This is a genomic window from Nonomuraea sp. NPDC049419 (genome assembly GCF_040676995.1).
Classification (GTDB): Bacteria; Actinomycetota; Actinomycetes; order Streptosporangiales; family Streptosporangiaceae; genus Nonomuraea; species Nonomuraea salmonea.
Window position 1 is genome coordinate 1 of sequence record NZ_JBFAQB010000028.1, and the last position, 55934, is coordinate 55934.

Below are 55934 nucleotides of genomic sequence, written 5' to 3' on the forward strand. Positions count from 1 at the left end.
ACCCGCGCCTACATGCAACGACGCACCCAGGACGGCCTGTCCAAGAAAGAGATCATCCGCTGCCTGAAGCGCTACGTCGCTCGAGAACTCCACCGCATCATCACATCAAACGATCAAGAACATGCCGCTTGACATCCATAGGAGCATCCCCAGAGTCGTCAGGCGGCCGGGTTGCTGTCGGAGGAGCTGAACTGGGTGCGGTAGAGCTCGGCGTAGAGGCCGCCGCGGGCCAGCAGCGCCTCGTGCCTGCCCCGCTCGGCGATGCGGCCGTCCTGGACGACGAGGATCTCGTCGGCCTCCCTGATCGTGGACAGCCGGTGCGCGATCACCAGCGAGGTGCGGCCTTCGAGCGCGGTCTTCAGCGCCACCTGCACCGCCGCCTCCGACTCGGAGTCGAGGTGCGCGGTGGCCTCGTCGAGCACGACCACGCGCGGCGCCTTGAGCAGCAGCCTGGCCAGCGCGAGCCGCTGCTTCTCGCCGCCCGAGAGCCGGTAGCCGCGATCGCCCACCACGGTCTCCAGCTCGTCGGGCAGACCGGCGACCAGGTCGGCGATCTGCGCCGCCCGCAGCGCCTCCCACATCTCCGCCTCGCTCGCCTCGGGCTTGGCGTAGCGCAGGTTGGCCCCGATCGTGTCGTGGAAGAGGTGGGGGTCCTGCATCACCACGCCCACGGTGTCGCGCAGCGAGGCGAGCGTGGCGTCGCGTACGTCGAGTCCGTTGACGCGTACGGCGCCCTCGTTGACGTCGTAGAGCCGCGACACCAGCGAGGTGATCGTGGTCTTGCCCGCGCCGCTCGGCCCGACGAGCGCGATGAGCCGTCCGGGCTCGGCGGTGAACGACACGCCCTTGAGCACCGGGTGCGAGGGCCCGGTGTCCTGCCCGGCCACCGACTCCAGCGAGGCCAGCGAGACGTCCTCGGCGGCCGGGTAGCGGAAGTGCACGTCGTCGAACTCGATGGTGACCGGTCCGCCCGGCACCGGCACGGCGCCCGGCCGCTCGGCCACCATGGGCTCGAGGTCGAGGATCTCGAAGACGCGGTCGAAGCTGACCAGCGCGGTCATCACGTCGACGTGCACGTTGGACAGCGAGGTCAGCGGGCCGTAGAGGCGCATCAGCAGCGCGGCCAGCGCCACCAGCGTGCCGAGCTCGAACGCGCCGGAGACGGACAGCACCCCGCCGATGCCGTAGACCAGGGCCGTGGCGAGGGCGGCGATGAGGCCGAGCGCGACGCGGAAGACCGTGCCGTACATGGCGACGGTGACGCCCACGTCGCGCACCCTGGCGGCCCTGGCGCCGAACATGGCGGCGTCGTCCTCGGGGCGGCCGTAGAGCTTGGCGACCGTGGCGCCGGCCACGTTGAAGCGCTCGGTGGTGACCGAGCTCATCTCGGCGTCGAGCTGCATCTGCTCGCGGGTCAGCGCCGACATGCGGCGGCCGACGTATTTCGCGGGCACGATGAAGATCGGCAGCAGCACCAGCGCGACCAGCGTCACCTGCCACGACAGCGCCAGCATCGCGCCCAGCACCAGGATCAGGCTGACCACGTTGGCGACGACCGAGGACAGGGTGCTGGTCAGCGCGCGCTGGGCGCCGATCACGTCGGTGTTGAGCCGGCTGACCAGCGCGCCGGTCTGGGCGCGCATGAAGAACGCCACCGGCATGCGCTGCACGTGGTCGAACACCTCGGTGCGCAGGTCGTAGATGAGGCCCTCGCCGATGCGGGCGGAGAACCACCGCTGCACCAGCGTCAGCCCGGCGTCGACCAGCGCGAGGGCGGCGATCGCCACCGCCAGCCAGATGACCACGCCGGTGCGCTGGACGAGGATGCCGTCGTCGATGATCGCCTTCATCAGCAGCGGGTTGGCCACCACGATGACCGCGCCGGCCACGACGAGCAGCAGGAACGCGACGATCTGCCGGGTGTAGGGGCGGGCGTAGCCGGCGATGCGCCGGGCGATGCCGGGGCGCAGCCGCTGCTTGGTGACCGAGCCGTCGCGCCGCAAGGACGCCCACACCTGGGGCCCGAAGCCGCCACCCATCATCGCCATCCGGCAGATCCCTCCTCTTCCGCGGAAGACAGCGCTCCGGCGGCGCCCGGAGATTCCCCGCTCAGCTCACCGCGAAACCCACCCACCAAACCCACCCGCGGAACCCGGGCCTCCGCCCGGCCCTCCCGGGCCTTCCGACCGTTGCAAACCTGGACGGGTCGCCGTTAACCGGGGCTGATCGCCGCTCTGCGTGCCGCTGAGCGCCCATGACGGCCTCGCCGGACCATCGGGCCACCCCGCCCCCTCAGAACGCCTCACAACGGCTCAGAGCGCGCCGGGGCGCCACCGTCCCGCCAAGCGGCGCACGTCAGCGGGACGACCCTGATCTCCGGCTCAGCCCGCACTGATCCCCGGCTCAGCCGGACCCCACCCCGATCGCGGGTCCGGCTCCCGAGCCTGCTTCAGCCGAAGAGCGCCTTGATGCGTGCGGCCTGTTCGATGCCCTCGGCCACACTCTGCTCCTCCAGGGTGCGGTGGCTCGCGCCCTGGAGGAGCCTTTTCGTCGCCGCGGCCGCGTCCCTGTTGGTGGACAGCAGCTGGGCGATCTTGTCCTGTACCGCTTCGTCCAGGTCGCCACGGGCGACCACTTGCTCCGCGAGGCCGATGCGCATGGCCTCGTCGGCGTGCACGGTCCTGGCGGTCAGGCAGATGTCGATGGCCTTGGCCAGGCCGACCAGGTCGACCAGGGGCTTCGTCCCGGTCAGGTCGGGCACCAGTCCCAGTGCGGGCTCTTTCATGCAGAACGCGACATCCTCGGCCACGATCCGGAGGTCGCAGGAGAGCGCGAGCTGGAACCCCGCGCCGATCGCGTGCCCCTGCACCGCCGCGATGGAGACGATCTCCGGGCGGCGCAACCACAGGAACCCCGCTTGGGCCTGTCTGATGCGCTGCTCGAAGCCGGCGTCGCCGATCTTGGCCGCCGTACTGAACGAGCCCTGTCCGGGAACCCCCTCAGATGTGAACATCCGCAGGTCGATGCCTGCCGAGAAGGACGGTCCCTCACCTTTCACGACGACGACGCGCACCTGCTCGGGCAGGCTCTCGCCGATGCGAGCCAGTGCCGACCATGTCGCGAACGTCTGTGCGTTGCGCTTGTCCGGCCGGGCCAGCGTGATCGTCGCTATCTCACCGTCCACCTCGTAGCGGACTCCGCCCTCCGCCGCAGCGGAGCCGTCATCCGCGTTCCCCCCGCGCTGTCGCGCCTGCGCTTCCGCCATCGCCCGCTCCCTCCGCTTCCGGAATGCCCGGAATGCTGACCGTCGCGCCCGAGCCTACAGAATATGATTCTGGCTCGGGCGCGACGCCGGCTGACTTGGGACGGGCGGCTGCGGTCGCACGTTCCGAGGCGGCCGTCAGCGCTTGGACTTGCCTCGGGTCGCCCCTCCGCGCCCGCGCAGAGTCACGCCGGACTCGCTCAGGATGCGGTGGATGAACCCGTAGGACCGACCGGTCGAAGCGGCCAGGGCGCGGATGCTCTCACCCGCGGCGTAGCGCTTCTTGAGATCGCCGGCCAGTTTTTCCCGGTCGGCCCCGGTGACCCGGGTGCCCTTCTTCAGTGTCTCGGCCACGAGTACCTCCTGTAGTGCCGGACTTCCGCAGCGTTACTCCGCCATGATCAGTCATTTCAGCGGGATCGGCTACCTACTCCACGGGAAAAGATCCGTACCCACTCAAATTAAGATCAGGCGAGTGCCACAAGATCGGAAAATTCGTCGCTCCATGCGTCTTCAGTTCCGTCAGGTAGCAAGATCACCCTATCCGGTGACAGGGCGTCAACGGCACCCTCGTCATGCGTGACTAGGACGATTGCTCCTGAATACGACCTCAGAGCATTGAGAACCTGCTCGCGGCTGACAGGATCGAGGTTGTTCGTGGGCTCGTCGAGAAGCAGGACATTAGCGCTGGAGAGCACCAAGATCGCAAGTGCGAGACGGGTCTTCTCGCCACCGGACAACACCCCGGCGGGCTTGTCGACGTCGTCTCCGGTGAACAGGAACGACCCGAGCACCTTGCGCAACTCGGTGTCGGTGAACTCGCCACCGGCCGAACGCATGTTCTCCAATAGCGTACGGTCGGCGTCAAGGGTCTCGTGTTCCTGGGCGTAATAACCGATCTTGAGCCCGTGTCCCGGCTTGATCTCCCCGGTGTCGGGCTTTTCCAGGCCGCCCAGCAGGCGCAGCAGCGTGGTCTTGCCGGCGCCGTTCAGGCCCAGGATGACGACCCTGTGACCTCGGTCGATGGCCACGTCGACGTCGGTGAAGACCTCCAGCGACCCGTACGACTTCGACAGCCCCTGCGCCATCAGCGGGGTGCGCCCGCACGGCTGCGGATCGGGGAAGCGCAGCTTCGCCACCTTGTCGTTCTTGCGCTCCTCCTCGGTGCCCGCCAGCAGCCGGTGCGCGCGGCGCATCATGTCCTGCGCCGCCTTGGCCTTGGTGGCCTTGGCGCGCATCTTGTCGGCCTGCGCGAGCAGCGCGCCCGCCTGTTTCTCGGCGTTGGCGCGCTCGCGCTTCCTGCGCTTCTCGTCGGTCTCACGCTGGGCGAGGTAGGCCGTCCAGCCGACGTTGTAGTGATCGATCGCGGCCCGGTTGGCGTCGAGGTGGAGGACCTTGTTGACCGTGGCTTCAAGAAGGCCGACGTCGTGACTGATGATCACCAAGCCACCTTGATGACTGCGCAAAAAATCACGAAGCCACCCGATTGAGTCCGCATCTAGGTGGTTTGTCGGCTCGTCGAGAAGGAGAGTTTCCGCCCCGCTGAAAAGAATTCGCGCCAATTCCACCCGGCGCCGCTGACCGCCGGAAAGCGTTTGCAGCGGCTGACCGAGCACGCGGTCGGGCAGACCGAGGCTGGAGGCGATGGAGGCCGCCTCCGACTCGGCCGCGTAACCGCCGAGCACGTGCATCTGATCTTCGAGCCGCCCGTAGCGGCGCACGGCCTTCTCCCTGGTGCGGTCGTCGGCGGAGGACATGGCCAGCTCCGCCTCGCGCAGCTCGCGGATGACCTCGTCGAGGCCGCGCGCCGACAGGATGCGGTCGCGGGCCAGCACCTGCAGGTCACCGGTGCGCGGGTCCTGGGGGAGGTAGCCCACGCTGCCGGTGCGCGTCACCGTGCCTGCGGCGGGCAGCCCCTCGCCCGCCAGCACCTTCGTCAGCGTGGTCTTGCCCGCGCCGTTGCGGCCGACGAGCCCGATCTTGTCACCGGGGTTGACCCGGAAGGAGGCTTTCTCGATGAGCAGGCGCGCGCCCGCGCGCAGCTCGATATCATTGGCGATGATCATGTGACCGGACACTCCCGAGCTAGGAAACGAGGATTGGGCGTGCGACGCCGGTCAATCGGGAGTATGCATACCGATCAGTGTAGAGCCCCCGGCAGGGGCTCCACCTCTGGCTATTTCTCCGGCAGGTGCTCCCCTATCAGGGCCAGGTTGTGGATCGCGGCCAGGCCGTACTGCGCCGCGCTGTTGGTGCTGACGAACGCCGCCTCGCGCACCGCGTGCGGCACCCGCGGGCCGTCCACCGTCGTCAGCGCCCACTCCTTCTGCTCGGTCAGCGGGTTGTCGTTGAGCTGGTCGCCCTCGCCGGTGAAGAACTTGCGCCACGCCCAAGCGGCGAGCCCCGCGTCCCCCGTGCGCGCCGCCGCGTACGCGGTGAGCCTACTGTGCGCCTCGATCAGCGAGATCCCGGTCAGCGGCCGGCCCACCTCCGCCTCCTGCTGCTCGGGGGTGGCGAGGTAGAGGCGGCAGTACTCCAGCCAGGCCGCCTCGAAGCCGGGCACGTCCAGGCCGAGCCCGATCAGCTCGGCGCAGATCTCCGGCAGCCCGAACAGCGAGGACAGGTGCGAGATCGAGATCTGGTCGCGCGAGGTGTCGAAGCGGCCGGTCTCCAGGTCCAGCCGGCCCTCCCCGGTCAGGAAGCGGCGCGGCATCGCGGCGATGCCGGCCATGGTGCCGAGCAGCCGGTCGCGGGCGCGTTCGTCGCCGTGCCGCTCCCAGCGGGTGAGCCAGGCGGCGGCGAGCGCGCCCCAGTCGGTGCCGAGCCCGACCGACAGGGCGGAAGGGTCGGGCGTGTAGACGTCGTCGCGCACCTTGCGCAGCGGGTCCACGGCGAGGAACGTGCGCTCGGGCGCGCTCTGCTCGTCCAGCAGGTCGCCGGTGCGCTCGTCGGCGGTCAGGTAGTAGTGGAAACGCCGGTAGGCGGCGTTGGAGATGCGCACCTGCTTGCAGCTGCAGCCCCAGTGCTGCACGTTGTGCCTGCTGCCCATGCCCTGCCACCTGCCGAGGTGGTAGACGTCCACCTCGCCGGTGTGGCGGGTCATCGCCTCGGCGAAGCGGAAGACGTCGGCCCTGCCGGTGCGCAGATACTGCAGCCAGAGCCACAGGTCGGGCGACAGCTCGGAGTTGTCCCAGGCGTAGCCGCCCACGTCGTAGCGCCAGGTGTGCCGGTCGGCGTCGTAGGTGTGCATGACGTCGCCGTAGTCCCAGAAGCCGTACCAGCGGCGCTGCTCGCGTTCGCGGACGTACAGGTCGAACAGGAAGTCCAGGCGGTCCTCGATGGCGGCGCGGGCGGGGGTGGAGCGGTCGGGCAGCTCCCAGACGCCGAACACGCCCGCCTCGCGGATCCGCTCGGGGCTCGCGGTCAGCAGGCCAGGCTCGTTCATCGCGGCGGCGTGCGCGGCCAGCTCGCCGGCGGCCGGCGTGCTCTCGTGGAAGCGCAGGCTCAGCTCATGCGTACGCGCGATGCCCCGCGGGTCACCGAACCCGGGCTCATAGTCCTCGTACGTGACCTCGAGCCCTTCGAGCTGCTCGGCGAAGGTGTCCTGGCCCATGCCGTCGTGGTAGAAGCGCAGGTCCATGGCCGGGGCGGAGGGCGACCAGAGCCAGACGGTGGCGGTGGCGAGATCGGTGGCGGCGTTCCTGACGTCGAGGCGGGTGGGGTGCAGGCGCCAGAAGTCGCGCAGCCCGAAACCGAGGCCGCCGCTCACCCCGCCGACGTAGCCGTAGCCGGCCGAGCGCGTCCCCGACGGGATCGTCACCCAGGCGTGGCCGTCCTTGGTGCGCTTGCGCAGCGCGTAGCCGTCGGCCGAGCCCTGGTCGAGGGTGTAGTCGCTCCAGGTGGGGATGAGGTGCAGCCGGGTGGCCACCCCGGGGGCGAGCGGCCCGGCGGGGCGGCCCTCGACCTGGTTGCGGCGGGCCGCCTCGCCCGGGTCGATGCGCAGGCCGGTGAGCCCGCGTACCGCCTCGGTGAGGAAGCCCGTGGCGCCGGCCAGGCGGACGTGCCGGTCGTGCGGCTCGTCGCGCATGACCACGTCGGCGCGCACCCCGAGCCCGGCCAGGAAGTCGCGGTCGGGGTCGCCGTCCCAGACGAAGGTGTGCATCAGCCGTACGTGCTCGGCGCCGGCGTGGAAGTAGAGCCGCACGGTGAACGGCAGCCAGTCGCCGTGCCTGCCCTCCAGCCGCACGACCGCGCGCACCGGCCCGTCCTGCTCGACGGTGACGCTCTCGACGACGCCGTCCGCCCGTTCGCGGGCCACGTGGCCGCCCTCGTCGGGCGTCGGCTCGCGCTGGCGCAGGCTGACCAGGCGCACGTCCGTGGCGATCTCGCGGCCTGCGCGCGTGACCGACCTGGCCAGCGTGCCGCCGCCGATCCGCCAGGTGATCACGCCGGTGCTCACCACCAGCTCGCGGCCCTCGCGGGCGACCGTGACGGGCGTCGCGGTGGCGGCCGGCTCGCGTCCCGGCTCCAGCCGGTACGCCTCCGCACGCTCCCCCGTCCCGATCGTGTGCGCCGACCACTTGACCGAGCCGTCCGGCCAGGTGGCGGTCACCCAGCTCTGCACCGGCACCGCACGCCCTCCGGCGTCGGCCAGCGCGAACGGCGTGCCGGACGCGACCGCGCCGCGCGGCCACGGCACTCCCCAGGTCGTTCCCTGATCGCCGGGCCGGTCCAGCCAGCGCAGCTCGGTCATGTGGGATCCTCGCATTCCTTATTCCTTGACCGACCCGATCAGCACGCCCTTGACGAAGTGCTTCTGCAGGAACGGGTAGAAGCACAGGATCGGCAGCGTGGCGATGACCACGACGGCGAACTTCAGCCCCTGGGTGGGGAAGAAGACCGATTCGAGAGCCGACAGCGCGTTCTGCGCGTCCGCGCCGGTGAGCTGGCGGACCAGCACCTGCAGCGTCCACTTGCTGGAGTCGTCGATGTAGAGCAGCGGCGACATGTAGTCGTTCCAGATGCCCACGGCGTAGAACAGCGAGAACGTGGCGATGATCGGCTTCGACAGCGGCAGCACGATCCTGAAGAAGACGCCCATCTCGGTGCAGCCGTCGATGCGTGCCGCCTCCTCCAGCGCCTCCGGCAGCTCCTGGAAGAAGCTCTTGACGATGAGCAGGTAGAACGGGTTGATCGCGAGCGGCAGGATCAGCGCCCAGTAGCTGTTGAGCAGCCCCAGGTCGCGGACCACCAGGTAGGTCGGGATGATGCCGCCGCTGAACACCACCGTGAAGATCACCAGGTTGAGCGCCAGCGCCCGGCCCGGCAGGTAGCGCTTGGCCAGCGGGTACGCCATGGTCAGCGTCAGCATGAGCTGCACGACCGTGCCGACGAGCGTCACCCCGACCGTCGTCAGCAGCGCCCTGATGAACACGTCGGTGGCGAAGATGTACTCGTAGGTGCTGGTGACGAACTTGTGCGGCCACAGGAAGAACGTCCGCGAGGCGATCTCCGACTCCGAGGCGAACGAGCCGGCGAGGACGTACAGCAGCGGCAGGAGCGTGATCAGACCCAGCCCGGTCAGCAGGATGATGTTGATCGCGTCGAAGATCCGGCTGCCCGCGGAGCGGTACTGGTTGACGGACATACGGCGCTCCTAGAACAGGCCCCGCTGGCCGAGGCGCTTGGCCAGCCAGTTGGAACCGAAGATCAGCAGGACTCCCGCCACGCCCTTGAACAGGCCGACGGCCGTGGCGTAGCTGTACGCGCCCTGGTTGATGCCCACGTAGTAGACGAAGGTGTCGAAGACGTCGGCGGTGGCGCGGTTGAGGTTGTTGGTCATGAGCCAGATCTGCTCGAAGCTCATGTCGAGCAGGTTTCCCGACATGAGGATGGCCATGACGACGATCGTCGGGCGGATGGCGGGCAGCGTGACGTGCCAGAGCTGCCGCCAGCGGCCGGCGCCGTCCATCCTTGCCGCCTCGTACAGGTCGTGGTTCACGCCCGCGAGCGCCGCCAGGTAGATGATCGTCGTCCACCCGGTCGTCTTCCACAGCGTCTGCAGGATGATGACCGGCCTGAACCACTCGGGCTGCGCCACGTAGTCGACCTTGGTGCCGCCGACCACCTCGTGGATCCAGCCGGCGATCACGCCGTAGTCCACCGAGAACAGGATGTACGTCAGCGACGCGACGATCGTCCACGACAGGAAGTGCGGGATGTAGATCAGCGACTGCACCGAGCGCTTGAGTATGTTGATCCGCAGCTCGTTCAGCATCAGCGCGACGATGATCGGCGCGGGGAAGACGAAGATGATGTTCAGCAGCGCCAGGAACAGCGTGTTGTACATCAGGCGGTTGAAGTCCGGCCCCGTGAACAGGTCCACGAAGTGCTTGAAGCCCACCCATTCGCTGCCGTTGTAGCCCAGGAACGGGATGAAGTCCTGGAAGGCGATCTGCAGGCCGCGCATCGGGACGTACTTGAAGACCAGGAAGTACACCAGCCCGGGAACGAGCATCAGGTACAACCATCGGAACCGCCACAGCCGGCGGGCCACGCCGGGCGTGCTCCCGGGCGTCCTGGCCGTCTTGACCGGTGGCGTCGCCAGGTCGGTGGCCACTCGGCCTCCTTTCCACGGGAGGAGCCCGGCCGGGCCCCTCCCTGCTTGCGTCACTGGCCGAGCTTGGAGACCAGGTCCTGGATCTCTTGGGCGATCTGCGTGCCGCCGCTGTCGTACCAGCGCTTGATCTCAGCCTTGAGCTGGTCTTCGCTGATCTGGCCCGCGAGGTACTTGACCCGGGCGTCGGTGACGATCGGGTTGAGCGTCGCGCCCTTCTCCACCGCCGTCGGCGAGACCACCGGGGCGCTGATGTCCCACACGGCCGTCTTCAGGTCCTCCTCGACGCGCTTCGCGCGCTCCTCCAGGTCCTTGCGGTACGGCTCCTCCGGCGGCACCCGCGGGTAGGCGACGCCGCCGACGCCCGTGCTGGCCTGCGTGCCGAGCTGGATGAACGCCTTGTCCACGTCGTCCTGGAGCTGCTTGACCTTGGGGTCGTCCTGGTTGATGAGCACGGCCACGCCGTTCTCGACCTTGAAATTGCGGCCCTCGATGCCGTTGGACAGCAGCACCTGGCCTTCCTTGGTGGCCAGCTTGTTCAGCGTGGTGAGCAGCTGGTCCAGCTGGGCCTCGGTGCGGACGCGCTGCTTGGAGATGGCCAGCACGTCCTTGTAGCCGGTGAACGGCAGCGAGAACTTCTTGCCGTCGGGGCGGGCCAGGTTGCCGACCGTCAGGACCTTGTCGCCGTACGTCTCCGGGTCCTGCTCCTTGAGCAGGTCGAGCAGCTGCGTCGTGCGGACGTCGACGTCGATGATGATGCCGCCCTTGCCCTGGACGAACGGGTCGTTCCACTTGGCGGTGTCGAGGGTGTTCCAGTCGGGGTTGACCAGGCCCTCGTCGATCATCTTCTTCATGAAGCGGTTGGCCTCGAAGAACTCGGGCACGTCGAACTCCGGCACGATCTTGCCGTCGCGCTCGCCCCAGTTGTTCGGCGCGCCGAACCAGACGTCCATCACGTTGAACGGGCTGGAGGCGGAGAACGTGACGCCCGGCCACTTCGGGATGATGAGGCCGTAGGTGTCGTCCTTGCCGTTGCCGTCCGGGTCCTTCTTGGTGAACGCCTCGGCGATCTCGTAGAGGTCGTCCGTGGTCTTGGGCGCCTCCAGGCCGACCTTCTTCAGCCAGTCCTTGCGGATCATCACCGCGGAGCGGAGCTGCGGCCTGATGCGGTAGATGCCGTACACCTTGCCGTTGATCGAGGAGTTCAGCAGGACCTTGGGGTCACCGACGAGGTTCGGGTAGTTCTTGATCTTCTCGGTGAGGTCCCAGAACGCCCCGGCCTCCGCCGCCTTGCCGAACGCCGGTGACTTCGGGTCGACCACCATGACGTCGGGCAGGTTGTCCGAGGCCAGGGTGACGTTGACCTTCTCCGAATACTCGGCGTTCGGCACCCAGGTGACCTTGATCTTCTTGCCCAGGAACTTCTCGACCGCCTGGTGCAGCTCACCCTGGGGGTCGGGGGCGGTGCCGAACAGCTGCGTCATGAACGTGATCGTGCCGTCGTCCGCCTGGCCTTCACCGCCGCCGGCGCCGGTGCCGGAGCACGCGGAGGCCACCAGGGCGGTTGTTAGCGCTAACGCTCCAGCGAGGAAGCGACTACGGGATGCGCTCATGGGTTTCCTTCCGAATGCAGCCGCGCCTCGTTCTCCTCGAAGAAGCGCAGGCAGAGCCAGGTGTTGACAGAGATCCACGCGCCGATGCTGACCAGGGGCGCCAGGACGGGCAGCTGCGAGGTCGCGTAGACGATCGCCCACAGCGCGAACATCAGCAGCACGGTGGAGGCCGGCCGGGTCAGCGCGAGCAGCGACGCCTTCGGGATGTACGCCCACAGCGGCAGCTCGTAGTGCGTGTAGAGCGGGCCGACGTAGGCCCCGACGGCGGCCAGCGCCAGCAGCGCCACGAACGTCGTGACCCGCAGCGCGCCCGCGTCCTGGCCGAGGACGGAGAAGTACAGATAGTTGCCTACCAGGACGACGGCGAGCACCGCCGGCGGCAGGACGAGCAGCGAGCCGCGGACGAACTCCCGCCGGTAGGCGGCCCAGAATTCGACCCATGCCTGAAACGATTCATTCCTGGCGTGCCGCCGGGCCAGCGTGTACGCGGCCACGGTGGCGGGCCCGATCCCGAGCACCACGCCTCCCGCCAGGGTGAAGACGAGCCACATCAGGTTGAGCCGCACCACCCAGATGAGCTCTGAGCAGGCAGCTTGGATCCTGATCGACATGGCGGGATGGTTCATCCGGCACCACCTTCTCGTGGCACGTGCACGAATGCGGGGGTGGAGTGTTGCACCGTGGTTCCTGCCCAGTTACAAGGTAGTGAACGGCGGTTGGTGCGAAATTAGTGTTGAATCGACTCAAAGTCAATGACACAAACATCCGACATTTCCGGATCCCACCCAGAAGCCCTCCCCCGACCAGCCCGAACCGCGGAAACCAGCACCCCCCGAGACCAAATCGTTGATTCCCGCTCACCCGCCCAAGCGGATCGCCCCCAAAAAGCCCGCCACCCAGGCGCCACACAGCCGGGCATCGCGCAACCGGGCACCACTCACCCGGGCACCACTCACCCGGGAGCCGCGCAGCCGGAAGCCGGCTGCCCTCCCAGCCCCCTGCCCTCCGTAAGGGCGGGTCAGGTGGGGCGGTGGGGGGCGGTGGAGTCGCGGATGACGAGGTCGGGCTGGAAGATGACCTGGCGGTGGCGGTGTTCCCCGGGCTCCGAGACCTCCTCCAGGAGCAGGTCTATGGCGGTGCGGCCGAGCAGCTCCCGGGGCTGTCTGACCGAGGACAACGGGACGGCGGCCGCGGCGGCGAAGTCGATGTCGTCGTAGCCGATGATGGCCATGTCGGCCGGCACCCGCAGCCCGTTAGATGCCATGGCCTGCAGGAACCCGAGCGCCATCATGTCGTTGGCGCAGAAGGCGGCGGTGGGGCGTTCGGAGGGGGGCAGGGCCGCGACGCGTTCGCCGATGGCCCGCCCCTCCGCCACGGTGAGGGTCGGCGAGGTGGCGGTGAGCAGCTCGACGGCCCCGCCGGCGGCGGCGACGGCGCTGGTCACGCCGGCCTGCCGGTCGGCCACCTGTTTGATGCTCGGCGGCCCGCCGACGAAGACGATGCGCCGGTGCCCGCGTTCGATGAGGTGGGCGCCGGCGATCTGGCCGCCGAGCCGGTCGTCCACGGCCACCGAGCATTGCAGCCCGGTGGCGGGACTGTCGACGAGCACGACGGGCGTGCCCCGGGCGACGAGCTCTTCGAGCCACGGCGGCTCGGCCTCGACGGGCGTGATGAGGACGCCCATCACCCGCTGCTGTTCGAGCTGGTCGAGGTGGCGGCGCTCGCGGCCGGAGTCGCCGGCGCTGTTGCAGAGCACCACCATCGTGTCGTGGTCGTCGGCGACCGCCTCGGCGCCGGTGGCGACGTCCACGAAGAACGGGTTGGCGACGTCGAGGACGACCAGCCCGACCGTGCGGCTGCGGCCCGCCCGCAGGTGGCGGGCCACCTCGTTGCGGACGAACCCGAGTTTCTTGATCGCTTCGAAGACGCGTTCGCGGGTGGCCGGGGACACGATCTCGGGGCGGTTGAGCACATTGCTCACCGTGCCGACCGAGACGCGCGCCAGCTGCGCGACCTCCTTGATGTTCGTGGTCGCCATCGATCCTCACGAGGCCGTGCTGCTGAAGGTGCGGGTGCGCCCCCTGGGTGCCCGCCTGACGCGGCGCACCGGCGAGAGGCGTGACCCGGTGTCGTCCGGTGTGCCGCAGAACGCGGTTCACCGAGAACTCGGCTCATCATAGCGGCAAACTATTGAATCGTCTCAAGAGCTTTACGCTCACGAGTTCGGGACGCCTGACCTCATGCCGTCGAGCATCAGCCGCAGGTACCGCCCCGGATCGGCGGCCACGGGCGCCGGGAGGTGGCCGGGGTGGCAGGTGAAGACGTTCAGGAGGTGGACGAGGTCGTCCACGCCGACGTCCGCCCTCATCGAGCCGCCGGCCTGCGCCCGGCGTACGAGGTGGTCGAGCCGCTCGACCCACTCCTCCCGCGCCCGCCTGAACTCGGCTCGCCCCACGATCACCTCGTCGGGCAGGTCGGCGAGCGCCGTGGACAGCGCTGTGCGCCCCGGCTCGGAGGCCCATGAGACGAAGGCGCGGATCGCGCTCCACGCGTCGCCGTGCTCTGCGGTGGCGGCGTCGAGCGCCTGGGTCATCGTGTGCACGTAGTGCTCGCCGATGGCCGCGATCAGGGCGTGGCGGTCGGGGAAGCGCCGGTAGAGGGTGCCGACGCCGACGCCCGCGCGCCGGGCGATGACCTCCATGGGGACGTTGACACCGCGCTCCGCGATGGCCTCGGCGGCGGCTGTGACGATCTTGCCGAGGTTCCGTCTTGCGTCGGCGCGCACGTACCGGCTCCTAAGTGGACGATTCGATTCCGCATAGTGTACCGTCCGGCCAACCCGACTTCGAGCGTCCCGAGACGATCGGTGCGCTGCTGTCCCCCGGCGACCGGCTCTTCCTCAACAGCTCGATCTGGCCCGGTTTCGCCGGCGCCCACCGCGCCGTCACCGACCTCGCCGCGCGCGAGAGAGGTCACCCAGGATCCACCACGCGGATCCGTACCGCCCTGAACTGCTCCGGCGTCTCCCGCAGCACCGCCAGCCGCGGATCCGGCACCACCAGGAACGGCTCCCGCTCCAGGGCCAGCAGCGGGGCGAGCCGCCGGTCCTGCCGCAGCGCGTCCACGGCCCGCCTGTCGCCGCCGAACACCACCCCGTCCAGCTCCCCCAGGTACGGCGTCAGCACCCGCACCGCCGTCTCCACGGCGTCGTCGTACACCCGCGCCGCCTGGTTCGCCCGCCGCCTGGCGTAGCGCTGCTGCGACCATCCCCCGGCCGCCGTACGCCCCTGCACCAGCCGCGACCCCACCTTCGACGCCACCAGCTCGTCCCCATGGAAGACGCCGGCCGCATACCCACCGAGCCGCACCAGGAACACCCCGACGCGCCGCGCGGCCCGCGCGTGCGTGACCAGCCGAGTGACGTGCGGCGGCCCAGGCGGCACCAAAGGTGGAAAAGGCACCTGGAACTCGGCCAGCGCCCCATCATCCGCCACCAGCCGGACGACGCGGTCATCACCACTGGCCGAGAAGGGCCCATGGCGCCCGGCGAACCCGTCGATCCACGGGTGCAGGCGCTCCGGCGGCACGCAGACCCACCGGCCGCCGCCCTTCGCCGGACGCCCGCCCATGCCGCGAACCCTACCGAACAACCCCACCCCCTCGACCACCCCACCCAGGGCGGCGCGGGACGCCGACCCGTGGAACGGTCCCTCGCTCTCCCACCCGCGAGACCTTGAGGGACGGTCGCTCGCCCCCCACCCCCCGAGAACCTCAACCGAAATGCCGGTGAATTCTCCTTTTCGGGTCTTCTGGCGGGAGCTGCGAAAGGACCACCATTCCTTACGTGTCCTCCCTGCTCACCAGCCCCTTGGTGGATCTCGACACCGGGGCCGTCATCGCGCATCCCGCCGTCGTGGACCCCTCCGGCGTCCTGCGCGCCACACCGCTGCCCATGGTGCTGGAGCTGCCGATCGGGGTGGTGCTGTCGGGCGCGGGCGCGCTGGCCCCGCTGCACGAGGCGCTGCGGCGGGCGGGACGGCATCCGCGCGAGGCGATCCTCCTCCTCACCGGTACGTGCCGCGAACAGGACCGGCCGCTGCTGAAGGTGGGCATCGACGGGCTGCGCTCGATCGGCTACCTGCTGGGCTTCGCGGACACGGGCGTGGCGGGCCCGAGCCTGGACCTGGTGGCCGGCGCGGCCCCGTACCTGCTGGCCCTGGACCCCGAGGTGGTGGCGCGCATCCCAGGGGATCACCGGGCGACGGCGGTGGCGCGGGCGGTGGTCACGCTGGCACGCGGCATCGGCGCACACGTCATGGCGCCGGGCGTGGAACGGGAGCAGCAGGCGGCGGTGATGCGCGGGCTGGGCGTCCGCCTCGCACACGGCCCGCTGCTCGCTCCAGGCCCGGACGGCAAGGTACGTGTCCCGCTACCGATCGCCGACGAGCCACCCGCCTCAGCCATGCTCGGCCCCCGCGTCCAGGAACTGCTGCTGCCCGCCGTGACGCTGCCCGCCGAGGCCAAGGCGGAGGAGGCGGTGGCCGCCTTCGGCCATGAGCCGACGATCACCAGCGTGATCCTGGTGGACGAGTTCCAGCGCCCGACGGGCAGCCTCGATCGCAGCCGCTTCCTGCTCTCGATCGCCGCCCGCTACGGCCACGCCCTGCACGGCTCCAAACCGGCCCGCCGCCTGGCCGACCCCCCACGCACGGTCCCCCGTACGACTCCGGCCGTCGCCGCCATGCAAGCCGCCGGCCGCGACGCAACCCGCGTCTACGACGACCTGGTGGTAACGGACGAACTGAACCGCTGCCTCGGCATCGTCCGCATCTCAGACCTGATCAAACAGCTGACAACCAGAACCTGACCCGGTTGAACGCCACGGGCGTGGCCGGTGGGGACGGCAGTGCGTTCCCTCCGGCCTTCGCCGTGACATGGGTCAGATCAGAGGCGGCAGGCGTAGATGTCGGTGACCAGGATGGCCCGCGCGCCGATGTCCCAGAGCTGGTCCATCACCTGCTGGTGGCCCTTGCGGCGGACCATGGCGCGCACGGCGACCCAGCCCTCGCGGTGCAGCGGCGAGACCGTCGGCCCCTCCATGCCGGGGGTGAGCGCGATGGCCTCCTCGATGCGCTCGGCGCGGATGTCGTAGTCCATCATCACGAAGTCGCGGGCGTGCACGACGCCCTGGAAGCGGCGGACGAGCTGGCCCGCGCCGGGCGACTCCGGCGCGCCCTGCCGCTTGATGAGCACGGCCTCGGAGCGCATGATCGGCTCGCCGAACACCTCGAGCCCGACGTTGCGCAGCGTGGTGCCGGTCTCCACGACGTCGGCGATGGCGTCGGCGACGCCGAGCCTGATGGCGGTCTCGACGGCGCCGTCGAGCTTGATGACCCGGGCGTCGACGCCCTGGTCGGACAGGTATTTGTCGAGCAGGCCAGGATAGGCGGTGGCGATGCGGCGGCCGTCGAGGTCGGCGACCGAGGTCATCGCCCCCGCGGCGGCGGCCAGCCGGAAGGTGGAGCCGCCGAAGCCGAGCGGCATGATCTCCTCGACCGGCGCGCCGGAGTCGATCAGCATGTCGCGGCCGGTGATGCCGACGTCGAGGGTGCCTTCGCCGACGTAGACGGCGATGTCTCTGGGACGCAGGAAGAACAGCTCGCAGCCGTTGGCCTCGTCGACGACGACGAGCTCCTTGCTGTCTCTGCGCGACCGGTAGCCGGCCTCTTTGAGCATGCTCTGGGCGCCCTCGCTGAGCGCGCCCTTGTTCGGTACTGCCAGACGCAGCATGTCAGGTCCTTACGTGTCTCGCTCTCATTGTCTCTCCGCGGTGGCCGGGCGCCGGGGCGCCCTAGAGATGCTTGTAGACCTGGTCGAGGCCGATGCCTCTGGCGATCATGAGCACCTGGACGTGGTAGAGGAGCTGCGAGATCTCTTCCGCTGCCCTGTCGTCTGACTCGTATTCGGCCGCCATCCAGCTCTCGGCGGCCTCCTCGACGACCTTCTTGCCGATGGCATGGACGCCGGCGTCGAGCGCGGCCACGGTGCCCGAGCCCGCGGGCCGGGTCCTGGCCTTCTCTGACAGCTCGGCGAACAGCTCTTCGAAGGTCTTCATGGTCTCTCTCGTCGTTCGGCTGGCGTGCCTGCTAAGCCTAGTCTGCGTCACGGGGTGACGCCGCCCGGCGTCCGCCACGCGAGACGACCGTCATCACCTGGTCATGAGTCCGGACACATCGGACGGCTGCTTTCGTCCCGTCCCCGACCGATGAACCGGCTGGCAGCGCCATCCTGCTCGCGTTCCTCGGCGCGGCGTGCGCCACCAGCGGCCGGACCAGGACCGAGCAGGCGGACGGCCACGCCCCCGCGACCACCAGGGCGCGCCATCATGGCGGCCGGCTGACCGCCTCGCTGCCGCCGTCGTGTTCTTGCTGATCTTCCAGCGGTACTTCGTCCGCGGCATCACGCTCAGCGGGCTCAAGGGCTGAGGCGGAAAGCACGACGCCCGCCGCACCTCGCGGGTGCGGCGGGCGATGTCCGTGCATCAGAACCGGTCAGCGCTCGTAGCGGCGGCCGGAGTTGCGGCGGTAGCCGCCGTTGCCGCGCTCGTCGGTACGCCCGGGGCGGTAACCCCCAGGACGGTCGTCGGAGCGGTAACCGGCGGGCCGGTCGTCGGAACGGTAGCCACGGTCGCGGTCACCCGAGAACGGGCGGCCACGGTCGGCGCCGTAACGCGGGCCACGGTCGTCCTGGCGCAGCGGGCGGTCGTCGGAGCGGTAGCCGCCCCGGCCGCCGCGCCCCTCGCGCCGGCGGTCGTCGCCGAACGTGCGGGGCTCCTGCGAGCGCCCGAACGGCCGCTCACCCTCACCGTGCCGGTGCGGGCGGCGCTCGTCGGACGGAGCGCTGAACGGCCGGTCGCCGTCGTGGCGGCGCGGCGCGCGGTTGCCGTCGAACTCGCGGCGGGGCCTGCGCTCACCGTCGACCTCCCGGCGCGGACGCCGGTCGTCGCCGAACGACCGCTCGCCGTCCTCGTGGCGGCGCGGGCGGCGCTCACCGTCGAAGTCGCGGCGGCCGCGGCGGCCACGGCGCTCGGAGGTGCCGCCCTCGCGGCGCGGGCGCAGCGGCTTGCGGACGTCGGGCTCCCACACGGGGATGGACTCGCCGCTCGGCGTGCGGGCCCCGGTCACCTCGGCGAGGCGCGGGTGGCCCGGCGTGGCCTTGAGACGGAACGGGTGGATGCCGGCCCTGCGGGTGAGCGCGTCGGTCGAGCGGCGCTCGTTGGGCAGCACCAGCGTCACCACGGTGCCCTTCTCGCCGGCGCGCGCCGTGCGGCCGCCCCGGTGCAGGTAACTCTTGTGGTCCTGCGGCGGGTCGACGTGCAGCACCAGGCTGATGTTGTCGACGTGGATGCCGCGGGCGGCGACGTCGGTGCAGACCAGCACGTTGACGGAGCCCTCGCGGAACTCCGACAGGATGCGGGTGCGCTGGTTCTGGCGCTTGCCGCCGTGCAGGCCGCCGGCCTTGACGCCGACCCTGGCGAGCTGCTTGCACAGCCGGTCGACGCCGTGCTGGGTGCGGACGAAGATGATCGTACGGCCCTCGCGGTTGGCGATCTCGGCCGTGACGTCGAACTTGTCGTCGCGCGTCACCTGCATGACGTGGTGCTCCATGGTGTCGACCGGGGAGGTCGCGGGCGCCACGGAGTGGGTGATGGGGTTCTTCAGGAAGCGCTGCACCAGCTTGTCGACGTCACCGTCGAGCGTGGCGGAGAACAGCAGCCGCTGACCGTCGGACGGGGTCTGCGCGAGCAGGTCGGTGACGACCGGGAAGAAGCCGAGGTCGCACATGTGGTCGGCCTCGTCGAGGACGCTCACCTCGACGTCGCCGAGCGAGCACTCGCCCTGCCTGATGAGGTCGCCGAGGCGGCCGGGGGTGGCGATGACGATGTCGACGCCGCGCCGCAGCGCCTCGATCTGCTTGCCCATCGACATGCCGCCGACGACGACCTTCATGCGCAGGCCGAGGCCGCGGCCGAGGGGCTCGAGGGCGTCGTGCACCTGGAGCGCGAGCTCACGGGTGGGCACGAGGATCATCGCGCGGGGCCGCCCTGGGGCGGGCTTCGCGCCGGCGATGCGGGCCATGGTGGGCAGGCCGAAGGCGAGCGTCTTGCCGGAGCCGGTCTGGCCGCGGCCGAGCACGTCATGGCCGGCGAGCACGTCGGGGATCGTCGCGCTCTGAATGGGGAACGGGCTGTCGAAGCCCAGCTTGGCCAGCCCGTTGACGAGCGGCTTCGGCAGGCCGAGCAGCTCGAATTCGGACGGGCCCGGCTCGATCGTGGTGTCGTCGAGCGTGGGCATGACAGCGTCAAGCATGGTCACGAAAGTCGTGCCTTTCCGTCGAAGTGGCACGTCACTTCTGCGAAAGGACGAGCCAAGGCATGCGGCGGGGCCGCACAGGTTAAGGGCACCCGCCGTCATGGGGGCGGGAAGAGGAGGGGGGACATACCTGGCACCGGCCGCAGGCGGTGCGAGACGCGCGATGAGACGTCAGGTATATCTGTTACCAACGCCGGGGATGTTATCGGATATTCCCCCGGGACGCGCCCGGACTTTCCGGAAACGCTATTGCACGCTGAAACGGCTGACGCTTTACGCCAGCCGTGACAGCGGAAAAGATCAGACGTTGAAGCCTAGCATACGGAGCTGCTCGCGCCCCTCGTCAGTGATCTTGTCAGGGCCCCACGGCGGCAGCCAGACCCAGTTGATCTTCACGTCGGACACCATGCCGTCGAGCGCGGAATGCGCCTGGTCCTCGATGACGTCGGTCAGCGGGCAGGCGGCGCTGGTCAGCGTCATGTCGATGGTGGCGACGGGCTTGCCGCCGTCGGCCGGGTCGAGGTTGAGCCCGTAGACCAGGCCCAGGTCGACGACGTTGATGCCGAGCTCGGGGTCGACGACGTCCTTGAGGGCTTCCATGACCTCGTCGGCACTCGTCTCGCCGTCGAAATCGGTCGGCGTCTCCACTGGCTTGCTCATTGGGCAGCGCTCCTCACAACCGCATCCTTGTAGGCCATCCAAGAAAGCAACGCGCATTTGACACGCGCCGGGAACTTGGCCACGCCCGCGAACGCGACCGCGTCGCCGAGGACGTCCTCGTCGGCCTCCACCTGTCCCCTGCCCTGCATCAGCCGGGTGAACTCGTCGACCACGGACAGCGTCTCCTGGACCGTCGAGCCGGTGGCCAGCTCGTGCAGCACGGAGGCGGCGGCCTGGCTGATGGAGCAGCCCTGGCCGTCGTAGGAGACGTCGAGGATCGTGCCGGCGTCGTCCACCTTGACCCTGAGCGTGATCTCGTCGCCGCACGTCGGGTTCACGTGGTGAACCTCGGCGTCGTACGGCTCGCGCAGCCCCCGCCCCTGCGGGTGCTTGTAGTGTTCCAGGATCAGCTCCTGGTACATCGACTCGCCGATCATGGCTATGCGAACACCTTCTGAACGTGATGGAGGCCGCGCACCAGGGCGTCGATCTCGCCCGTGGTGTTGTACAGGTAGAAAGACGCCCGCGTGGTCGCCGGTATTCCGAAACGCAGGTGCAGCGGCCGCGCGCAGTGGTGCCCGACGCGCACGGCCACCCCGAACGTGTCGTCCAGGATCTGCCCCACGTCGTGCGGGTGGATGCCCTCCAGCGTGAACGACACCGTGGCCCCGCGCTCCTCCAGCGTCTCGGGGCCGATGACGCGCAGCCCGGGCAGCTCGCGCAGCGCCTCGAGGGCGTAGGCCGTCAGGGCGCGCTCGTGCTCCTCGATGGCGTCCATGCCGACCTCGGTGAGGTAGTCGACCGCCGCGCCGAGCCCGATGGCCTCGACGATGGGCGGCGTGCCCGCCTCGAACTTGTGCGGGATCGGCGCGTACGTCGAGCGGTCCATCCAGACCGCCTCGATCATCTCTCCGCCGCCCAGGAACGGAGGCATCGCCTCGAGCAGCTCGGCCCGCCCCCACAGCACGCCGATGCCCGAAGGGCCGACCATCTTGTGGCCGGTGAAGGCCACGAAGTCGGCGCCCAGCGCGGTCACGTCGGTGCGGTGGTGCGGCACGGACTGGGAGGCGTCGAGCGCGAGCAGCGCACCCACCTCGTGAGCCCGCCGCGCCACCTGGGCCACCGGGTTGATCGTGCCGAGCACGTTGGACTGGTGGGCGATGGAGACGACCTTGGTGCGCTCGGTGATGAGGGCGGGGTCGTAGTCGAGCCGGCCGTCGTCGGTGACGCCGAACCACTTCAGCGTCGCGCCCGTGCGCTGCGCGAGCAGCTGCCACGGCACGATGTTGGAGTGGTGCTCCATCTCCGAGACGACGATCTCGTCGCCCGGCCCCAGCGTGAAGCGGGGGTCGGTGTTGGCGGGGTTGCCGAAGGAGTAGGCCAGCAGGTTGAGCGCCTCGGAGGCGTTCTTGGTGAAGACCACTTCCTCGCGTGCCGGCGCCCCGATGAAGCCCGCCACCTTGTCGCGGGCTCCCTCGTAGGCGTCGGTGGACTCGGCGCCCAGCACGTGCATGGCGCGCCCGACGTTGCTGTAGTGCAGCGCCAGGTGCTCCCGCATGGTCTCGATGACCTGGTTGGGCTTCTGTGAGGAGTTGCCCGAGTCGAGATAGACGAGCGGACGCCCGTCGGGCAGCTCGCGGGAGAAGACCGGGAAATCCTTCCTGATCTTCTCCACATCGAAGCTGATGGAAGTCATGCAGATGCCTTCGTGTACTGCTCGTAGCCCTCGGCCTCGAGCTTCTCGGCCAGTTCAGGCCCGCCCGCCTCGACGATGCGGCCCGCCGCGAAGACGTGGACGAAGTCCGGCTTCACGTAGCGCAGGATGCGGGTGTAGTGGGTGATGAGGAGCACGCCGGTCTCGCCGGAGGCGCGGAAGCGGTTGATGCCCTCCGACACCACGCGCAGCGCGTCGACGTCGAGGCCGGAGTCGGTCTCGTCGAGCACCGCGATCTTCGGCTTGAGCAGCTCCATCTGAAGGATCTCGTGGCGCTTCTTCTCGCCGCCGGAGAAGCCCTCGTTGAGGTTGCGCTGGGCGAAGGCCGGGTCGATGGACAGCGCGTCCATGCCGTTCTTCAGGTCCTTGGCGAACTCGCGCAGCTTCGGCGCCTCGCCGCGGACGGCGGTGACGGCCGAGCGCAGGAAGTTCGAGACCGACACGCCGGGGACCTCGACCGGGTACTGCATGGCCAGGAACAGGCCCGCGCGGGCCCGCTCGTCGACCGACAGCTCCAGCAGGTCCACACCGTCGAGCAGCACCTGGCCGCCGGTGATCGTGTATTTGGGGTGACCGGCGATCGCGTAGGCGAGCGTCGACTTGCCCGAGCCGTTGGGGCCCATGATGGCGTGGGTCTCGCCGGCCTTCACGGTCAGGTTGACGCCGCGCAGGATTTCCTTGTCCTCGACGGCGACCTGCAGGTCACGGATCTCAAGGGTGGACATGTGCTTAGGACTCCTTCGAGAGCGAGACGAGGACGTCATCGCCGTCGATCTTCACTGTGTAGACGTTGACTGGGCGGGTCGCGGGAGGTCCGGTGGGCTTGCCCGTGCGGATGTCGAAGCACGAGCCGTGCAGCCAGCACTCCAGCGTGCCGTCGTAGACCTCGCCCTCGCTGAGCTTGACCTCGGCGTGGGAGCAGATGTCGTGCAGGGCGAAGACGTCGCCGCCCTTGCGCACGAGCGCGACCGGGGTCTCATCGACCTCGACGCCGATGACCCCGTCTTCGGGGATGTCGGCGAGCTTGCACACCTTCTCGAAACCGCTCATCGCGCGAGCTCCGCCTCCAGGGCGTTCATCACGCGCTCACGGATCTCCTCGATCTCGATCTTCTCGACCAGCTGGCCGAGGAAGCCGCGCACGACCAGCCTGCGGGCCTCGTCGTGCGGGATGCCGCGGGCCTGGAGGTAGAAGATGTGCTCGTCGTCGAGGCGGCCGGAGGCGGAGGCGTGCCCCGCGCCGGCGACCTCGCCGGTGAGGATCTCGAGGTTGGGCACCGAGTCGGCGCGGGCGCCGTCGGTGAGGATGAGGTTGCGGTTGAGCTCGTAGGTGTCGGTGCCCTCGGCCTCGACCCTGATGATGACGTCGCCGATCCAGACGGCGTGCGCCTCCTCGCCCTGCAGCGCGCCGCGGTAGTCGACGTTGCTCTTGCAGTTGGGCTGCGAGTGGTCGACCAGCAGGCGGTGCTCGAGGTGCTGCCCCGCGTCCACGAAGTAGACGCCCGACATGTCGGCGTCGCCGCCCGCGGCGGTGTAGGAGACGCTGGGCGACAGGCGTACGAGGTCGCCGCCGAACGTCACCACGAAGCTGCGGAACGTCGCGTCCTTGGCGAGCTGGGCGTGGTGGGCCGAGACGTGGACCGCGTCGTCGTTCCAGTCCTGGAGGCTGACGACCTTGAGGCTGGCGCCCTCGCCGACGACGAACTCGATGTTGTCGGCGTAGACGGCGCTGCCCTTGTGGTCGAGCACGAGCACGGCCTCGGCCAGCGGCTCGACCTTGACCACGATGTGGCCGTAGGCGGCGCCGCCGGCGACGGCCTGCTCGCCGGTCAGCGTCAGCACGGTCGGCCTGGAGGTGACGGCCTCGCGCGGCACCGTGATGACGGTGGCCTTCTCGAAGCTGGTCCAGGCCTGGGCGCTGACCCGGTCGGACGGCACGAACGACGTGCCGAGGCGGGCGTCGTCGCGGCCGACCGTCTCGACGGTCACCTCGGGCGCCGCCTCGACGTCGACGCGGACGTGGCCGGCCGGCTCGGCCTTGCCGTTGTGCAGGCCCTTCAGGCGGGAGAGCGGCGTGAAGCGCCACGCCTCCTCGCGACCCGTCGGGACGTCGAAGTCGGCCAGGTCGAAGGACGACTTCTCGTGCAGGGTCGACAGGGGCTTCTCGTTCAGGCCCATCAGCCGACGGCTCCTTCCATCTGCAGCTCGATCAGCCGGTTGAGCTCGAGCGCGTATTCCATGGGCAGCTCACGCGCGATCGGCTCGACGAAGCCGCGCACGATCATCGCCATCGCCTCGTCCTCGTCGAGCCCGCGGCTCATGAGGTAGAACAGCTGGTCCTCGCTGACCTTGGAGACCGTGGCCTCGTGGCCCATCGAGACGTCGTCCTCGCGGACGTCGACGTAGGGGTAGGTGTCGGAGCGGCTGATCTGGTCGACCAGCAGGGCGTCGCACTTGACGGTGCTGGCACTGCCGTGGGCGCCCTCCTCGATCTGCACGAGACCGCGGTAGGAGGTGCGGCCGCCGCCGCGCGCCACCGACTTGGAGATGACGCTGGAGCTGGTGTTGGGCGCCAGGTGCACCATCTTCGAGCCGGCGTCCTGGTGCTGGCCCTCGCCGGCGAACGCGACGCTCAGCGTCTCACCCTTGGCGTGCTCGCCCATGAGGTAGACGGCCGGGTACTTCATCGTGACCTTGGAGCCGATGTTGCCGTCGATCCACTCCATGGTCGCGCCCTCGTAGGCGACGGCGCGCTTGGTGACCAGGTTGTAGACGTTGTTGGACCAGTTTTGGATGGTCGTGTAACGGCAGCGGGCGTTCTTCTTCACGACGATCTCGACGACCGCGCTGTGCAGCGAGTCGGAGGAGTAGATCGGCGCGGTGCAGCCCTCGACGTAGTGGACGTAGCTGTTCTCGTCGACGATGATCAGGGTCCGCTCGAACTGGCCCATGTTCTCGGTGTTGATCCGGAAGTAGGCCTGCAGCGGGATCTCGACCTCGACGTTCGGCGGCACGTAGATGAACGAGCCACCGGACCACACGGCGGTGTTGAGCGCGGCGAACTTGTTGTCGCCCACCGGGATCACCGAACCGAAGTACTCCTTGAAGATGTCCTCGTGCTCGCGCAGGCCCGTGTCGGTGTCGACGAAGATGACACCCTTCTCCTCGAGGTCCTCACGGATCTTGTGATAGACGACCTCGGACTCGTACTGGGCCGCGACGCCGGCGATGAGGCGCTGCTTCTCCGCCTCGGGGATGCCGAGCTTGTCGTAGGTGTTCTTGATGTCGGCGGGCAGCTCGTCCCAGGAAGCGGCCTGCTTCTCGGTCGAGCGCACGAAGTATTTGATGTTGTCGAAGTCGATGTCGGTGAGGTCGGAGCCCCACGTCGGCAGCGGCTTCTTGTCGAACAGGCGGAGGCCCTTCAGGCGAAGGTCGAGCATCCACTCCGGCTCGTTCTTGAGCGCGGAGATGTTGCGGACGACCTCCTCGGACAGGCCTCGCTTGGCCGCCGCACCCGCGGCATCCGGGTCGGCCCAGCCGAACTTGTAATTCCCGAGGCCTTCCAGCTCCGGGCGGTCGGTGACAGTCACCTTCCGGTCTCCTTGCTCTTGTCTTTATGTGCGGAATCGGCCAGGGACTGGGGGGACACGTGCGTGGTGCACACCCCGTCGCCGTGGGCGATCGTGGCCAGGCGCTGCACCGGGGTGCCGAGCAGCTGCGCGAACGCCTCCGTCTCGGCCTCGCACAGCTGCGGGAACTCCGCGGCCGCGTGAGCCACCGGGCAGTGGTGCTGGCAGAGCTGGTCGCCGCCGGACTTGGCCTTGGTGGCCGAGGCGGCGTACCCCTCCGCCGACAGAGCCTGCGCCAGCATCTGCACGCGCTGGTCCGCGGGCACCGTCCGCATGGCCGGCTCCAGCCGCTGAAGCAGGCTCGCCACCTGCTCGCGGGCGAAGTCGGCCACGGCTTCCTCTCCCATGCGCCGGGCCAGGAAGCGCAGCGCGCTCCCGGCCAGGTCGTCATAGGCGTGCTCGAAAGCACTGCGCCCCGCATCGGTGATCGCGAACAGCTTGGCCGGCCGTCCGCGCCCGCGCTGACCGCGCGGGCGGATCGTGCGAGGCTCGATCATCCCCTCGGCCACCAGGGCGTCGAGGTGACGCCGGACGGCGGCGGACGTGAGCCCGAGCCGCTCGCCCAGGGCGGCGGCCGCGATGGGACCATGCTCCAGGATCAGCCTGGCGACACGGGCGCGCGTGCCGCGCTCGCTGCCTGGCTCCATCGTGGACATGTTTTTCACAACATCAGTGTGCCGTAATTCCTTCCCGGTGCACAAACGGATCTGAGCAGGGGCGGGAATGGAATTTGTCACGCAGGGTAGGCTTACCTAACTTTTGTCGCCTTTGCCCGGCCCAGGATCGTGAACGACAGCGCCGAGCACAGGAAGAGCCCGAGCATGACACATGCCATGGGCAGCGCGGAGCCGGATCCGGCAAGTCCGACCAGCGGGGCGGCGGCCGCGCCCAGCGCGAACTGCAGCACGCCGGTCAGCGCCGAGGCGCTGCCCGCGACCTGGGCGGGCTGGGAGCCGAGCGCCAGCGCGCCGGTGCCGGGCAGGGTCAGGCCCTGGCCGAGCATGATGACGAACAGGCCCGCCACCACGCCCCACAGGCCGAGCCCGGCCAGCGCGGCGGTCAGCAGCAGCACCGCGCCCGCCAGCGAGGTGGCCAGGCCGATGCGGACCAGCAGGACGGGCGGCACCCGTCCCGACAGCCGGCCGCCGACCTGCGCGGTGATGGTCAGCGCCAGGGCGTTGAGCCCGAAGATGAGCGAGTACTGCTGGGGCGTGGCGCCGTACACCTCCTGGAGGACGAACGGCGAGCCGGAGATGTAGCCGAACATCGCGCCGAACGCCAGGCCGCCGGTCAGGGCGAAGCCCATGAACGTACGGTCGCGCAGGAGCTGCCAGAACGTGCCCACGGTGTGCTTGAGCCCGCCGGCCTCGCGCTGTCCCGCCGGCAGGGTCTCGCGCACGCCGGCCAGCACGGCCACCAGCAGCACGAGGCCCGCGAGGCTGAGCGCCACGAACACCCCGCGCCACGACGTGAACGCCAGCAGCTGCGCGCCCGCGATCGGGGCGAGGATCGGCGCGAGACCGCTGACCAGCATCAGCGTGGCGAAGATGCGGGCGATGGCGGCGCCGTCGTACAGGTCGCGCACGACCGCGCGCACGATGACCAGCGCGGCGCCGCCCAGCACGCCCTGCAGCAGCCGGAAGACGATGAGGGCCGGCACCGAGGTCGCGAACGCGCACAGCAGCGAGGCGGCCATGAATCCGGCGACGCCGATCATCAGCGGCACCCGCCGCCCGCGCACGTCGCTGAGCGGCCCGGCGACCACCTGGCCGACGGACACGCCGATGAGGCAGGCGGTCAAGGTGAGCTGCACCTGCGCGGGCGCGCTCAGCATCTCGGAGGTGATGGCGGGCAGCGCGGGGAGGTACATGTCGATGGACAGCGGGCCGATCGCCGACAGCGCGCCGAGGATCAGCAGCAGCAGTCCGCGGCGGCTCCTCCGCTCCTGCGGGACGGCCGTGCCTGCTGCGTTCTGTGCTGAACCAGGTGCTGCGGGTGTGGTGACGGACGGTGCTGCGGACGTGGCGGCTTCGGCCACGGACATGCGTGTTCCCCTCTCCCTCGTCGGCGCTGGCCCCCGAGGGCCGAGGTGTAGGAACGGTGTTCCGGTCCTCCTAATTCCCGGTTATCTGATATTTCCCGACTTTTCGCAAGAGCCACGCCCGCCGTCGCTCTCACCTGCGCGGCGAACCGCCCCGTGGAGTCCCTAAACTCGTGGCCATGGAATCCCGAGCCGCCGACCCGCTGCCAGGGCCGGTCCCACGGCAGCCGCCGGAGCCGGCCGTCGAGGTCGCCGGCCTGGTCAAACGCTACGGCGCCACCACGGCCGTCGACGGCCTCACCTTCAGGGCGGAACGCGGCGAGGTCACCGCGGTCCTCGGCCCCAACGGCGCGGGCAAGACGTCCACCGTGGAGATCTGCGAGGGGTTCCGCAGCGCCGACGGCGGCACGGTCAAGGTGCTCGGCCTCGCCCCGACGCGGCCTGAGCTGCGCGCCCGCGTCGGCATCATGCCGCAGGCCGGTGGCGTGCCGCCGGCCACGCGCTGCGCCGAGTGGCTGCGCCTGGTCGCCCGCTTCTACGCCCGCCCGCTCGACCCCGGTGCGCTGCTCGCGCGGCTGGGGCTGACCGAGCACGCCCGCACCCCGTTCCGGCGGCTGTCCGGCGGGCAGCAGCAGCGGCTGTCGCTGGCCGCGGCCGTCATCGGGCGTCCCGAGCTGGTCTTCCTCGACGAGCCGACCGCCGGCCTCGACCCGCAGGCCCGCCACGCGTGCTGGGACCTCGTCGGCGAGCTGCGCGGCGCGGGGGTCTCGGTCGTGCTCACCACCCACCACATGGACGAGGCCGAGCGGCTGGCCGACCACGTCGTCATCATCGACAGGGGCCGCGTGGTCGCCGAGGGCAGCCCGGCCTCGCTGACCGGGGCCGAGCGGCAGCTGCGGTTCAGGGCGCGTCCCGGTCTGGCGCTGGAAGAGCTGCTCAACGCGCTCCCCACGGGCAGCGCGGCCAAGGAGTCGCCGGCCGGCCACTACATCATCGAGGGCCTGGTCGGGCCCGAGCTGCTGGCGACCGTCACCGCCTGGTGCGCGGCCGAGGGCGTCACGGCCGACGACCTGCGCATCGAGCGGCGCACCCTCGAAGACGTCTTCCTCGAGCTGACCGGCAAGGAGCTGCGATGACCGCGCTCGACCTCACGCCCGCGCCCGGCGCGGCGCCGTTCCCGCGCATGGTGCTGGCGCAGGCCGGCGCGGAGATGCGGGCCACGCTGCGCAACGGCGAGCAGCTGCTGCTGACGCTCATCATCCCCGTGCTGCTGCTGACCGGCTTCTCGCTGGCGCCGCTGATCGACGTGGGCGGCGGCCGGCGGGTCGACTTCCTGGTGCCGGGGGTGCTCGCGCTGGCGGTCATGTCCACCGCCTTCACCGGGCAGGCCATCGCCACCGGCTTCGAGCGCCGCTACGGCGTGCTCAAGCGGCTGGGCGCGACGCCGCTGTCCAGGAGCGGGCTCATGCTGGCCAAGACGGCGGCCGTGGTGGGCGTCGAGCTGGTGCAGGCCGCAGTGATCGTGGCCGTGGGGCTGGCGCTGGGCTGGCGGCCGCACGGGTCGTTCCTGGGCGCGGCGCTGCTGATCGTGGCGGGCACGGCGGCCTTCAGCGGGCTGGGGCTGCTCATGGCCGGCACGCTGCGGGCCGAGGCCACGCTGGCCGCCGCCAACCTGGTCTACCTGGTGCTGCTGGGGGTGGGCGGGGTGATGTTCCCGCTGAACGCGTTCCCGGAGGGGGTGCGGCCGGTGCTGGAGGCGCTGCCCATCGGGGCGCTGACCGGCGGCCTGCGCTCGGTGCTCGCCGACGGCGCCGCGCTCCCGCTCATGCCGCTCGCCGTGCTCGCCGCGTGGGCGGTGCTGTCGCTGGGGCTGGTCTCGCGGACGTTCCGCTGGGAGTGACGCTCAGCTTCCTGTCTCCGTGGCGGCGCGCAGGGCGCCGTAGCGGCGGCGGCTGAGCACGGCCACCGCCGTCAGCGGCACGGCGGCGGCCGCGGCCAGGCCGAACAGCAGCGCGTACCGTCCGTCCTCGGCGAGCGGGCCCGCCGCCCACGACGCGACCGCGCTGCCGACGAACAAGGCGCAGGCGAAGAACGCGATCGTGGTCCCCCTGGCCTCGGGCACGACCGAGGTGGCCCAGGTCTGCAGCGAGGAGTGCAGGAACGACCAGCCGCCGCCGAGCAGCAGCGCGGTGACGGCCACCAGCGGCACGTTGACGTGCACGCTCACCAGGGCGAACCCGAGGCACAGCTGCGCGCCGCCGACCAGCATGAGCACGGGTGCGGGCCAGCGTCCCGAGAGCGTCTTGACCAGGCGGGAGAAGCCCCAAAGGCCCAGCCCGTACGCGGTGATGGCCAGGCCCGCCACGGCGGCGGCCAGCCCGGTGTGCTGCAGCGCGGTGGCGAGGAACGGCATCGCGCCCAGCATGATGGCCCCTTCGGCGAACGCCAGCCCGAACACCAGCAGCGCCCACCGCTGCCCGAGCACCGCCCCCAGATGCCCGGCGACGCTCCTGCCCGCTCCCGCGTGCGCGGGCGGCTCAGGCAGTGAGCGCAGCGCGAGGGCGCAGACCAGCGCGCACACCGCCGGTACGGTGAACGCCACCCGCCAGTCCACGAACCCCGCCACGACCCCGCCGAGCCCGGTGGCCAGCGCCGTGCCGAGCGCGGCGGCGGCCATGAGGTCGGTGAGCGCGCGCTGGCGTACGGAGGGCGCGACGGTGTCCCCCACGTACGTCAGGCCCGTCGGGATGACCGCGCCGAAGCACGCGCCCGTGACGACCCTGGCCAGCACCAGCGCCCACAGCACCGGCATCAGCGCGGAGACCGCGCCCGCCACGGCGGCGCCGGACAGCGCCCAGCGCATCACCCGCACCCGCCCGAACCGGTCGGACAGCAGGCCCCACAGCGGCTGGGTCAGCCCGTACGCCAGGTAGTAGCCGCTGGCGGCGGTGACGGAGGCCGACAGCGAGACGTCCAGGTCGGCGGCGATGAGCACGAGCATGGGGCTCACCGCGAACCGGTCGAAGCTGCTGACGAAGGAGGACACGGACAGGGCCAGCGGCGGCCGGGCGAGGTTCACCCGCGGGGTGGGGGCTTTCATGAATCCCTGGTGGTTTTGTCCGGAAATATGAGCCATTACGAGCCAACCGTCAGTAGTACCACCTCAAGCTGGGAATGTCGCCTGACCTGGGTAAGCTCAGACGGTTGTCCCGCACCACCGAGGAGTTCCGTGACCGACTTCGCCCTCGATGATCCGCTCGACCGCGGATCCCGCCTGAGCGGCGCCGGCAACCTGCTGCGCAGCGCCGCCGACTCGATCCCGCCCACGGGGCTCGTCCTGCTCGGCATCTTCTCGGTGCAGCTGGGCGCCGGGTTCGCCAAGGAGCTGTTCGGGGTGCTGCCGCCGAGCGCGGTGGTGTTCCTGCGCATCGCGGCAGGGGCGCTCATCATGGGGGCGTTCGTCCGGCCCAGGCTGAGGGGGCTCTCCTGGCGTGACTGGGCGGTGGGCGCCGGGTTCGGCATCACGCTCGCCCTCATGAACCTCGTCTTCTACGAGGCGCTCGCGCGGCTGCCGATGGGCATCGCGGTGGCGATCGAGTTCCTCGGGCCGCTCGGCGTCGCCGTGGCGGCCTCCCGGCGGCGCATCGACCTGCTGTGGGTCGGGCTGGCGGGCGCCGGCGTGGTGCTGCTGGCCCCGTGGGGCGAGTCCGACACGGTGAGCTGGCTCGGCATCGCGTTCGCGCTGATGGCGGGCGTGTTCTGGGCGGCGTACATCCTGCTGTCGGCCGCGGCCGGGCGCCGCTTCCCCGGGACGAGCGGGCTCGCGTTCGCGATGATCGTCTCGACCGTGGTGATCGCGCCCGTCGGCGTCACCACCGGCGGCGCCGACCTGCTGCAGCCCGAGCTGCTGCTCATCGGGCTCGGCGTGGGCCTGCTGTCGTCGGTGATCCCCTACTCGCTGGAGCTGCAGGCGCTGCGGCGGATGCCCAAGCACGTCTTCGGCATCCTCATGAGCATGGAGCCGGCCGCGGCGGCGCTGATCGGCGTGCTGCTGCTCGGCGAGATCCTGCACGTGCAGCAGTGGGCGGCGATCGTGTGCATCGTGGCCGCCAGCCTCGGCTCGACGAGGACGGGTCCCAGGAGCCGCAGGGCCCGGGGATAGTCACGAGGGTTCCGCCGCGCGCCCGTGGGATGGGGTCTCTCGGGCGCGCGGCGGTGGGCTCGGCTCGGTGGGCGGGGTGTGCCGAGCCCGGGAAGGTCAGCGGAGTGCGGGAGTCCGCTTGACCAGGCATGCGCCATCAGCGGATGCGGGTTGACCGCAGCCGTCGTGGACGAGAATGGTGGGACCGCCGGCGTTCGCCGCTCTGGCAGCCCGCATCGAGATTACCCCTATCGGGGAGTGCTCGATCCGTGAATGTCGGAACTTGCGGTCAGTGCAGCGTTCTGTTCCCCGCTCAGTGTTCGCTCAGTGTTCTGCCCAGATGCCTCGTACGTGGCCGATGTGCTCGGCCATCAGGTGCCCGACCGCCTTGCCGTCGCCGCTCTTGAGCGCGTCGAGCAGTTGCAGGTGCTCCCTGGCCGAGTCGGTCAGCGTGCCGCGCTCCGACAGCTGCGACAGGCCGTACAGCCTGGCCCTGTTGCGCAGGTCGCGGACCACCGACACCAGGTGCGCGTTGCCGCTCAGCGACAGCAGCTCGACGTGGAAGCGCAGGTCGGCGTCCACGTACGCGAGCAGGTCGCCCCGCTCGCTGGCCGAGACGATCTCCTCGGCGATGGGCCGCAGCCGCTCGAACTCCTCCGCCCGCGAGCTGTCGGCCAGCCGCGAGACCGTCGGCACCTCGATGAGCTGGCGGATCTCGGTCAGCTCGTCGAGGTCGCGGTCGGACAGCTCGGTCACCCTGAAGCCCTTGTTGCGCACCGCCTCGACCAGGCCCTCCTTGGCCAGGTCGAGCATCGCCTCGCGGACGGGCGTCGCCGAGACGCCGAACTGGGCGGCCAGCACCGGCGCGGAGTAGACCACGCCGGGGCGCATCTCACCCGTGATCAGCGCGGCCCGCAACGCGTGCGCCACCTGCTCGCGCAGGCTCTGGCGCTCTCCCACCATCGGCAGATCCAGCCGGTCGTCGGCAGTCATCCGCCCATCCCTTCTATGTCCACGCCTCGTAAGCGGCTGCCGCGACCACGAGGTCCTCCCACGCCATGCCGGTGCTCTTGAACACGCGCGGCCCCGGACCCGCGACCACCCTTCCGGCGATCAGGTCGGCGAGGTTACCGGCGAGATGGCGAGAGGTGATCGTACCCCGGCCGATCGGCACGAGGAGGTCTCCCGCCTCTTCCAGGGCGGCCGCCCTCGCCTCCACGACCACGGTGGCGCGCGCGACCAGGTCGTCGTCGAGCTCGCGGGCGCCGGGCTCGTGGGAGCCGACGGCGACGACGGTGACGCCGTCGCGGGCGAGCTTACCGGGGAACAGGGGGGTCCTGGCGGTGGTGCAGCACGCGACCAGATCAGCCCCGGCAACCGCCTCCGCCACCGCACCGTCCACCGGGACGACCTCCGCCACGGCACTGTCCACGGCACTGTCCACGGCACTGTCCACGGCACCGTCCACCGCGCCCGCCTTCATCACCGCCCGGCTCACCGCGGCCTCCCCTGCGTCCGCTGCCGGGGCGGCGGTGGGGGCCGCGGGCACGGCCTCGCGGTTGGTCAGGGCGCGGGCGGTGAGGCCCTGGGCGCGGCAGTGGGCGGCGAGCGCCTCGGCGCGGGCGGCGTCGCGGCCGACCACCGTGACCTCCTCGACGGGCCGCACCTCGCGCAGGGCCGCGACGTGCCCGTACGCCTGCGGCCCGCTGCCGAACACCACCAGCCGCCGCGCCCCCTCCTCGGCCAGGTGCCGGACGGCCAGGGCCGAGACGGCGGGCGTGCGCAGCGAGGTCAGCGCGATCCCGTCCAGGGCGGCGAGCGGCGCCAGGGTGTCGCCGTCGAACAGCAGGTACGTCCCCTGGATCCGGGGCAGCCCGCGCTCCGGGTTCCCGAAAGCGATGCTGACGACCTTGACGCCCGCATAGCGCCGGGTGGCGGCGGGCATGAGCAGCAGCTGCCCCGCGGCCACGTCCACGACCGGCCGCTGCGGCGTCGCCTCCGGATCGAGCCCGGCCCGCAACGCCTCCTCCAGCACCGCCACGGCCCGCCCCATGGGCACCAGCCGCTCGACGGTGGCCGCGTCGAGATAGGGCAGCCCACCCGTCGGCGCGGTGATGGCCGGGCTCGCCGGCCCGCTCTCGTGTGGGCTCCCCGGCCCGGTCGTGGGTTGGCTCGCCGACCCGGCCAATCGCTCCTGCGGGTTGTCCGGCCCAGCGCCGGAGGCCCCGCTTCCCTGCCTTCCCGCCGGCGCGCTCATCGGAGCGTGAATCCGGTCGGGAACGGGTCGGCCGGGTCGAGCTCGAAGGTGTGCCGACCGGTCCTGTAGGCCGTGCCGTCGATCTCCGCCACCACGCCGTCGCTGGTCGTGGTGCCCACGCGGGCGGTGAAGACGCTGCCCACGACGCTCTCGTGCACCAGCGTCGCGGTCCCGTCGGCGTCGTGCAGCAGCGCCATGCGGGCGGCCGTGCCGGAGCCGCAGGGCGAGCGGTCCACCTCGCCGTCGGCGAAGACGGTGACGTTGCGCTGGTGCCGTACGCCGTCCAGGCCGGGCAGGTCCTCGTGGAAGATCACGCCGTACACGCCGGAGAGCCGCTCGTCCGACGGGTGCCGGGTGGCGGGGTGGCCGGCCAGCGCCGCCTTGATGCGGCGGGCGTGCTCGATGAGCGCGCCCAGGTGCCGGGGCTCGACGGTCAGGCCGAGGTCGGCGGCGGGCAGCGAGGCGTAGACGGCGCCGCCGTACGCGAGATCCACCAGGACGTCCCCGGCGGGCACGCCTCTGGCCAGGACGAAGGAGGGCACGTTGACGAAGGTGACGGTGTCGACGCGGCCGGCGGCGGTGCGTACGCGGGCGGTGACCCGCCCCGACGGCACGTCCACCACCACGTCGGCCACCCCGTCGGCAGGGGCCTCGACCAGCCCATCGTGCACCGCGTACGCGCCCAGCGCGATCGTGCCGTGCCCGCACGCGGTGGAGAAGCCGTCCTTGTGCCAGAACAGCGCTCCTAGATGCGCGCCCGGGTCGTCGGGCGGCACCAGGAAGCAGCCGTACATGTCGGCGTGGCCGCGCGGCTCGTTGCACAGCAGCCGCCGCACGTCGTCGAACTCGGCCATCGCCGTGGTGCGCCGGTCGAGCACCCCGGACCCGGCGATCTCGGGCACCCCGCCGGTGACGATGCGGAACGGCTCACCGCCCGTGTGGTAGTCGACGGTCGTGATCATCGCGGCGTCCTCACAGCTCGAAACCGGCGGGGAACGGGTCGCGAGGGTCGAGGAAGTATTGGGCGGTGCCGGTGATCCAGGCCCGCCCGGTGATCGAGGGCAGGATCGCGGGCTGCCCGCCCACCTCGGTCTCCTCCAGCACCCGGCCGATGAACCGGGTGCCGATGAACGACTCGTTCACGAACTCCTTCCCGGTCTCCAGCTCGCCGCGTGCGTGCAGCTGCGCCATGCGGGCGCTGGTGCCGGTGCCGCACGGCGAGCGGTCGAACCAGCCGGGGTGGATGGCCATGGCGTGCCGGGAGTGCGTGGCGTCGGAGCCCGGCGCGGCGAAGTAGACGTGGTGGCAGCCGCGGATGCGGTCGTCCTCGCGGTGCACCGGCTCGTCGGCGGCGTTGATCGCCTCCATGGTGGCCAGGCCGGCGGCGATGATCTCGTTCTTCGCGGCGCGGTCGAACGGCAGGCCGTAGTGGTCGAGGTTGACGATGGCGTAGAAGTTGCCGCCGTAGGCCAGGTCGTACGGGATCTCCCCGAACCCCGGCACGCTCACCTTGGCGTCCAGCCGGTCGCAGTAGGACGGCACGTTGCGCAGCGTCACCGACATGGCCATGCCGTCCTCGACCTCGACGTCCACCTCGACGAGCCCGGCGGGCACCTCCAGGCGCACGGTGGTGACCGGCTCGACGACCTCCACCATGCCGGTCTCGACCAGCACGGTCGCCACCCCGATGGTGCCGTGGCCGCACATCGGCAGCAGCCCCGACACCTCGATGAACAGCACCCCGAAGTCCGCGTCCGGCCTGGTCGGCGGCTGCAGGATGGCGCCGCTCATGGCCGAGTGGCCGCGCGGCTCGGTCATCAGCAGGGTGCGGATGTGGTCGAGGTTGTCGCGGAAGTAGACGCGCCGCTCGGCCATGCTCGCGCCGGGGATGACGCCGATGCCGCCGGTGATGACGCGGGTCGGCATGCCCTCGGTGTGGGAGTCGACGGCGTGGAAAACGCGCTTTGTCCTCATCGCAGCCCTTCTGCCAGTGCCTTCTCGGTCGCCGCCCGCACGATAGCGGCCTGCTCGTCGGTGAGCGGCTGCCTGGGCGGCCTGCACCGGCCGCCGTGCCGGCCCGCCAGGTCCATCGACAGCTTGATGGCCTGCACGAACTCGGTCTTGGAGTCCCAGCGCAGCAGCGGGTGCAGGCTGCGGTAGAGGGGCAGCGCCGTCTCCAGGTCGCCCGCCACCGCCGCCCGGTAGAGCGCGGCGCTCGACTCGGGCAGCGCGTTCGGGTAGCCGGCGATCCACCCCTTCGCGCCCGCGATCGCCAGCTCGAGCAGCACGTCGTCGGAGCCGATCAGCAGGTCGAGCTCGGGGGCCAGCTCGGCGATCTCGTACGCCCGCCGCACGTCCCCCGAGAACTCCTTGATCGCCACGATGAACCCCTCTTCATGCAGCCTGGCGAGCAACGCGGGGGTCAGGTCGACCTTGGTGTCGTAGGGGTTGTTGTAGGCCACGACCGGGATGCCCACCTCGGCGACCTGCGCGGAGTGCTCCATGACGGCCCGCTCGTCGGCCCGGTAGGTGTTGGGCGGCAGCAGCAGCACCGAGCCGCAGCCGGCCTCGGCCGCCTGCTCCGCCCAGCGGCGCGACTCGCCCGCGCCGTACGCGCCGACCCCGGCCATCACCCGTGCGCCGCCCACGGTCTCGACGGCGGTCTCGATCACCTTGGCCCGCTCGTCGTGGGTGAGGGTCTGGTATTCGCCGAGCGAGCCGTTCGGCACGACGCCGTCGCAGCCGTGCTCGACCAGCCAGGCGCAGTGCTCGGCGTAGCGGCCGTAGTCGACCGACAGGTCGTCGCGCAGGGGCAGCGCGGTGGCGACCATGATGCCGTGCCAGGGCTTGCTGCGGTTGTCCATCGGGGCAGTCCTCCAGGGGTCAGTGAGCGGGGCGCTCGTCGGGGTCGGTGGTGAGCTCGGCCAGCGCGCCCAGCGTCACCGGCTGGGCGATCGGGCGGCGCGGCGGCTGCGGCGGCTCCCCGGCCAGGCAGGAGACGGCGTAGCCGCAGATGCGGCCCTGGCACCAGCCCATGCCGGGGCGGGCCAGGAGCTTGACGGCGCGGGCGTCGGTGGCGCCGAGCTCCTGCGCCTCGCGTACGCGCGCCAGCGGCACCTCCTCACACCGGCACACGAGTGTGTCGTCACGCAACCAGGTACGCCACCCCGCCTTGACCGGGTACGCCTCCTGCAACGCCGCTCCGAACCCCCGCCCCCGCTCCCGCCGCCGCAGCAGCACCGCAGGAACACCGTCGCCCCCAGCGCCCGGCCCTGCCGCGGCGCGGCCCGTGGCGGCGGAGCGACCGGCGGCGCTGGAGCGGCCCGCGTCGGGGGTGCGGCCGGCGGCGGCGGCGATGGCGTGGCCGGCGATGCGGCCCTCCAGTTCGGCGGGCCGCCATCCGGCCACGCCGGTGGGCTCGCCGGCCGCCCAGACGCCGGGGACGCTGGTGCGCAGGACGACGTCCACGTCGAGCACGGGGCTGCCGTCCACGTCGTGCCTGGTCGCGCAGCCGAGCTGGGTGCCGAGCTCGATCTGCGGCACGAACCCGTAGCCCACGGCCACGGTGTCGCACTCGACGACGCGGGTGGCCAGCACGTTCCAATCGGCGTCGAGCCTGGCCACGGTGACGGCTTGGACCTCGCGCTCGCCGTGCGCGGCCACGACCGCCTGTCTGGTCCGGTACGGCACCCGATGCCGGGCCAGCGCGGCGGTGTACCCGGTGGCCTCCCCCGCCTTGCCCAGGGCCCGCAGGGGATGCCTGGCCAGCCCGAACCCGCCGTTGGCCTCGTGCACACCGAGCACCCGCGCCCCGGCCGCGGCCAGCCCGGCCGCGACCGGCAACAGGAACGGCCCCGTACCGGACACCACGATCCGCCGCCCCGCGACCACCCCGGCCCCCTTGAGCAGCGCCTGCGCACCACCGGCGGTGAGCACCCCGGGCAGATCCCAGCCGGGGAAGGGCAACGGCCGATCGTGCGCACCGGTCGCGATCAGCAACCGCCGGCCGCGCACCTCGACAACGCGCTCCCCATCGGGGCCGCGCGTGGCGCAGTGCACGAGGAACTCGCCGTCGGGTTGGCGGGAGACGTTCCAGACCTGGTGGCGCAGCAGCACGTCGGCGCGCGCCTCCAGGGCCCGCGCCTGGCGCAGGAATCGGGCGAGGTCGGGCGAGACCTTCCCGCCGGCCTCCTCGGCGGCGGTGTGGCGAAAGTACTGGCCGCCGAGCCGGAGGCCCGAGTCCAGCAGGGCCACGCGCAGGCCGGCCAGGGCCGCTGTGAGGGCTCCTGCCACCCCCGCCGGGCCGCCGCCGATCACCACGAGGTCGTATGTCCCGCCGTCGCGAACCCCGCCACCGATCACGGTGCCGTCGGTCGATGGGTTGCTCATGCCGTCGTCACCTCGTCCCCGGGAGCCGCCTCCAGGAGGCAGGCGCGCTCGGGCGCGCGGCCGTTCACCGAGATGAGGCAGTCGAAGCAGACGCCGATGCCGCAGAACAGCCCGCGCGGCCGACCGCCGAAGCGGGTGCTGCGCCATGACCGCACCCCGGCCGCGTGCAGGGCCGCGCCGATGGTCTGGCCGGGCACGACCGGCACCTGCCGGCCGTCCACGGTGATGTGGAAGGTCATGCGGCCTCCTCCGCGAAGCGGTCGGGACGGAAGGGGTGCAGGTCGAGCGCGGGCCGCTCGCCGGTGAGCAACTGGGCGAGCAGGTGCCCGGTGGCGGGCGCGAGCCCGATGCCGGCGCCCTCGTGCCCGCAGGCGTGGTAGAGCCCCGGTACGCGCGGATCGGCGCCGATGACGGGCAGGTGGTCGGGGCAGTACGGCCGGAACCCGCAGTAGGACCTGATGGCCCGGACGCCGCCCAGCGCGGGGAACAACTCGACCGCCTGCCGGGCGAGCCGGGCGAGCACGGGCACGGAGGTGGTGCGGTCGAACCCGACGCGTTCCCTGCTGGCCCCGATGAGCACGGTTCCGGCGGGGGTGCCCTCGATGACGGCCGAGGTCTCCAGGCCGGCGTTGTCGCTGGCGACGTTGGTGACGTAGGCGGCGGTGTAGACCTTGTGCCTGATGAGCGGCTGGCTGAGGGGCTCGGTGACGAGGATGAAGCCGCGCCGCGGCAGGATCGGCAGCTCGACCCCGGCGAGCGCGGCGACCTCGCCGCCCCAGGTGCCCGCCGCGTTGACGACGGCGCCGCCGAGCACGTCGCCCTGGGTGGTGCGCACACCGGTGAGCCGGTCGCCGGAGCGCAGGAACCCGGTGACCTGGGCGCCGAGCCGCAGCCGCAGCGTCCCCTCGCCGAAGCTCTCGGCGCCGTGCCTGAGCAGGGTGGCGGCCGCGAGCATGGGCTGGACCTGGGCGTCCTGCGGGTAGAAGACCCCGCCGGCCAGCCCGTCCGCGAGGTGCGGCTCGTAGTCGCGCAGCCCGGACGCCGGGACGAGGCGGTGCTCCACGCCCTGCTGCCCGGCCAGGTCGGTGAGCGCGACCATGACTTTCTCGGTCTCGGCGACGACGAGCCCGCCCTTGGGCTCGAACTCGAACCCGCCGTGCTCGGCCAGCTCGCGCCACAGCCGGTTGGACAGCACCGCCAGCTCCAGCTCGGGCCCCGGCTCCTTGTCGGAGACCAGCACGTTGCCCTCGCCCGAGCCGGTCGTGCCGCCGGCCACGGGCCCGCGATCGATCACGGTCACGTCGAGTCCCGCGCGCGCGGCGTAGTAGGCGCAGGCCGCGCCCACGACTCCGGCGCCGACGACGATCACGTCGGACATCACCACCTCCTCCCAGTAATATGTCACATACCTTGAGGACTTGAGAAGCCCGTACCAGCGGGTCCGGTGGCCGATGGCGGGACCGCCCGGTCCGGCCCCTACCATCGATGACGTGAAGCTACCCGCCGACAGCACCAACCCCTTCGTCCGGCTCCTGCGCTCCTTCTGGGTCCCGACCGAACGGTCCATGCGGGCATGGGCGCTGGCGTCCGTGGTGGTCAACGCCGGCATCACGGTCACCGGGGCGGGGGTGCGGGTGACCGCCTCCGGGCTGGGCTGCCCGACCTGGCCGCGGTGCACGCCCGACAGCTTCGTCCCCGTGCTGCATCCCGAGGTCGATCCGCTCAACATGGCGGTGGAGTTCGGCAACCGGCTGCTGACGTTCCTGGTGCTGGCCGTGGGCGTGGCGTGCGTGCTCGCGGCGCTGCGGATGGCGCCCCGGCGCACCTCCCTCGTCCGGCTGGCCTGGCTGCAGCCGGTCGGCATCGTCGCCCAGGCGCTGTGGGGCGGGCTGGTGGTCAACACCATGCTCAACCCGTTCACGGTCGGCATGCACTACCTGATCTCCAGCGGCCTCATCGCGGTCTGCTGGCTGCTCTACGCGCGCTCCGGCGAGGGCGACGCCCCCGTGCGGCGCATCACCCACCGCGACATCAGGCGGCTCGGCCACGTGCTGCTGGCCGCCGTGTTCGTGCTGCTGGTGGTGGGCGTCGGGGTCAGCGGCACCGGCCCGCACTCGGGCGACGCGCTGGCCTCCCGCTTCGACTTCGACATCGAGGCCATCGCCCGCTTCCACGCCGACATCGCCTACGCCGTGGTCGGGCTGACGTTCGCGCTGCTGTTCGCCCTCCACGTGACCAACGCGCCGCGTCCGGCCCGGCGGGCCGCGCTCGCGCTGTTCGGGGTGGAGCTGCTGCAGGGCGTGATCGGCTACACGCAATGGTTCCTCGCCGTGCCGGCGATGCTGGTGCTGCTGCACGTCCTCGGCTCGACCCTGGTGTGGATCGCCGCGCTGCGGGTCGTCACCTCGCTGCGGTCTCGCGACCGCGAGCCCGCCCCCGTGAGCCCCTCCCCCACCGAAACAGCCGCCGCCCTCTGATCGGATATGCCAGGGTTTGAGGGGTGATGTCCGCCACTCCCCCGGCTCCGAAGAGGTGCGATTTGCTGGGAAAAGTCCACCTCTCCCGTAAGGCGCTCCGCCGCACGTACCAGGGGCTGGTGCTGGCCAGCGTGCTCGCGCTGGCCCCCATGACGTGGGCCTGGCTGAGCAGCTACGGGCATCGGACCACGGTGGAGGACACGGCCGAGGACCAGGGCTGGCAGGCGCGGGTGCCGGCCGCGCAGGCCGCGCTCGTGCTGGGCGCCGGCCTGTACGACGGCGTCCACCCCAGCCCGATGCTGGCCCGCAGGCTCGACATCGCCGCCGACCTCTACCGGAGCGGCAAGGTGCGCGCCCTGCTGCTGTCGGGCGACAACAGCCGCGCGGACTACGACGAGCCGACGGCGATGCGCGACTACCTGCGCGCCAGGGGCGTGCCCGACGCCGTGATGGTGCTCGACTACGCCGGGTTCGACACGTGGGACTCGTGCGTGCGGGCCCGCCGCGTCTTCGGCGCCGAGCAGGTCACCGTGGTGACCCAGGAGTTCCACATCCCCCGCGCGGTGACGTTGTGCAGGGCGGCGGGGCTGGAGGCGTTCGGGGTGGGCGACGACTCGGCCAGGCGCTACGCCGCCACCACCTACGCCGGTGCCGCCCGCGAGCTGTTCGCCACCGGCAAGGCGTTCGCCGACGCCGTGATCCTGCGCTCCGACCCCGTCTTCCCGGGGCCGCGCGAGGTCTCGCTCACGCGGATCCTGGCAGAGCCACTGGCCGCGTCAGGTGGGGGCGCCGGGAGCGTAGCCGGGCGGGGGTGAGCCCCGCGCCGCCGAGCGCGCGTGGATCGACGGCACGGGGAAGTCGGCCCTGGCCGTGCTCATGCACTCCAGCAGCGCCCGCTGCTCCTCGTGGAAGGTGTGCTCGTCGACCATGTGGCGGGCCGCCCGCTCGTGCAGCAGCCCCAGCTCGGTGGCGGCGAGCTGGTAGTCGCGCATGGCGCGCACGCCGGCCTTGCCGCCGTGGGCGCGGGCCCACTGCCGGGCCTGGCGGCGCCGCGAGAAGGCCGAGAGCATGTAGATGTCGGCCTGCGTGACGAGCTTGGTCGGCTCGTACGGCGGCAGGTAGCGCTGGATGAGCGCCACGATGCGCCGCCGGTCCCTGAACACCACGCCGATGAGCACCACCAGCACGACCAGCAGCGCCAGGTAGGCCACCACGAGCCCGGGGAACCCGCCGTAGGAGGCCAGGCCGTTCCACAGCCCGTGCAGGATCATCGCGCCGGTCCAGCCGGCCAGCACGTACGTGGTGCGCTCAGGCCCGCTGCGCTGCGCCGCGTACGCCACCGCGACCCCGATCATGGAGCTGAACAGCGGGTGGGCCAGCGGCGACAGCACCCCGCGCAGCACCACCGTGACGGCCAGCCCCTTGACGCCCGAGGTGGACAGGGCGCCGAGGTAGTAGCTGACGTTCTCGCTCATGGCGAAGCCGAGGCCGACCATGCTGGCGTAGATGACGCCGTCGGTGGGCCCGTCGAGCTCGGCCCTGCGGAAGCGCAGCAGGCCGAGCAGCACCAGCCCCTTCATCGTCTCCTCCACGACCGGGGCGCCGAACGTGGCCGCGATGTTGCGGGCGCTCGCCTCCGACAGCTTGGCGGTGTCGATGATGTAGTGCAGGTTGAGCGAGTTGATCACGCCGGCGACGAGCACCGCGATGCCTGCGCCCCAGGCGAAGGCGAAGATGAGGTTGCTGCGCGGCTCGGGTTCCATGCGGTCGAGCGCCAGCACCGCGGCGAGCAGCAGCGGCACCGGCGCGAGCGCGAGGGCGAGGGCGATGAAGAACTGCACCGGAGCGCCGTTGATCACGTCGAAGGAGAACGAGACGAGGGCGCAGATGCCGGTGACGACCAGCCCGATGATCAACGCGAACGACGGGCGGTCCTTCAACACCCAGCGTGGATCACGGGTCGCCATAGGGTGACTTTAACGGATCAGAGTGCCGGGGTCCGTGCGGGTCCGCGCAGTGCCGGTCGAGTCCCGGCACCCCGTGATCGACCTGCAGCGTCGTGTGACCGATCGCGAACCGCTCGTGCAGCAGGTCCGCGAGCCGGGTGCGCACCTGGTGGCAGTCGGAGCCGCGGGCCACGATCACGTGGGCCGACAGCGTCGGATAGCCACTCGTCACCGTCCAGACATGCAGGTCGTGCACCTCCTCCACGTCGGCGTCCGCGGCGAGCAGGCGGCCGATCTCGTCGGGGTCGAGGTCGCTGGGCGCCGCCTGGAGCAGCACGCGGCCGGAGTCGCGCAGCAGCCCCCAGCCGGCCTTGAGCATGAGCGCCGCCACCACGAGCGCGGCGATGGCGTCGGCCTGGCGGAAGCCGGTCAGCCAGACCACGAGGCCGGAGACGGCGGTGGCGACGAAGGCGTACATGTCGTTGAGCACGTGCTGGAAGGCGCCCTCGACGTTCAGGCTGCGCCGGTCCGCCTTCGACAGCAGCAGGGCGGCGCCCGCGTTGACCGCGATCCCGGCCACCGCGGTGACCAGCACGATCGGGCCGTGCACGTCGGGCGGCTCCAGGATGCGGTGCACGCCCTCGTACACGAAGTACGCCACGAGCAGCAGCAGCGTGACGCCGTTGATCTGCGCCGAGAGGATCTCGGCCCGCTTGTAGCCGAAGGTGTAGGCGCCCTTGGGCGGGCGGGCGGCGATGCGCATGGCGACCAGCGCCAGCGCGATCGCGCTCGCGTCGGTCAGCATGTGGGCGGCGTCGGAGATCAGCGCGATCGAGTTGGCGACCACGCCGGCGACCACCTCGGCCACCATGAAGGTGAGGATGAGCGCGAGCGCGCCCCACAGGTAGCGCTTGTCGGCTTCCTGGCTCAGGGCATGCCCGTGCCCGTGCCCCCCGCTCATCCCGTCTCCTTCAGATGCTCCCGGCTCAGGTCGAGCAGCATGCGGACGTGGGCGTCGGCCAGCCGGTAGTAGATCGTCCTGCCGGCCCTGCGGCTGGCCACGATCCCGGCCGTGCGCAGCAGGCGCAGCGCGTGGGAGACGGCGGTGTCGGTCACCTCGACGGCGTCCGCCAGGTCGCACACGCACAGCTCGCCCGCCTCCAGCAGCGCGTACAGCAGCCTGGCCCTGGTGGGGTCGCCGAGCAGGCGGAACAGCTCGGCCAGCCGGGTGGCCTCCTCAGGCGTCACGAGCCGGTCGCGGGTGGCCGCGACCCTGGCGGCGTCGGCCTCCGGCACTGCGCATCCGTCCAGGCTGGTGACAACATCTGAAGAGGTGTTCATATGTGCATGATACGAACGTGAAAAAGCCCGGCGCAATGGCCGGGCCGGAAAAGTCAGGACAAGAGGGGATCGATCGCCACGGCGAGGAACAGCAGCGCCAGGTAGGCGTTCGACCAGTGGAAGAAGCGCATCGGCCGCAGCTGCACGCCCGTCTTGCCGGCGTTGAGCCTGGCCAGCAGGCGGTGCACCTCCCACAGGCACATCGCGCCCAGCACGGCCGCCACCACCGGGTAGAACAGCGTGGTGCCCGCCACCGGCCACAGCGCCAGCGAGCACAGCACGGTCGCCCAGGTGTAGGCGATGGACTCCAGCACCACCCGCCGCTCGGTGGCCACCACCGGCAGCATCGGCACCTTCGCCGCCGCGTAGTCCTCCTTGTAGCGCATGGCCAGCGTCCAGGTGTGCGGCGGCGTCCAGAAGAACACCACCCCGAACAGCACCAGCGGCGCCCAGTCGAGCCGCTCGGTGATGCCGGCCCAGCCGATCATCACCGGCATGCAGCCCGCGATGCCGCCCCACACGATGTTCTGGGCCGTGCGGCGCTTGAGGATCATCGAGTAGACCAGCACGTAGAACAGGATCGCGCCGAGCGACAGCAGCGCGGCCAGCCAGTTGGTGGTCAGCCACAGCCCCAGCGTGGACGCCACGCCCAGCGCGACGCCGAAGATCAGCGCGTTGCGCGGCGACACCTGGTGCCGGGCCAGCGGCCGCCTGCGGGTGCGCCGCATCTTCTGGTCGATGTCGCGATCCACGTAGCAGTTGAGCGCGTTGGCGCTGCCCGCCGATAGGGTGCCGAACACCATGACCGAGATCGACGTCCACAGCGGCGGCAGGCCGCCTGCTGCGAGGAACATCACCGGCAGTGTCGTGATCAGCAGCAGCTCGATGATCCGCGGCTTGGTGAGAGCGATGTAGGCCTTGACGGTCATGCCGATCGAGCGCGGCGCCTCCACCTGCGGAGAGGGGGCCGTCGCCTGCCTGTTGGTCAGCACCGTCAAGGCGCTTCCAGCCTGTCGGAAGTCAACGCGTAACCTCTGATTAGAGCGGATCCATGGGCGGGCGCCGGAACGCCCCTGCGAACAAACAAACTGTAGTCGCAGGGTGAGCCGGTCCGGCCAATGGGGGGCTTGAGCCGTACATGGACACGCGAGGGTGGAATGGGAATCGATCGCCCTGCCGCCTCGGTTAGTGTCCCGTGTAGGCGCGGGCCACGCGATCTCGCGGCCGATCGTGCGGGCCGCGGGCGGGACAAGCCACAACCAATGACAACTAGATTCCGGAGATCGAGCACTTGAGCACCGAACTCGTGCCAGCCCTTGAATGGACCGACCTCGACAAGAAGGCGGTCGACGTCGTCCGGGCACTGGCGATGGACGCAGTGGAGAAGGCGGGCTCGGGTCACCCCGGCACCGCCATGAGCCTGGCCCCCGCCGCCTACCTGTTGTTCCAGCACGTCATGCGGCATGACCCGACCGATCCTTCGTGGATCGGGCGTGACCGCTTCGTGCTGTCGTGCGGCCACACCAGCCTGACGCTCTACCTCCAGCTCTACCTGTCGGGCTACGGGCTCACGCTGGACGACCTGAGGCGGCTGCGCCAGTGGGACAGCCTGACCCCCGGCCACCCCGAGCACGGCCACACCGCGGGCGTCGAGACCACGACGGGCCCGCTCGGCCAGGGCCTCGGCAACGCGGTCGGCATGGCGATGGCGGCCCGCCGCGAGCGCGGCCTGTTCGACCCCGACGCCGCACCGGGCACCTCGCCGTTCGACCACCACATCTGGTGCTTCGTCAGCGACGGCGACATCGAGGAGGGCATCAGCCACGAGGCCAGCGCGATCGCCGGCCACCAGAAGCTGGGCAACCTCGTGGTCGTCTACGACGACAACCACATCTCCATCGAGGACGACACCCAGATCGCCAAGTCCGAGGACGTCGTGGCCCGCTACGAGGCCTACGGCTGGCACACCGAGAGCGTCGACTGGACCGCGACCGGCGACTACGTCGAGGACGTCCAGGCGCTCTACGAGGCGCTCCAGGCGGCCAAGGCCGAGACCGACCGCCCGTCGTTCATCCGGCTGCGCACGATCATCGGCTGGCCCGCGCCCAACAAGCAGAACACCGGCAAGATCCACGGCTCCGCCCTGGGCGAGGCCGAGGTCGCCGCCACCAAGGAAGTGCTCGGCATGGACCCGAGCAAGAGCTTCGACGTGCCGGCCGAGGTGCTGGAGCACGCCCGCGGCATCGCCCAGCGTGGCCGCGCCGATCACGCCGACTGGGAGAAGCGCTACAGCGAGTGGCGCCTGGCCAACCCCGAGCGGGCCGCCGAGCTCGACCGCATCTCGCACCGCGAGCTGCCGGCCGGCTGGGCCACCGCGCTGCCGTCGTTCGACAAGGGCGCCTCGATCGCCACCCGCAAGGCCTCCGGCGAGGTGCTCAACGCGCTCGCGCCGGTGCTGCCCGAGCTGTGGGGCGGCTCGGCCGACCTGGCCGAGTCCAACAACACCACGATGAAGGGCGAGCCGTCCTTCATCCCGGAGGAATACCAGACCAAGGAGTTCCCCGGTAACCGCTACGGCCGCACGCTGCACTTCGGCATCCGCGAGCACGCCATGGGCGCCATCCTCAACGGCATCGCCCTGCACGGCGGCACCCGCCCCTACGGCGGCACGTTCCTGGTCTTCTCCGACTACATGCGGCCGTCGGTGCGCCTGGCCGCGCTGATGAAGCTGCCGGTCACCTACGTGTGGACGCACGACTCCATCGGCCTCGGCGAGGACGGCCCCACCCACCAGCCGATCGAGCACCTGTGGGCGCTGCGCGCGATCCCCGGCCTCGACGTGGTCCGGCCCGCCGACGCCAACGAGACGGCCTATGCCTGGAAGGCCGTGCTGGAGCACACCGACCGGCCCGCCGCGCTGGCGCTGACCCGCCAGAACCTCCCGGTCTACGAGGGCACCAGCGCCGACGGCGTGGCCCGCGGCGGCTACGTGCTGCGCGAGGCGTCCGACGGCCAGCCGAGGGTCATCCTCATCGCCACGGGCAGCGAGGTGCAGCTCGCCGTCGAGGGCCGCGAACTCCTGGAGTCGCAGGGCATCCCGACGCGGGTGGTCTCGATGCCGTGTGTCGAATGGTTCAAGGGGCAGGATTCCGCATATAGGCAGACGGTTCTGCCCTCGTCGATCCGGGCTCGGGTCGCGGTCGAGGCGGGCATCGCGCTCGGCTGGCACGAGTACGTCGGCGAGTGCGGCGAGGTGGTCAGCCTCGAACACTTCGGTGCTTCGGCCCCGTACAGGACTCTGTACGAGCAGTTCGGGCTGACGGCGGAGCGCGTGGCGGCCGCGGCGAGGGCGAGCCTGGCCAAGCTGGGTCAGGACAAGGGCGAGACGACGGGAAACTGAAGAAGAGATGAGCGAGATCCTCAACAAGCTGTCCGGCCAGGGCGTGGCCATCTGGCTCGACGACATCAGCCGTGAGCGGCTGCGCACCGGCAACCTCGAAGAGCTGATCCGCGCCAAGAACGTCGTCGGGGTGACGTCCAACCCGACGATCTTCGCCAACGCGCTCAGCAAGGGCGACGCCTACGACGCCCAGCTGCACGACCTCGCGGTCCGCGGCGTCGACGTCGGCGAGGCCGTGCGCGCCATCACCACCTACGACATCCGCTGGGCCGCCGACGTGCTGCGCCCGGTCTACGACTCCAGCGGCGGCGTGGACGGCCGCGTCTCGCTGGAGGTCGACCCGCGCCTGGCGCGCGACTCCGAGAAGACGATCGCCGAGGCCAGGGCGCTGTGGTGGCTGGTCGACCGGCCCAACCTGATGATCAAGATCCCGGCCACGGTGGAGGGCCTGCCCGCGATCACGCAGGCGCTGTCGGAGGGCATCAGCGTCAACGTCACGCTGATCTTCTCCCTCGAGCGTTACCGCGCGGTCATGGACGCCTGGCTCGCCGGCCTGGAGGCCGCGCAGGCCAAGGGGCTCAACCTGGCCACGATCGAGTCGGTGGCCTCGTTCTTCGTCAGCCGCGTCGACACCGAGATCGACAAGCGGCTCGACAAGCTGGGCAAGCCGGAGCTGAAGGGCAAGGCGGGCGTGGCCAACGCGCGCCTGGCGTACGCGGCGTTCGAGGACGTGATGAACTCCGAGCGCTGGCAGCGCCTGCGCGACGCCGGCGCCCGGCCGCAGCGGCCGCTGTGGGCCTCGACCGGCGTCAAGAACCCCGAATACTCCGACACCCTCTACGTCGACCAGCTCGTCGCGCCCGGCACCGTCAACACGATGCCGGAGAAGACGCTCGACGCCACGGCCGACCACGCCGCCATCTCGGGCGACACCGTGCGCCCGTTCTACGAGCAGGCCTGGAACACCATGGCCGCGCTCAAGGACGCCGGCATCGACTACGACGACGTCGTGAAGGTGCTGGAGGACGAGGGCGTGGAGAAGTTCGCGGCGTCCTGGAACGAGCTGCTCGAGAGCGTCACCAAGAACCTGGTTCCGTGATGGAGGTCTCCTACCGCGAGGAGGGGGTGGCATCCGCCGCCTCCTCCGTCGCGGGGCGCCTCGTCGCCGACGGCGTGCCCGCGCGGCTCGCCGGCGGCGACCCCACGTTGTGGGGTGAGGACGCCGAGGCGGAGGCGGCGGCCCGGCTCGGCTGGCTGTCGCTGCCCCGCCACTCCCGCGAGCTGCTGCCCGTGCTGGGCGAGCTCGCGGGCCGGGCCCGCGCCGCGGGCCTGACGAACGTGGTGCTGGCCGGCATGGGCGGCTCGTCGCTGGCGGCGCAGGTCATCTGCGACACCGCCGACGTGCCGCTCACCGTGCTCGACACGACCGACCCAGGCCAGGTCCGCAGGGCCCTGGCCGAGGGCCTTTCCGCCACGGTCGTGGTGGTGGCGGGGCGCAGCGGCTCGACGGTCGAGACCGACAGCCTGCTGCGCGTCTACGAGCAGCAGTTCGCCGACGCGGGGCTCGACCCGGCCGGCCACATCGTGATCGTCACCGCTCCCGGCTCGCCGCTCGAACGGCGGGCCGTGTCGGCCGGCTACCAGCTCGTGCCCGCCGCCCTCAGCGTGGGCGGCCGCTACTCGGCGCTGTCGGCGTTCGGGCTGGTGCCCGCCGCGCTGGCGGGGGCCGACGTGGAGCGCCTGCTGGACGACGCCGACGAGGTGTCGCCGCTGCTGTCGCGCGACACCGGCAACCCCGGCCTCGAGCTGGGCGCCGCGCTCGCCGGCGCGACGCTGGCCGGCCGCGACAAGCTGGTGCTCGAAGACCAGCTGACGGCCATCAACGGCCTGCCCGACTGGATCGAGGAGCTGGTCGCGGAGTCCACCGGCAAGCAGGGCAGGGGGATCCTGCCGGTGGTGGGCGCCGACCCCAACGGCACCCGCGACGAGCTGGTCGTCGCCATCGACTCCGACGTCGGCGACGTGCGGGTGGACGGGCCGCTGGGCGCGCAGTTCCTGGTCTGGGAGTACGCGACCGCCCTCGCCTGCTCGGTGCTGGGCGTCAACCCGTTCGACGAGCCCAACGTGGCCGAGTCGGCCGCGGGCGCCGACGCGCTGCTGGCCCTGCCCGACCTGCCGACCGGCGCGCCGTCGTTCGTGGACGGCCCGGTCGAGGCGTACGGCGCGGCGACGGCGAAGGACCTGCCCGGCCTGTTCGCCGAGCTGCTGCACGCGATCCCCGGCGACGGCTACCTCGCGGTCACCGCCTACCTCGACCGGCTGGCCGCCTTCGACGCCCTGGTGCCCGACGGCGCCGACTTCGAGCAGATGACCGACGCCTGGATGATGGCCGACCCGCTGACCCTGCGCACCCTGCTCGCGCTGCGCACCGACCGGCCGGTGACGTTCGGGTGGGGGCCGCGCTACCTGCACTCGACCGGGCAATACCACAAGGGCGGGCCACAGAACGGCGTGTTTCTGCAGATCACGGGGGCAGTGGAGGAAGACGTCGCCGTTCCCGGCCGGCCCTACACGCTGGGCCGGCTCCAGCTCGCGCAGGCGCTGGGGGACCTGGGGGCCCTGGAGACCCGCGGGCGCCCCGCCGTACGCCTGCATCTGACCGACCGCGCGGCGGGAGTCGCGCGTTTGCTCGCAGCCGCACAGGAGGCTTGAGATGACTGACCGCGCAGACCCCGCGGCATCCGCGAAGGAGCCCGTCGCCGCGGCTCCCGCGGAAGAGGCGCTCGCCGTGGCGTCGGCCGTCGCCGGCACTGCCACGACCGAGGCGGTGGCGGCGGCCAACCCGCTGCGCGACCCGCGCGACAAGCGGCTGCCCAGGGTGGCAGGGCCGTGCGTGATGGTGTTGTTCGGCGTGACGGGTGACCTGGCCAAGCGCAAGCTGTTGCCGGCCATTTACGACCTGGGCAACCGGGGGCTGCTGCCGCCCGGCTTCTCGCTGGTCGGCTTCGCCCGGCGCGATTGGAAGGACCAGGATTTCGCCCAGTTGACGTATGAGGCCGTCAAGGCGCATGCGCGGACGCCGTTCCGCGAGGAGGTCTGGAAGCAGCTGCGCGAGGGCATCCACTTCGTGCCCGGCGAGTTCTCCGACGACGGCGCCTTCGACGCGCTCGCCATGGCGTTGGCCGAGATCGACGAGACCCGGGGCACGGGCGGAAACTACGCTTTCTACCTGTCGGTGCCGCCGAAGTTCTTCCCCGTGGTGGTGGAGCAGCTCAAGCGCACCCGCCTGTCCGACGCCCCCGACGGCTCGTGGCGGCGCGTGGTGATCGAGAAGCCGTTCGGCCACGACCTGCAGTCGGCCCACGAGCTGAACGAGATCACCACCTCGGCCTTCCCGGAGAGCTCGATCTTCAGGATCGACCACTACCTGGGCAAGGAGACCGTCCAGAACATCATGGCGCTGAGGTTCGCCAACAACCTCTACGAGCCCATCTGGAACCGCAGCTTCGTCGACCACGTGCAGATCACGATGGCCGAGGACATCGGCATCGGCGGCCGGGCCGGCTACTACGACGGCATCGGGGCCGCCCGCGACGTGATCCAGAACCACCTGCTCCAGCTGCTCGCGCTGGTCGCGATGGAGGACCCGACCTCGTTCGAGGCGGCCTCGCTGCGCCGGGAGAAGGAGAAGGTGCTCAAGGCCGTGCGGCTGCCGGCCAACCTGGGGCTCAACACCGCGCGCGGCCAGTACGCCGCCGGCTGGCAGGGCGGCGAGAAGGTCGTCGGCTATCTCCAGGAGGAGGGCATCTCGCCGGAGTCCACGACCGAGACGTACGCCGCGATCAAACTGGAGATCGCCAACAGGCGCTGGGCCGGGGTGCCGTTCTACCTGCGCACCGGCAAGCGGCTGGGGCGCCGGGTGACCGAGGTGGCCGTGGTGTTCCAGCGGGCGCCGCACCTGCCCTTCAGCGCCGACGACACCGAGATCCTCGGCCAGAACGCGCTGGTCGTGCGGGTGCAGCCGGACGAGGGCATCACCGTGCGCTTCGGCTCGAAGGTGCCGGGCACGGCGATGGAGGTGCGCGACGTGTCCATGGACTTCGCCTACGGCGAGTCGTTCCTGGAGTCGTCGCCGGAGGCGTACGAGCGCTTGCTGCTCGACGTGATGATCGGCGATCCACCGTTGTTCCCGCACCAGCGGGAAGTGGAGCTGTCGTGGAAGATCCTCGACCCGATCGAGGAGTTCTGGGCCACGCAGGGCCAGCCGGAGGCGTACGAGTCGGGGTCGTGGGGCCCCGAGTCGGCCGACGCGATGATGGCCCGCGACGGCCGCGTGTGGAGGAGGCTCTGACATGACGACCTTCATGCTGACCGACACCACGGCCGGGAAGATCGCCGCCCAGTTCACGCACCTGCGGCACCAGATGGGCGCGCCGGCCATCGGCATGGTGCTCACGCTCGTCGTGGTGAGCGAGGAGCGCCATCAGTACGACGCGCTGCGCGCCGCCACCGAGGCGGCCCGCGAGCACCCGTCGCGCATCATCGTGGTGATCAAGCGCGAGGAGGACGAGCCGATCAGGCTCGACGCCGAGCTGCGCATCGGCGAGAACACGCCGGGCGAGGTCGTGGTGCTGCGCCTGTACGGCGAGCTGACCGAGCACGCCGACTCCGTCGTCAGCCCCCTGCTGCTGCCCGACACGCCGGTCGTGGCCTGGTGGCCGGGCGCGGCGCCCGACGTGCCGTCCAAGGACGCCATCGGTGCGCTCGCGCAGCGGCGCATCACCGACGCCAAGGGCTTCGACGACGGCGGCGTCAAGTCGCTGGTCATCCGCGCCAAGGGCTACGCCCGCGGCGACACCGACCTGGCGTGGGCCCGGCTGACGCCGTGGCGCAGCCTGCTCGCCGCCGCGTTCGACCAGCCGGTGGGCAAGGTGCGCAAGGGCGTCGTCGAGGCTTCGGCGGGCCACCCCAGCGCGCCGCTGCTCGCGGCCTGGCTGTCGGAGCGGCTGGGCTGCTCGGTCAAGGTGACCGAGTCGGCGGGTCCCGGCCTGACCGCCGTACGCCTGCAGCTCGCCGAGGGTGAACTGTCCGTCGTGCGCACCGACGCCCGGCTGGCCACGCTCTCCCGCCCCGGCCAGCCCGACAGGAACGTGGCGCTGGCCAGGCGGCAGACGTCGGAGCTGATGGCGGAGGAGCTGCGCAGGCTCGACAGCGACGAGATCTACGAGGCCGCGGTGAAGCGGTTCGCGAGGACGTTCAAGGGATGAGCAAAGTGAGCGTGCCCAGCATCGTCGTGCACCGCGACGCCGACGTCCTGGCCAAGGCCGTGGCGGCGCGCATCATCACACGGCTGGTCGACGTGCAGTCGGCCAAGGGCTCGGCGTCGATCGTGCTGACGGGCGGCACGGTCGGCATCGCCACGCTGGCCGCCATCGCGGCCACGCCCGCCAGGGACGCCGTCGACTGGCGGCGCCTCGACGTCTGGTGGGGCGACGAACGCTTCCTGCCCGACGGCGACAAGGAGCGCAACGAGACCGGCGCCCGCCAGGCGCTGCTCGACCACGTCGACGTCCATCCGGAGCGGGTGCACGTCATGCGCGGCCCCGACTCCGGCATGTCGGCCGAGGAGTCCGCCGACGCGTACGCCGCCGAGCTGCGCAAGGCGGCGCGGCCCGAGGACCACGGCCCGGTGCCGGCCTTCGACGTGATGCTGCTCGGCATGGGGCCCGACTCCCACGTGGCGTCGCTGTTCCCCGGCATGCCCGCCCTGTACGACACGCGTCCCGTGGTGGCCGTGCACGGCTCGCCCAAGCCGCCGCCGACCCGCATCTCGCTGACCCTGCCCGCCATCCAGGCCTCGCGTGAGGTGTGGGTGGTCGCGGCCGGTGAGGAGAAGTCGGGCGCGGTGCGCATGGCGCTGTCCGACTCCGGCCCCGTCCAGGTGCCCGCGGCGGGGGCGCGGGGGCGCGGGCGGACGTTGTTCCTGCTCGACCGGGCCGCGGCGGCCAAGATCCCGCCCGGCCTCGGCCGCCACGCCTCCCCCTGAACCGGCCCGCGAGCCACCGGCCTCACGGGTTCGCCCAGGTCACTCCGGGCCCGGTCTCCTCGTGAGACCGGGCCCGGCCTGTTCGCCTTCGGGCGGCTTCTGCCGCGTCAGGCAGTCGCGGTGAGGGCGTCGATCTCGGCGAGCAGCGCCTGCTTGCGCTCCTCCGCCAGATACGACGCCCGCACGCCGTTGCGCGCCAGCTCGGCGAGGTCCTGCCGGCCGAGCCCGAAGACCCGGGCGGCGACCCGGTACTCGTCGGCCAGCGTGGTCGCGAACATGGGCGGGTCGTCGCTGTTGAGTGTCACGAACAGGCCCTCGGCCAGCAGGCGGGGCAGCGGGTGGTCCTCGATGCGGGCGATCTGGCCGGTGCACAGGTTCGAGGTCGGGCACACGTCGAGCGGGATGCCGGTCTCGCGCAGGTGGGCCACCAGCCGGGGGTCGTCCAGGCAGTTGATGCCGTGGCCGATGCGCTCGGCGCCGTAGTGCTCGACGACCTCCCAGATCGTCTCGGGCCCGCTCATCTCCCCGCCGTGCGGGACGCTGTGCAGCCCGGCCGCCCGCGCGGCGGTGAACGCGGCGCGGTAGGCGTCGCGGTACTTCGGGCGTTCCTGCTCGATCCCGCCGATACCGAAACCTACCAATGCGGCGGGAGGTTCTTGCAGGGCATGCTCCAGCGTCACCTTGGCGGCCTCCTCGCCGTACTCGCCGGGGATGTCGAAGATGTAGGCCATCTCGACGCCGTGCTCGGTGAGCGAGCGGCCGGCGGCCAGGTCGAGCGCCTCGGTGACCGCGCGCATGGGGAGCCCGACCACGCGGTGGGCGTACGGGGTGACCTGCAGCTCCGCGTAGCGCCCGCCCTGGGAGGCGAGGTCGCGGGCCAGGCCGAGCACGAGGGTGGCGATGTCCTCCGGCTCGCGTACGAGGGCGTTGACGGCGCCGTACACGCGGGCGAAGTGCGGGAAGTCGGTGAAGGTGTAGAAACGGCGCAACTCCTCCTCGTCCGTGGGCACGCCGCTGCCGGGGTGGCGCCTGGCGAGCTCCAGCACGGTCGGCACCGAGGCGGAGCCGATGAGGTGGACGTGCAGCTCGACCTTGGGCAGGGCGTCGATGAAGGCGTCGATGGTCATGCGCACGACCCTAGGACGGGCGTTCCCTCGAAGAACAGACTTTTCGGCTGAATCTCACACGACATTGTCAGATTGCCCGGCTGGGTTAGGCTGAGGCGGTGACCAACGCCGAAGCGTACGATCGCGGCTTCGCCCACCTCAGCTGCCACACCGTCGGCCCCCTCCTCGCCAAGGCCTGCCCCGGCCGCGCGCCGCGCCTGCTCGACGTGGGCTGCGGCACCGGCGTGGTGACCGCCGCCGCGCTGGCGCTGGGCGCCGAGGTCACCGCCGTCGACGCCGACGCCGCCATGCTGGAGCTGGCCGCCCGGCGGCACCCGTACGCGACCGTGCGGCTCGCCGCCCTGCCCGACCTGCCGTTCGAGGACGGGCGCTTCGACGCGATCGCCGGCAACTTCGTCATCAACCACGTCCCCGACACCCGTGCGGCGCTCGCCGAGCTCCACCGGCTGCTGAGTCCCGGCGGCACGCTCGCGCTGACCTGGTGGAAGGGCGACGAGATGACCGCCACCAACGTCATCGCCGACGCCATCGCCGAGGCCGGCATCCCCTACGGCCCGCCGGTCAGGCCGTTCGCCGCCCACGACACCCCGTCCCGCTTCACGGCCCTGCTGACCGAGGCGGGCTTCGGCGAACCGGCCGTGGAGTGCGTCCGCTGGCGGCACCAGGTCGACCTCGCGACGTGGTGGACCGACGTGGTGGCGGCGGGCGGCGCCCGCTTCGGCACGATCGCCGACCGCCCGCCCGAGGTCGCGGAACGCGTCAGAGCCCACTACCTGAGGCTCGCGGCTCCGTACGAACAGGACGGCTTCCCCGTCTGCGCCTACCTCGCCACCGCCCGCCACCCCTGACCCACCGCCCCTGACTCACCGCTCCAGCCGTTGCCGGGCGTGGCGTTCCTCGCGCT

52 protein-coding genes and 1 pseudogene (1 of these 53 running past the window's edge) are annotated in these 55934 nt (G+C 71.2%); 14 read left to right on the forward strand and 39 right to left on the reverse strand.

Translation table 11 applies throughout. The features are described 5' to 3' along the window. Positions 1–132 (forward strand): annotated as a pseudogene (locus AB0K12_RS44010) (IS110 family transposase); the annotation flags it as partial. Positions 133–158: 26 nt separating this feature from the next. Here the strand turns inward: AB0K12_RS44010 and AB0K12_RS44015 are convergent. The 12 genes from AB0K12_RS44015 to AB0K12_RS44070 form a co-directional block, all read right to left on the reverse strand. Beyond that, positions 159–2048, reverse strand: a complete 1890-nt coding sequence (locus tag AB0K12_RS44015) for an ABC transporter ATP-binding protein (RefSeq protein ID WP_364574526.1) — start codon at positions 2046–2048, stop codon at positions 159–161. A 401-nt stretch (positions 2049–2449) separates the two neighbouring features. Beyond that, positions 2450–3265 carry an enoyl-CoA hydratase/isomerase family protein gene (locus AB0K12_RS44020; RefSeq protein ID WP_364574528.1) on the reverse strand — a complete coding sequence of 272 codons (816 nt, stop codon included), beginning with the start codon at positions 3263–3265 and terminating at the stop codon, positions 2450–2452. A gap of 135 nt (positions 3266–3400) precedes the next feature. Beyond that, complete coding sequence (locus AB0K12_RS44025) at positions 3401–3616, reverse strand: helix-turn-helix domain-containing protein (RefSeq protein WP_020547488.1); 216 nt, start codon at positions 3614–3616, stop codon at positions 3401–3403. Between the two features lie 113 nt (positions 3617–3729). Beyond that, a complete protein-coding gene (abc-f, locus tag AB0K12_RS44030; RefSeq protein ID WP_364574530.1) occupies positions 3730–5328 on the reverse strand; it encodes a ribosomal protection-like ABC-F family protein in 1599 nt (532 codons plus the stop codon). A gap of 110 nt (positions 5329–5438) precedes the next feature. Further along, positions 5439–8015 carry a Tat pathway signal sequence domain protein gene (locus AB0K12_RS44035; protein WP_364574532.1) on the reverse strand — a complete coding sequence of 859 codons (2577 nt, stop codon included), beginning with the start codon at positions 8013–8015 and terminating at the stop codon, positions 5439–5441. A gap of 18 nt (positions 8016–8033) precedes the next feature. Beyond that, the gene (locus AB0K12_RS44040) at positions 8034–8909 is read right to left on the reverse strand and encodes a carbohydrate ABC transporter permease (RefSeq protein ID WP_364574534.1); all 876 of its coding nucleotides are present in this window, start codon (positions 8907–8909) and stop codon (positions 8034–8036) included. 9 nt (positions 8910–8918) lie between these two features. Further along, positions 8919–9881 carry an ABC transporter permease subunit gene (locus tag AB0K12_RS44045; protein WP_364574536.1) on the reverse strand — a complete coding sequence of 321 codons (963 nt, stop codon included), beginning with the start codon at positions 9879–9881 and terminating at the stop codon, positions 8919–8921. A 50-nt stretch (positions 9882–9931) separates the two neighbouring features. Then, positions 9932–11434, reverse strand: a complete 1503-nt coding sequence (locus AB0K12_RS44050) for an extracellular solute-binding protein (RefSeq protein WP_364574538.1) — start codon at positions 11432–11434, stop codon at positions 9932–9934. A gap of 53 nt (positions 11435–11487) precedes the next feature. After that, on the reverse strand, positions 11488–12117 hold the full coding sequence (locus AB0K12_RS44055) for a DUF624 domain-containing protein (protein WP_364574540.1): 630 nt from the start codon (positions 12115–12117) through the stop codon (positions 11488–11490). A 392-nt stretch (positions 12118–12509) separates the two neighbouring features. After that, positions 12510–13529 (reverse strand): LacI family DNA-binding transcriptional regulator, encoded by a 1020-nt coding sequence (locus AB0K12_RS44060; RefSeq protein ID WP_364574542.1) that lies wholly within the window; start codon positions 13527–13529, stop codon positions 12510–12512. Between the two features lie 177 nt (positions 13530–13706). After that, complete coding sequence (locus AB0K12_RS44065; RefSeq protein WP_364574544.1) at positions 13707–14276, reverse strand: TetR/AcrR family transcriptional regulator; 570 nt, start codon at positions 14274–14276, stop codon at positions 13707–13709. A 187-nt stretch (positions 14277–14463) separates the two neighbouring features. Further along, on the reverse strand, positions 14464–15120 hold the full coding sequence (locus tag AB0K12_RS44070) for an acVLRF1 family peptidyl-tRNA hydrolase (RefSeq protein ID WP_364574546.1): 657 nt from the start codon (positions 15118–15120) through the stop codon (positions 14464–14466). Positions 15121–15335: 215 nt separating this feature from the next. On the opposite strand from AB0K12_RS44070, the gene AB0K12_RS44075 reads away from it, so the two are divergent. Then, a complete protein-coding gene (locus tag AB0K12_RS44075) occupies positions 15336–16358 on the forward strand; it encodes an EAL domain-containing protein (protein WP_364574548.1) in 1023 nt (340 codons plus the stop codon). 77 nt (positions 16359–16435) lie between these two features. On the opposite strand, the gene hisG is transcribed toward AB0K12_RS44075, so the two are convergent. The 12 genes from hisG to AB0K12_RS44135 form a co-directional block, all read right to left on the reverse strand. Continuing rightward, entirely contained in the window at positions 16436–17281 is an 846-nt protein-coding gene (hisG, locus tag AB0K12_RS44080; RefSeq protein ID WP_355421883.1) for an ATP phosphoribosyltransferase, read from the reverse strand. 61 nt (positions 17282–17342) lie between these two features. Further along, positions 17343–17606 carry a phosphoribosyl-ATP diphosphatase gene (locus AB0K12_RS44085; RefSeq protein ID WP_345386086.1) on the reverse strand — a complete coding sequence of 88 codons (264 nt, stop codon included), beginning with the start codon at positions 17604–17606 and terminating at the stop codon, positions 17343–17345. 436 nt (positions 17607–18042) lie between these two features. After that, entirely contained in the window at positions 18043–19860 is a 1818-nt protein-coding gene (locus AB0K12_RS44090; RefSeq protein WP_364574551.1) for a DEAD/DEAH box helicase, read from the reverse strand. A gap of 303 nt (positions 19861–20163) precedes the next feature. Further along, positions 20164–20523, reverse strand: a complete 360-nt coding sequence (locus tag AB0K12_RS44095; RefSeq protein WP_364574553.1) for a metal-sulfur cluster assembly factor — start codon at positions 20521–20523, stop codon at positions 20164–20166. Beyond that, positions 20520–20960, reverse strand: a complete 441-nt coding sequence (gene sufU, locus AB0K12_RS44100) for a Fe-S cluster assembly sulfur transfer protein SufU (protein WP_364574555.1) — start codon at positions 20958–20960, stop codon at positions 20520–20522. Before sufU ends, AB0K12_RS44095 begins: the two co-directional genes overlap by 4 nt. Before the next feature lie 2 nt (positions 20961–20962). After that, the gene (locus AB0K12_RS44105) at positions 20963–22219 is read right to left on the reverse strand and encodes a cysteine desulfurase (protein WP_364574557.1); all 1257 of its coding nucleotides are present in this window, start codon (positions 22217–22219) and stop codon (positions 20963–20965) included. Further along, positions 22216–22962 carry a Fe-S cluster assembly ATPase SufC gene (sufC, locus tag AB0K12_RS44110; RefSeq protein ID WP_345386094.1) on the reverse strand — a complete coding sequence of 249 codons (747 nt, stop codon included), beginning with the start codon at positions 22960–22962 and terminating at the stop codon, positions 22216–22218. The genes AB0K12_RS44105 and sufC overlap by 4 nt, the downstream gene beginning before the upstream one ends. 4 nt (positions 22963–22966) lie before the next feature. Beyond that, positions 22967–23287 (reverse strand): non-heme iron oxygenase ferredoxin subunit, encoded by a 321-nt coding sequence (locus AB0K12_RS44115; RefSeq protein ID WP_364574560.1) that lies wholly within the window; start codon positions 23285–23287, stop codon positions 22967–22969. After that, positions 23284–24414: a Fe-S cluster assembly protein SufD gene (sufD, locus tag AB0K12_RS44120; protein WP_364574562.1), complete on the reverse strand. Its 1131-nt coding sequence runs from the start codon at positions 24412–24414 to the stop codon at positions 23284–23286. Before sufD ends, AB0K12_RS44115 begins: the two co-directional genes overlap by 4 nt. After that, on the reverse strand, positions 24414–25826 hold the full coding sequence (gene sufB, locus AB0K12_RS44125; RefSeq protein ID WP_355421862.1) for a Fe-S cluster assembly protein SufB: 1413 nt from the start codon (positions 25824–25826) through the stop codon (positions 24414–24416). The genes sufD and sufB overlap by 1 nt, the downstream gene beginning before the upstream one ends. Next, the gene (locus AB0K12_RS44130; RefSeq protein WP_364574564.1) at positions 25823–26521 is read right to left on the reverse strand and encodes a helix-turn-helix domain-containing protein; all 699 of its coding nucleotides are present in this window, start codon (positions 26519–26521) and stop codon (positions 25823–25825) included. The genes sufB and AB0K12_RS44130 overlap by 4 nt, the downstream gene beginning before the upstream one ends. Positions 26522–26613: 92 nt before the next feature. Beyond that, positions 26614–27909: a multidrug effflux MFS transporter gene (locus AB0K12_RS44135; protein WP_364574566.1), complete on the reverse strand. Its 1296-nt coding sequence runs from the start codon at positions 27907–27909 to the stop codon at positions 26614–26616. Positions 27910–28085: 176 nt separating this feature from the next. Between AB0K12_RS44135 and AB0K12_RS44140 the strand changes: the two genes are divergently transcribed. Together AB0K12_RS44140 and AB0K12_RS44145 are read left to right on the forward strand one after the other, a co-directional pair. Beyond that, complete coding sequence (locus tag AB0K12_RS44140; RefSeq protein WP_364574568.1) at positions 28086–29042, forward strand: ABC transporter ATP-binding protein; 957 nt, start codon at positions 28086–28088, stop codon at positions 29040–29042. Next, positions 29039–29806 (forward strand): ABC transporter permease, encoded by a 768-nt coding sequence (locus tag AB0K12_RS44145; RefSeq protein WP_364574570.1) that lies wholly within the window; start codon positions 29039–29041, stop codon positions 29804–29806. The genes AB0K12_RS44140 and AB0K12_RS44145 overlap by 4 nt, the downstream gene beginning before the upstream one ends. Before the next feature lie 3 nt (positions 29807–29809). Here AB0K12_RS44145 and AB0K12_RS44150 read toward each other — a convergent pair whose 3' ends face one another. Further along, positions 29810–31006 carry an MFS transporter gene (locus AB0K12_RS44150; protein ID WP_364574572.1) on the reverse strand — a complete coding sequence of 399 codons (1197 nt, stop codon included), beginning with the start codon at positions 31004–31006 and terminating at the stop codon, positions 29810–29812. 129 nt (positions 31007–31135) lie between these two features. Between AB0K12_RS44150 and AB0K12_RS44155 the strand changes: the two genes are divergently transcribed. Continuing rightward, entirely contained in the window at positions 31136–32068 is a 933-nt protein-coding gene (locus AB0K12_RS44155; protein ID WP_364574574.1) for a DMT family transporter, read from the forward strand. Positions 32069–32371: 303 nt separating this feature from the next. Here the strand turns inward: AB0K12_RS44155 and AB0K12_RS44160 are convergent, their stop codons facing one another. Genes AB0K12_RS44160 through AB0K12_RS44195 form a run of 8 tightly spaced genes read right to left on the reverse strand, consistent with a single transcriptional unit; the run spans position 32372 to position 40302 of the window. Beyond that, positions 32372–33040: a GntR family transcriptional regulator gene (locus tag AB0K12_RS44160; protein ID WP_355421840.1), complete on the reverse strand. Its 669-nt coding sequence runs from the start codon at positions 33038–33040 to the stop codon at positions 32372–32374. Positions 33041–33053: 13 nt separating this feature from the next. After that, positions 33054–34304: an ornithine cyclodeaminase family protein gene (locus tag AB0K12_RS44165; protein ID WP_364574577.1), complete on the reverse strand. Its 1251-nt coding sequence runs from the start codon at positions 34302–34304 to the stop codon at positions 33054–33056. Continuing rightward, a complete protein-coding gene (locus tag AB0K12_RS44170) occupies positions 34301–35266 on the reverse strand; it encodes a proline racemase family protein (protein WP_364574579.1) in 966 nt (321 codons plus the stop codon). The genes AB0K12_RS44165 and AB0K12_RS44170 overlap by 4 nt, the downstream gene beginning before the upstream one ends. Before the next feature lie 10 nt (positions 35267–35276). Then, positions 35277–36278, reverse strand: coding sequence for a proline racemase family protein (locus AB0K12_RS44175; protein WP_364574581.1), 1002 nt, complete (start codon positions 36276–36278; stop codon positions 35277–35279). Next, positions 36275–37168: a dihydrodipicolinate synthase family protein gene (locus AB0K12_RS44180; protein WP_364574583.1), complete on the reverse strand. Its 894-nt coding sequence runs from the start codon at positions 37166–37168 to the stop codon at positions 36275–36277. The genes AB0K12_RS44175 and AB0K12_RS44180 overlap by 4 nt, the downstream gene beginning before the upstream one ends. Positions 37169–37187: 19 nt before the next feature. Beyond that, positions 37188–38693 (reverse strand): NAD(P)/FAD-dependent oxidoreductase, encoded by a 1506-nt coding sequence (locus tag AB0K12_RS44185; RefSeq protein ID WP_364574585.1) that lies wholly within the window; start codon positions 38691–38693, stop codon positions 37188–37190. Then, positions 38690–38932: a (2Fe-2S)-binding protein gene (locus tag AB0K12_RS44190; RefSeq protein ID WP_345386119.1), complete on the reverse strand. Its 243-nt coding sequence runs from the start codon at positions 38930–38932 to the stop codon at positions 38690–38692. Before AB0K12_RS44190 ends, AB0K12_RS44185 begins: the two co-directional genes overlap by 4 nt. After that, positions 38929–40302, reverse strand: coding sequence for an FAD-binding oxidoreductase (locus AB0K12_RS44195; RefSeq protein WP_364574587.1), 1374 nt, complete (start codon positions 40300–40302; stop codon positions 38929–38931). The genes AB0K12_RS44190 and AB0K12_RS44195 overlap by 4 nt, the downstream gene beginning before the upstream one ends. On the opposite strand from AB0K12_RS44195, the gene AB0K12_RS44200 reads away from it, so the two are divergent. Together AB0K12_RS44200 and AB0K12_RS44205 are read left to right on the forward strand one after the other, a co-directional pair. Next, entirely contained in the window at positions 40184–41170 is a 987-nt protein-coding gene (locus AB0K12_RS44200; RefSeq protein WP_364574589.1) for a COX15/CtaA family protein, read from the forward strand. The two genes, AB0K12_RS44195 and AB0K12_RS44200, sit on opposite strands and share 119 nt — an antisense overlap. A 62-nt stretch (positions 41171–41232) precedes the next feature. Further along, positions 41233–41985, forward strand: coding sequence for an ElyC/SanA/YdcF family protein (locus AB0K12_RS44205; protein ID WP_364574591.1), 753 nt, complete (start codon positions 41233–41235; stop codon positions 41983–41985). On the opposite strand, the gene AB0K12_RS44210 is transcribed toward AB0K12_RS44205, so the two are convergent. Genes AB0K12_RS44210 through AB0K12_RS44225 form a run of 4 tightly spaced genes read right to left on the reverse strand, consistent with a single transcriptional unit; the run spans position 41947 to position 45455 of the window. Next, the gene (locus AB0K12_RS44210) at positions 41947–43137 is read right to left on the reverse strand and encodes a PrsW family intramembrane metalloprotease (protein WP_364574593.1); all 1191 of its coding nucleotides are present in this window, start codon (positions 43135–43137) and stop codon (positions 41947–41949) included. The two genes, AB0K12_RS44205 and AB0K12_RS44210, sit on opposite strands and share 39 nt — an antisense overlap. After that, positions 43124–44077: a cation diffusion facilitator family transporter gene (locus AB0K12_RS44215; RefSeq protein WP_364574595.1), complete on the reverse strand. Its 954-nt coding sequence runs from the start codon at positions 44075–44077 to the stop codon at positions 43124–43126. Before AB0K12_RS44215 ends, AB0K12_RS44210 begins: the two co-directional genes overlap by 14 nt. Beyond that, positions 44074–44457, reverse strand: coding sequence for a metalloregulator ArsR/SmtB family transcription factor (locus AB0K12_RS44220; RefSeq protein WP_345386133.1), 384 nt, complete (start codon positions 44455–44457; stop codon positions 44074–44076). Before AB0K12_RS44220 ends, AB0K12_RS44215 begins: the two co-directional genes overlap by 4 nt. Before the next feature lie 53 nt (positions 44458–44510). Continuing rightward, positions 44511–45455 carry a heme o synthase gene (locus tag AB0K12_RS44225; RefSeq protein WP_355421809.1) on the reverse strand — a complete coding sequence of 315 codons (945 nt, stop codon included), beginning with the start codon at positions 45453–45455 and terminating at the stop codon, positions 44511–44513. A gap of 293 nt (positions 45456–45748) precedes the next feature. Here AB0K12_RS44225 and tkt point away from each other — a divergent pair, with 293 nt between their 5' ends. Genes tkt through pgl form a run of 6 tightly spaced genes read left to right on the forward strand, consistent with a single transcriptional unit; the run spans position 45749 to position 53903 of the window. Further along, positions 45749–47857, forward strand: a complete 2109-nt coding sequence (tkt, locus tag AB0K12_RS44230; RefSeq protein WP_364574598.1) for a transketolase — start codon at positions 45749–45751, stop codon at positions 47855–47857. Positions 47858–47864: 7 nt separating this feature from the next. Further along, positions 47865–48956 carry a transaldolase gene (gene tal, locus AB0K12_RS44235; protein WP_364574600.1) on the forward strand — a complete coding sequence of 364 codons (1092 nt, stop codon included), beginning with the start codon at positions 47865–47867 and terminating at the stop codon, positions 48954–48956. Next, positions 48956–50569, forward strand: a complete 1614-nt coding sequence (locus tag AB0K12_RS44240; protein WP_364574673.1) for a glucose-6-phosphate isomerase — start codon at positions 48956–48958, stop codon at positions 50567–50569. Before tal ends, AB0K12_RS44240 begins: the two co-directional genes overlap by 1 nt. A gap of 1 nt (position 50570) precedes the next feature. Continuing rightward, the gene (gene zwf / locus AB0K12_RS44245; protein ID WP_355421800.1) at positions 50571–52208 is read left to right on the forward strand and encodes a glucose-6-phosphate dehydrogenase; all 1638 of its coding nucleotides are present in this window, start codon (positions 50571–50573) and stop codon (positions 52206–52208) included. Position 52209: 1 nt separating this feature from the next. Next, on the forward strand, positions 52210–53124 hold the full coding sequence (locus AB0K12_RS44250; protein WP_364574602.1) for a glucose-6-phosphate dehydrogenase assembly protein OpcA: 915 nt from the start codon (positions 52210–52212) through the stop codon (positions 53122–53124). Between the two features lie 5 nt (positions 53125–53129). After that, a complete protein-coding gene (gene pgl, locus AB0K12_RS44255) occupies positions 53130–53903 on the forward strand; it encodes a 6-phosphogluconolactonase (RefSeq protein ID WP_364574675.1) in 774 nt (257 codons plus the stop codon). Positions 53904–54010: 107 nt separating this feature from the next. On the opposite strand, the gene add is transcribed toward pgl, so the two are convergent. Continuing rightward, positions 54011–55030, reverse strand: a complete 1020-nt coding sequence (add, locus tag AB0K12_RS44260) for an adenosine deaminase (protein ID WP_364574604.1) — start codon at positions 55028–55030, stop codon at positions 54011–54013. Between the two features lie 98 nt (positions 55031–55128). Between add and AB0K12_RS44265 the strand changes: the two genes are divergently transcribed. Continuing rightward, entirely contained in the window at positions 55129–55878 is a 750-nt protein-coding gene (locus tag AB0K12_RS44265; protein ID WP_364574606.1) for a methyltransferase domain-containing protein, read from the forward strand. Positions 55879–55893: 15 nt separating this feature from the next. On the opposite strand, the gene AB0K12_RS44270 is transcribed toward AB0K12_RS44265, so the two are convergent. After that, positions 55894–55934 carry the 3' portion of a hypothetical protein gene (locus tag AB0K12_RS44270; protein WP_364574608.1) on the reverse strand. It continues 733 nt past the right edge of the window, so 41 of the gene's 774 nt are visible here — the last part of the coding sequence; its start codon lies beyond the right edge, outside the window; it ends in the stop codon at positions 55894–55896.

What these genes read in the sequence shown, in the direction of transcription:
- AB0K12_RS44015 (WP_364574526.1), bottom strand. Translation starts at nt 2,048, where the DNA reads ATGGCGATGATGGGTGGCGGCTTCGGGCCCCAGGTGTGGGCGTCCTTG.
- AB0K12_RS44020 (WP_364574528.1), bottom strand. Translation starts at nt 3,265, where the DNA reads ATGGCGGAAGCGCAGGCGCGACAGCGCGGGGGGAACGCGGATGACGGC.
- abc-f (WP_364574530.1), bottom strand. Translation starts at nt 5,328, where the DNA reads ATGATCATCGCCAATGATATCGAGCTGCGCGCGGGCGCGCGCCTGCTC.
- AB0K12_RS44035 (WP_364574532.1), bottom strand. Translation starts at nt 8,015, where the DNA reads ATGACCGAGCTGCGCTGGCTGGACCGGCCCGGCGATCAGGGAACGACC.
- AB0K12_RS44040 (WP_364574534.1), bottom strand. Translation starts at nt 8,909, where the DNA reads ATGTCCGTCAACCAGTACCGCTCCGCGGGCAGCCGGATCTTCGACGCG.
- AB0K12_RS44055 (WP_364574540.1), bottom strand. Translation starts at nt 12,117, where the DNA reads ATGAACCATCCCGCCATGTCGATCAGGATCCAAGCTGCCTGCTCAGAG.
- AB0K12_RS44060 (WP_364574542.1), bottom strand. Translation starts at nt 13,529, where the DNA reads ATGGCGACCACGAACATCAAGGAGGTCGCGCAGCTGGCGCGCGTCTCG.
- AB0K12_RS44070 (WP_364574546.1), bottom strand. Translation starts at nt 15,120, where the DNA reads ATGGGCGGGCGTCCGGCGAAGGGCGGCGGCCGGTGGGTCTGCGTGCCG.
- hisG (WP_355421883.1), bottom strand. Translation starts at nt 17,281, where the DNA reads ATGCTGCGTCTGGCAGTACCGAACAAGGGCGCGCTCAGCGAGGGCGCC.
- AB0K12_RS44085 (WP_345386086.1), bottom strand. Translation starts at nt 17,606, where the DNA reads ATGAAGACCTTCGAAGAGCTGTTCGCCGAGCTGTCAGAGAAGGCCAGG.
- AB0K12_RS44090 (WP_364574551.1), bottom strand. Translation starts at nt 19,860, where the DNA reads ATGCTTGACGCTGTCATGCCCACGCTCGACGACACCACGATCGAGCCG.
- AB0K12_RS44095 (WP_364574553.1), bottom strand. Translation starts at nt 20,523, where the DNA reads ATGAGCAAGCCAGTGGAGACGCCGACCGATTTCGACGGCGAGACGAGT.
- sufU (WP_364574555.1), bottom strand. Translation starts at nt 20,960, where the DNA reads ATGATCGGCGAGTCGATGTACCAGGAGCTGATCCTGGAACACTACAAG.
- AB0K12_RS44105 (WP_364574557.1), bottom strand. Translation starts at nt 22,219, where the DNA reads ATGACTTCCATCAGCTTCGATGTGGAGAAGATCAGGAAGGATTTCCCG.
- sufC (WP_345386094.1), bottom strand. Translation starts at nt 22,962, where the DNA reads ATGTCCACCCTTGAGATCCGTGACCTGCAGGTCGCCGTCGAGGACAAG.
- AB0K12_RS44115 (WP_364574560.1), bottom strand. Translation starts at nt 23,287, where the DNA reads ATGAGCGGTTTCGAGAAGGTGTGCAAGCTCGCCGACATCCCCGAAGAC.
- sufD (WP_364574562.1), bottom strand. Translation starts at nt 24,414, where the DNA reads ATGGGCCTGAACGAGAAGCCCCTGTCGACCCTGCACGAGAAGTCGTCC.
- AB0K12_RS44130 (WP_364574564.1), bottom strand. Translation starts at nt 26,521, where the DNA reads ATGTCCACGATGGAGCCAGGCAGCGAGCGCGGCACGCGCGCCCGTGTC.
- AB0K12_RS44135 (WP_364574566.1), bottom strand. Translation starts at nt 27,909, where the DNA reads ATGTCCGTGGCCGAAGCCGCCACGTCCGCAGCACCGTCCGTCACCACA.
- AB0K12_RS44140 (WP_364574568.1), top strand. Translation starts at nt 28,086, where the DNA reads ATGGAATCCCGAGCCGCCGACCCGCTGCCAGGGCCGGTCCCACGGCAG.
- AB0K12_RS44145 (WP_364574570.1), top strand. Translation starts at nt 29,039, where the DNA reads ATGACCGCGCTCGACCTCACGCCCGCGCCCGGCGCGGCGCCGTTCCCG.
- AB0K12_RS44150 (WP_364574572.1), bottom strand. Translation starts at nt 31,006, where the DNA reads ATGAAAGCCCCCACCCCGCGGGTGAACCTCGCCCGGCCGCCGCTGGCC.
- AB0K12_RS44160 (WP_355421840.1), bottom strand. Translation starts at nt 33,040, where the DNA reads ATGACTGCCGACGACCGGCTGGATCTGCCGATGGTGGGAGAGCGCCAG.
- AB0K12_RS44165 (WP_364574577.1), bottom strand. Translation starts at nt 34,304, where the DNA reads ATGAGCGCGCCGGCGGGAAGGCAGGGAAGCGGGGCCTCCGGCGCTGGG.
- AB0K12_RS44170 (WP_364574579.1), bottom strand. Translation starts at nt 35,266, where the DNA reads ATGATCACGACCGTCGACTACCACACGGGCGGTGAGCCGTTCCGCATC.
- AB0K12_RS44175 (WP_364574581.1), bottom strand. Translation starts at nt 36,278, where the DNA reads ATGAGGACAAAGCGCGTTTTCCACGCCGTCGACTCCCACACCGAGGGC.
- AB0K12_RS44180 (WP_364574583.1), bottom strand. Translation starts at nt 37,168, where the DNA reads ATGGACAACCGCAGCAAGCCCTGGCACGGCATCATGGTCGCCACCGCG.
- AB0K12_RS44185 (WP_364574585.1), bottom strand. Translation starts at nt 38,693, where the DNA reads ATGAGCAACCCATCGACCGACGGCACCGTGATCGGTGGCGGGGTTCGC.
- AB0K12_RS44190 (WP_345386119.1), bottom strand. Translation starts at nt 38,932, where the DNA reads ATGACCTTCCACATCACCGTGGACGGCCGGCAGGTGCCGGTCGTGCCC.
- AB0K12_RS44195 (WP_364574587.1), bottom strand. Translation starts at nt 40,302, where the DNA reads ATGCCGGCGTTGACCACCACGGACGCCAGCGCCCATGCCCGCATGGAC.
- AB0K12_RS44210 (WP_364574593.1), bottom strand. Translation starts at nt 43,137, where the DNA reads ATGGCGACCCGTGATCCACGCTGGGTGTTGAAGGACCGCCCGTCGTTC.
- AB0K12_RS44215 (WP_364574595.1), bottom strand. Translation starts at nt 44,077, where the DNA reads ATGAGCGGGGGGCACGGGCACGGGCATGCCCTGAGCCAGGAAGCCGAC.
- AB0K12_RS44220 (WP_345386133.1), bottom strand. Translation starts at nt 44,457, where the DNA reads ATGAACACCTCTTCAGATGTTGTCACCAGCCTGGACGGATGCGCAGTG.
- tal (WP_364574600.1), top strand. Translation starts at nt 47,865, where the DNA reads ATGAGCGAGATCCTCAACAAGCTGTCCGGCCAGGGCGTGGCCATCTGG.
- AB0K12_RS44240 (WP_364574673.1), top strand. Translation starts at nt 48,956, where the DNA reads ATGGAGGTCTCCTACCGCGAGGAGGGGGTGGCATCCGCCGCCTCCTCC.
- zwf (WP_355421800.1), top strand. Translation starts at nt 50,571, where the DNA reads ATGACTGACCGCGCAGACCCCGCGGCATCCGCGAAGGAGCCCGTCGCC.
- AB0K12_RS44250 (WP_364574602.1), top strand. Translation starts at nt 52,210, where the DNA reads ATGACGACCTTCATGCTGACCGACACCACGGCCGGGAAGATCGCCGCC.
- add (WP_364574604.1), bottom strand. Translation starts at nt 55,030, where the DNA reads ATGACCATCGACGCCTTCATCGACGCCCTGCCCAAGGTCGAGCTGCAC.